The organism is Paracidovorax citrulli, assembly GCF_900100305.1.
GTDB lineage: Bacteria > Pseudomonadota > Gammaproteobacteria > Burkholderiales > Burkholderiaceae_C > Paracidovorax > Paracidovorax citrulli.
This window is the reverse complement of sequence record NZ_FNEY01000017.1, coordinates 55,767-100,781: the sequence shown is the minus strand read 5'-3', so window position 1 is coordinate 100,781 and position 45,015 is coordinate 55,767. Positions and strand designations below refer to the sequence as shown.

The following is a 45,015-nucleotide window of genomic DNA, read 5'->3' as shown; positions in this document are numbered from 1 at the left end:
GTTCGTCTCGCGGCTGATGGAGCACGAGGGCATCTATTACTACCACCAGCATGCGCAGGGCCAGCACACGCTGACGCTGGCCGACGACATCGTGGCCTCGCACCAGCCACTGCCCGGGGCGGCCACGATTCCGTTCTATCCGCCCGAGAAATCGGCGGTGGCCGACCGCGAGAACATCCACGCCTGGGAGCTGCACGAGGAGATCCACTCGGGCCGCTTCTACAACGACGACTACGACTTCAAGAAGCCCAAGGCGGACCTGGCGAACATGCGGCAGATGCCGCCGGGGCACGGCCACGATGCGTACGAGACGTACGAGTGGCCCGGGGGCTACACGGAGTTCGGCGACGGCGAGGCCTATGCACGGGTGCGGCTGCAGGAGAACCTGAGCGGGCGCAGCACGGTGCGCGGCGAGTCGCGCCACCGGTCCCTGGCCACGGGCTACCTCTTCACGCTGGAGAACTACCCGCGCGCAGACCAGAACCAGCAGTACCTGATCACCGGCCTGCAGTACCACTTCAAGGAGAACCCGCGGGTGAGCGCGGCGAACCCGGGGCAGAAGGGCACCGTGCAGGAAGAGGGCTCGTTCCAGCGCTTCACGCTGCAGGCGCAGCCCACGAGCCTGCCGTACACGCCGGCACGGGTGACGCCCAAGCCGAAGACCACGGGGCCGCAGACCGCGGTGGTGGTGGGCCCGCCGGGCGAGGAGATCTGGCCGGACCAGTACGGGCGCGTGAAAGTGCAGTTCCACTGGGACCGGCAGGGTAAGTTCGACGAGCAGTCCAGCTGCTGGATCCGTGTGTCGCAGGGCTGGGCAGGGCAGAACTACGGCAGCATCTACCTGCCGCGCATAGGCCAAGAGGTCATCGTGGATTTCCTCTCCGGAGACCCGGACCAGCCGATCATCACGGGGCGGGTGTACAACGCGGACCAGATGCCGCCGTGGAAGCTGCCGGAGCACAAGACGCAGTCGGGCACGCTCACGCGCTGGAGCAAGGGTGGGGGCGGGGCGAGCATGCTGCGCTTCGAGGACCAGAAGGGGATAGAGCACCTGGAGCTGTCGAACACGTACGGCAACACGTACCTGAACATGGGGTACCTGATGCACCAGGGCACGGGGTCGCAGCGGGGGTATGGCTTCGAGCTGCGCACGGACCTGTGGGGCTCGATCCGCGCGGACAAGGGCCTGCTCATCACCACGTACAACCAGGATTTCACCTCCCGCGTCTCGGTGAACAACCCGGACGGTTTCGAGCACATGGGAGCGACGCTGGCCAACACCGCTTCGCTCATGCAGGAAGCCGGGCAGGCGGTCTCCTCGGCGCAGTCCACCATCGGTACGCTCAATGCGGCGAAATCCTCGCAGATCTCCAGCCTGGGATCAGCCATCGCCGCGATCACGGGCGGCGGTGCGGGAGGCGCGGCCTCGCTCGCCAAGATGGCCTCGGCGCTCTCGGGTGATGGCGGCGGCGCGGAAACCGCCATGCCCACCGACACCGACCCCGCCATGGCCGATGCGCGCAGCCTGATGGACCTGTCACGGGACATCACCAAGCCGGTGGTCTCTATCGTGAGCCCGGAGGGCCAGAGCCTCATCAGCCCCAAGCCGATCGTGGTCAGCTCCGGCCAGAGCACCTCGGTGCGCGCGCAGCAGCACGTGACCGTATCGAGCGGTGCGCAGCTCACGCAGCTGGCCAAAAGCGGCATGCTCACCCATGTCACCGAAGGCGGGCAGACCAATATCGTCTCGGCCGGCGACGTGGCCTCCGTCGCCAAGACCGGCCACATGAACCTCGTGGCGGAGCAGAACATCACCGTGTCGTCCACGGCGCTCAATGCCCACCTGCTGGCCAAGGAAAACGCCGTGGTCAACGCGGAAACCGACACGGTTTTCGTCAGTGCGGGCAAGCACATCACCGAGGTGGCCGGCGAGAGCATCACGCTGGTGTGCGGCAAGGCTTCCATCACCCTCAAAGCCGACGGCACCATCGTGCTCAACGGCGTGAAAGGCGTCTTCAATTTCGAGGACGACCTCGACCAGTTCGGCAAGAAGATCAACCTGAATTGCTGAAAACAGCCCCACCGACGAGAGAAAGCAGACAGCGCATGCGCTACCACTTCCAAGAAGGCCACATCGAAGCCCCGGACCATGTCACCGACCGCACCGTGCATCTGCTCGCGCCCACCCCGGGCACGGGCGAGATGACCGTCGCCATTTCCAAGGATCTGCTCGAAGCCGGCGAAACCCCGCCGGAATTCCTTCAGCGGCAGCTCGGCGACCTGTCGCGGCAGGTCGCCAAGTTCAGCCGGGGCGAGGTGCAGCCGGCCACGCTCGGCGCCCCCGAACAGAAGATCGGCGGCTCGAAATTCACCGTGAGCTACAAGCAACAGGGGCGCATGGTGCACCACGTGCAGTCGCTGTTCCTGCTGCCCGACGGCCGCACCGTGCTCAATCTCACCTTTTCGCTGCCGGTGCCATTCACGGAAGAACACCTGCGGCAGGTCGATGGCGTGCTGGCCAGCTTCGTGCTGCGCCAGTGACACGGGTGGCAAGGTAGGCCGCAAAAACCACGACAGGAGAACACCAGCATGGGAGGCATGGCGGCGGCACGGCAGGCGGACGAGATAGGTCACGTGTCGGTGTGGGCGAGGCTGGCGCGGGTGGGATTGCGGCTGGCGTCGGGGATGGTGGAGACGCTGCTGGTGGCGGGGGTGGTGGCGCTGGCGACGGGGGTGTCGGTGGCGACGATGGGGTGCGGGGCGATCCTCGCGTGCGGGCTGCTGGCGGGGTTCATCGGGGGGGCGACGGGCTGGAGCGACTACAAGGAAAAAAAGATCCAGGAGATGACCGAGGACATCGGGGACCTGGACATCACGGGCACGCTGGGCATCCGCGGGGCGGCGACCGTGCGCATCAACGGCCGCGCGGCGATGCGGGCGGTGGCGGACGCGGCCGTGTGCCGCGACCATGGGCAGCCCAACCCGAACTTCATCGCCGAGGGCTCGGACTCGGTCTTCATCGAGACCTACCCTGCGGCGCGCAAGGGCGACAAGATGATGTGCGCCGCGCAGATCGCCAGCGGCTCGGACGACGTGCTGGTGGGGGGCAACAAGACGGCGTACCTGGAGATCGCCGACGACCGGGCGTGGTGGGAAACGGCGCTGGAGATCGGGGTGGGCCTGGCGATGGGCCGGGGCAACTTCCTGGGCAAGGTGGGGTGCCTGGCGCTGGGGGCGGTGATGGGCATGGCGGGCGACGCGCTGGGCCGGGGATTCCGGGCGCTGATCGGCTACCCGGTGCACCCGGCCACGGGAGGCAAGGTGCTGGACGGCAGCCAGGACACGGACTTCGTGCTGCCCGGGCCGCTGGGCATTGCCTGGCGGCGCTTCTACAGCAGCCATGACCACCGGGGCGGCACCCTGCACGGCGCGGGCTGGAGCGTGCCCTACGAAATCGAGCTGCACGTGGAGCGGCTGGCGGCCGGTGCGCCGCCTTCGCGCATCACCTACGTCAACCCGCAAGGCCGGCACATCGAGCTGCCGGCAGTGGCCCCGGGCACGGCGCTCTTCAACGTCGGCGAGGGCTTCACCCTGGGCTGCACGGCGGGCGGGCACTACGAGGTGGGCGAGCTCGACCACGTCGCCTGGCAGTTCGGCCCGGCGCCCCAGGAGGCGGGCACGCACGTGCTGAAACTGCTGCGCATCCGCGACCGGTTCGGGCACTGGGTGGGGCTGCGCTACGACGGCGAGCGGCGCCTGGCGGGCATCGCGGACCACCTGGGGCGGCTGCTGCGGCTGGATTACCAGGCAGGAACTCGCCTGGTCGCCGCGATCCACCTCGTGCAGGCGGCGCCGGGCGAGCAGCTGGGCCTGCTGGCGACCTACCGCTACGACGCGGGCGGCCAGCTCGCCGACGTGCAGGACCGCACGCGCGCGACCGTGCGGCGCTTCGCGTATTCCGAGGGCCTGATGGTGCGCCAGGAGGACGCGGCCGGCTTCGCGTGCCACTACGCCTGGGAGGATGCGGCGCAGGCCAGCGGCCCCGAGCGGCAGGATGGTGCCCGGGGACCCGATGGCCGGCACCTGCGCGACCGCCGGGTGGTGCGGCACTGGACGGAGGACGGCGAGAGCTACGCCATTGCCTATGGCGTGGACGGCAGCTTCGATGGCGGCCCCGCCGGCGAGACCGGCGGCTGGACACGGTCAACCGACCAGCTCGGGCGCGAGGAGCGCTGGCAGTGGGACCGCTGGCACAACCTCACGGCCTACACCAACGCGGTGGGCGCCACGTGGCGGCTCGCGTGGAACGAGCGGCGCGAGCTGCTGTCGTGCACGCGGCCCTCGGGGGCGACCACCACCTTCCAGTACGACGACAACGGCATGCAGACGGGCGTGGTGGACCCGCTGGGGCGGCTCACGCGCACGCTCTGGGACAGCCAGTGGTTCGAGCCGCTGCGCACCACGGGCCCGGACGGGGCCACGTGGCGCTACGAATACGACCGCCAGGGCCTGCTGGTGCAGGAGACGGCGCCCGATGGCGGAGTGACGCGCTACGCCTACGACGCGCAGGGCCAGGTGGTGCAGATCCAGGACGCGCTGGGCGGGGCCAGGACGCTGCAGTGGAACGAGCGGGGCCTGCTGGTGCGCCATACCGACTGCTCGGGGCGCACGACGCGCTACGGCTGGGACGGCTGGGGCCAGCTGCAATCGGTGACCGATGCGCTGGGCCAGCAGACGCAGGGCGTGGTGGACGCGCGCGGGCAGCTGCGCTCGCTGAGGCTGCCCGACGGCAGCAGCCAGGGATTCGAATACGACGCGGGCGGGCGGCTGGTGGAGCACACGGACGCGCTCTCGCGGGCCACGCGCTACGGGCACAACGTGCGCGGGCAGCTGCTGTGGCGGCGCGACGCGCAGGGACGGGAGATCGGGGCGGCGCACGATGGGGCGCACCGGCTCTCGGCGCTCGCCACGGAAAACGGCGGCGTCTATCGGTTCCGCTACGACGACGCGGACCGGATGGTGGAGGAAGAGCGCCTGGACGGCACGCGGGTGGGGCTGGAATACGACGCGGACGGGCACGTGGTGGCGGTGGTGCACCACCCGGCGCGGGGCGAGGATGTGTTCCACGAACTGGAGACCCAGGCGCAGGAAGGCACGCTGCGGGAAGGCCCGGCGGGCCAGAACGCTCAGGCGCCCAGGCGCACGGATCTGCAGCGCGACGCGCTGGGGCGGCTGGTGGAAAAGCGGGTGGGCGGCAGCGTGCTGCGCTACCGCTACGACGCGGGCGGGCGGCTGGTGGAGGCATCGCGCTGGCGGCGCCAGGCCGGAGCGCAAGCCGAATCCAAAGCCGACACTGAAGCCGAGACCCTGGAGCTGCAGCACACGACACGCTTCGAATACGACGCGCTGGGCCGCATCGTGGCCGAGCATGCGCAGGATGCGGAAAGTGGCCGGACGCACACGCTGCGGCATGAACACGACGCGCTGGGCAACCGCACGCGCACGCAGCTGCCGGCGGTCAACAGCCGTGCGGGCCGGGCCGTGCTGCGGCGCAGCCTGAACTACCTGCACTACGGCTCGGGGCACCTGCACCAGATCAACCTGGGGCTGGCCGAGGAACTGGCGCAGGTAGCACCCCAGGAGTCGCTGCCGGGTGAAACGCTGCAGGCCAGTGGCCTGGACAACGTGCTGCCCGAACCGGTACGCGAAGTGCACCGGCTCATCGCCGACATCGAGCGCGACGCACTGCACCGGGAGGTGCTGCGCACACAGGGTACCTTGGCCACGCGCTACGCGCTGGACGCGCTGGGACGGCGCACGGGCAGTTGGACGCGCTCCGGGCTGGGCCTGCAGGACGCGGCGGGCGAGGACTGGCGCGCGGCATGGCAGCAGCAGGTGGAGGCGCTGGCCCAGCGCGGCCCCTCGGCGGCCGTGGGGCTGCTCAAGCAGTACCGCTACGACGCGGTGGGCGAGCTGCGCGAGAGCGTGCACAGCCACAAGGGGCGCACGAGCTGGCGCTACGACGCCACGGGGCGGGTGGAGCAGGTGCTGCGCGCGGGCCCCGGGGCGCAGCCGGGCGAGGGCGTGCAGGGCCGCTCGGAAGAAGTGTTCCGCTACGACCCGGCGGGCAACCTGCTGGATGCGAGCCTGGCGTCGCGCATGGCGGCCAACGACGGGGGCCCTGGCGGCGCCGGTAGCCCCGGCACGGGCTCCACGGGCTACCTGCGCGACAACCTGGTGCGGGTGTACGAGGACAAGCGCTTCGCCTACGACGGGTTCGCGCGGCTGCGCGAGAAGCGCATCGGGCGGCACACGGTGCAGCGCTTCGAGTGGGACGACGAAGACCAGTTGGTGGCGGTGGAGACCACGCGCCACCCGGGCACGGCCCAGGCCACGCGCCAGCGGGTGGAGTTCCGCTACGACGCGCTGGGCCGGCGCATCGCCAAGCAGGACGCGTTCGGGCGCACGGAGTTCATCTGGGAGGGCATGCTGCTGATCGAGGAGCGGCGCGGCTCCAAGGTGGTGAGCTACGTGTACGAGCCGGGCAGCTACGTGCCGCTGGCGCGCATCGATGCGGACGGGCAGCGGCTGGAAGGCAGCGGGCATGGCGGACTCGTGGGCGGTGCAGGATCGGATGCCGCAGGCCGGGCAACCTCAGCCAACCCAGGCACTGGCTACGCCTCGCTGAACCCGATGGCCGCGCCCGGCAGCAGCGCGGCAGGGCAGGCTGCTTCTGCGTCAGCCCAGACCCCGGCCGAATCGCGCCTGCGCGCCAGCGCCCAGGTGAGCTACTTCCACAACGACCCCTCGGGCCTGCCGGAAGAGGTGACGGACGAAGCCGGCGAGGTGCGCTGGCGCGCGAGCTGGCGCACCTGGGGCAGCGCGCTGGAGGAGCGCTGGGAGGCCGTGCGCATCGACGGCAGCGCCATTCCCGCGGTGCAGCAGCGGCACAGGAACGAGGACACGCTGGAGCAGAACCTGCGCCTGCAGGGCCAGTACCTGGACCGCGAGACGGGGCTGCACTACAACACCTTCCGGTACTACGACCCGGATGTGGGGCGGTTCATCAGTCCGGATCCGATCGGGTTGGCGGGTGGACTCAACCTGCAGCGGTATGCAGCCAACCCCATATCGTGGATCGATCCGCTGGGTCACGAAAATTATGTGATTATTGGAGAAGGGCAGGATGCCGTAAATAGATATGCGAAAATCATGTCGGACAACCCAAAACTCAAGGGTCATGAATTCAGAACGATTCAAGATGACTGGAAGCCGATGATGAGAAAGTCTGGAGCAAGCCGTTTGGAGTTCGGCAGCGCGGAATGGGAGCGCAAGGCAATTCAGGCGAATGTTGACTGGATCAAGGACAGACATGCCGAAGGGTATAAATTCATCGACATTGGCGAAGACGGCTCTCCAAACAGAAGTTCTTTCTACAAGGCAGAGAAGGACGCGCTCTCTGCGCTGGGTGTAAAGCCCATGAAGGGGAACTCCACTCACATCGCAGCAGCCCGGGCAGCTGCGAAACCCAGTGGAAGACCGCCGTCAAAAACAGGATGCTGAAATGCTGGATTTCTCTGACGATTGTTTTGAGACTTATATTCATGTGCCCATCCATCCGGACCGGGAGCCCATGATGAATGATTATTATCGCCGTGTCCTGGGATTTTCGGGAGAGTACAGTGAATTCTGGGTGCGGGAGGACGGTTCGCTGAGGCTTCAGTTCAAGGACGTCAAAAATATCGATGAAATCAACAGGCTTGGAGCCCCCTCCCTCGCGAGCATTTTCATGCCAGGCGATTTCATTGGCCTTTGCGATCGCTGGGTGCGTGCCGGGGCGAAAATCGAACTGCTCCTCCTCGATCCGGTCGGTTTCACTGCTGTTGTCGTTGATCCTGCAATGAACCGCCTCGAATTCAGAGGCGACAACAATCCCGGAAATTCAGGTGTCGATATAAGCGCCTGGGATTTTTTCAGAAGTCTCTGATGGCGGGTTGTGCAGGTGAAGCTGTCAACCGGATGACAGGTTCGGAGCAGGGTTGGATTTTTGATGATTTCATCCATTTTTCCCAATCTGTTTTTTCCAGATGCCGCGCTGTTGGTTCGATTCTACGTTGTGGAGCTGTCGCTTTTTGAGGTTTCAATCGATTATGGAATGGGCTCATGCTTGATCGTCGCGAAAGACAACCCGCATGTTGGATTGGTTATTTCCGAGGGCGATCCGGCTCCTGCTTCTTCCCGGCCCCTGTTCACCATGGGCGTGACGGAAATCGAGGCTCTTTTCCACAGGCTGGCGAATTTTAATTTCTCGACAGGGGCCGAATTGCTGACAAAGCGATCCCTCTTCGAGTGGCCTCTCGGCCAGAGCATGACCTTGAAGGATCCCGCGGGCAATATTTTTATTATCGAATCCTCTTACGCTGCCTGATGTGCTGGAGTCAGGCGCGGTTCTACAGGCAGCCTCCTTCGATTGACCACGTCATCGCCCAATGCCGGGCATGTTGTCCAGTACGAAACTCCAGGTCCCGACCGAAATGGCCGCCATCTTCTTGCGCACCATTGCGTCCGTGAGGGGATACTGCCACCAGCGGCGAAACCAGCTGATGAATTCCCCGCACCGCCCGTCACCCCACAGCCCAGGAGTTCCTGTCCATGCCGTCATCCATTTCACCGGACCTCATCGCCGCCCTGGCACCCACCGGCCGGCTCCGCGCTTCCATCAACCTGGGCAACCCCCTGCTGGCCCACCGGAAGACCGATGGCGAGCCGGACGGGGTGTCCGTGGACCTCGCCCGCGCATTCGCCCGCCAGCTGGGCGTGGAGCCCGAGTGGCTGGTGTTCGACAAGGCGGCCGAATCGGTCCAGGCTGTCAGGCAGGGCCAGGCGGACATCGGCTTCTTCGCGGTGGACCCACTGCGCGGCGAGGGCATCGCCTTCACCGCGCCCTACGTGCTGATCGAGGGGGCCTATCTGGTGCGGGATGGCTCACCCATCACGGACAACGCGCAGGTGGACCAGGCCGGGACGACGGTCACGGTGGGGCAGGGGAGTGCCTACGACCTTTTCCTGACGCGTGAACTGAAGGCTGCGCGGATCGTGCGCGCGGCCAATTCCCAGGCGGTGGTGGAAACCTTCCTGGCGCAATCGCTGGATGTGGCGGCGGGCGTGCGGCAGCAACTGGAGGCCGATGCGCGCCAGCACGCAGGACTGCGCCTGCTGCCAGGGCGGTTCATGGTGATCCAGCAGGCCATGGGCCTGCCCGGAAACCGCCCGGAAACGGCCGTGCAGTGCCTGCGGGATTTCGTGGAGGCAATGAAGGTCCGGGGTTTCGTGGCAGAAGCGCTGAAGCGGCATGGGGTCCAGGGTGCATCGGTCGCCCCTGCGGCAGCGGCCACCTGATCCGCTGACGCCTGCATTCCCGATGCGATGCGCAGCCGGCCGACATGGGGCGGCTGTCCGTACCGACAGGCAGGTGGGGCCATGACGCTGCAGCATGCATGTTTTGCTTCCAAGGAGAACCGCCGTGCGATTCCTTTCGCTCCGTCATCCCGTTCCGTCCCGTCGCCACGCCCGCCTCGCCCTGGCGGCCGTGGTGCTGGCCTGTTCGGCGGCCGGGCCCGTCCTGGCCCAGCAGGCTGCGCAGCCGTCCCAACCCACGCCGGCGCCCCTGCCGGAAAAGAAGACCCAGGGCGCCCTGCGCTACACCTGCGGCGGTATCGGCGTGGACGAGTCCACGGCCCTGCGCGCCGCGATGAAGGACCATCCCCTGTCGCTGCTGTTCGCGGCGGGTGGCGGCGCCTACCTGGCGGATGTCCAGGTGAAACTGGTTCCGCAGGGCTGGGGCGATGCCGGGGCGCTTTCTTTCACCGCCACCGGCCCGGTCTGCCTGCTGGACCTGCCGGCGGGCAGCTATGAGGTGGAGGCCACTTCCGGCGGCAAGCAGAAGCGCCAGACGGTGATGGTGGACAAGGAGCCGAAAACGCTGGATTTCCGCTTCTGACGCAGGTCACCGCGCTGCCAGCAGGTGCTGGACGATCTCCTCCCATTCCGCGGGCTCGACCGGGGTGATGGACAGGCGATTGCCGCGCTGCAGCACGCGCATGTTCGCCAGCGCGGGACTCTCCCGCAGTTCGGCCAGGCCGACCAGGCGGGTTTTGCGCAGCGCCTGCACATCCAGCAGCAGCCATCGGGGTCGGGCGGGCGTGGACTTGGGGTCGTGGTAGGGCGACGCCGGATCGAATTGCGTCGGATCGGCGCGCGTGCCCGAAGCCACGCGCGCGATGCCGGCGATGCCCGGTTCGGGGCAGCTGGAGTGATAGAACAGCACCCCGTCGCCCACGCGCATGGCATCGCGCATGAAGTTGCGGGCCTGGTAATTGCGCACGCCGGTCCAGGGCACCGTGGCGCCGGGCGCCGCCAGCGCATCGTCGATGGAGCATTCATCCGGCTCGGACTTCATGAGCCAGTAACGGGGCGCGCCGGGTTCGGCGCTGTCGTCGGGGGCGGTGGCGGGCACTGTCATGGCCCGATTGTGCGCCGCTTGCCCGTACCGCCCCAGCGCGGGTCACCATCGTCCGGAATGGCCAGGGGATTGCGCGACGGCTCCGACAAGGGGGCCAGCAGGGCGCGCAGGTCGTCTTCGCTGAATTTCGGCGCGCCGGCGGTGTCGTGGCCCAGCACGCCGTCCGCCAGGGCCTGCTTGCGTGCCTGCAGTTCCAGCATGCGCTCCTCGATGCTGCCTTCGGCCACCAGGTGGTGGATGAAGACGGGCTTGTCCTGGCCGATGCGGTGGGCGCGGGCCGACGCCTGCTCCATCACCGCCGGATTCCACCAGGGGTCGAGGTGGACCACGGTATCGGCGGCCGTGAGGTTCAGTCCGGTGCCCCCGGCCTTCAGGCTGGCCAGCAGGATGGGAGCAGAGCCTTCGGCCGACGGATCCTGGAACCGGCGCACCACGGATGCGCGCTGGCGCGGCGCGGTGGCCCCCGTCAGCGCCAGCCAGGGCAGGCGCAGCGCGTCCAGCCGCTGTCCTGCGAGGTCTAGCATGCCGGTGAACTGCGAGAACACCAGCACCCGCCGTCCTTCGGCGACCAGCGGGGGCAGCAGTTCGGCCAGCCGGTCCAGCTTGGCGCTTTCCATGCCGGACGCATCCGGCAGCCCTTTCACCAGGCGAGGGTCGCAGCAGACCTGCCGCAGCTTGAGCAGCGCATCCAGGATGGTGATGAGCCCGCCTTCGAAGCCCTGGCGCTCCAGCACGCGCCGGACCTGCTTGTCCGCGCCGGTGCGCACTGCCTCGTAGAGTTCGCGTTGCCGGCCCTGGAGCGCCACGCGCTCGGTGATGGTGGTGCGCGGCGGCAGCTCCGGTGCCACATCGTCCTTGCGGCGCCGCAGGATGAAGGGCCGCACGCGCCGGGCCAGCAACTCGGCGCGCAGGGTTTCGCCGTTCTCCTCGATGGGTTTGCGCCAGCGCTGCGCGAAGCTGCGCGCGTTGCCGAGAAAGCCGGGCATGAGGAAGTCGAAATGCGTCCAGAGTTCGCCCAGGTGGTTTTCCAGCGGCGTTCCGGTCAGGCACAGCAGATGGTTCGCGCGCAGCCGGCGCAGCACGCGTGCGCCCCGGCTGCCTGCGTTCTTGGCCATTTGCGCCTCGTCGAGGATGAGCAGATGCCAGGCCTGCGCCGCCAGCGCATCGGCATCCCGCCAGAGCAGGGGATAGGTGGTGAGGACGAGGTCGCTGGCGGCCGCGCGCGGAAAGTCGCGGGCCCGGTCGGGGCCGTGCAGCGCCAGCACGCGCAGGCCCGGTGCCATGCGCGCGGCCTCGGCCTGCCAGTTGAAGAGCAGCGAGGTCGGCACCACCACCAGCGCCGGCCACTGCAGCCTGCCCGCCTCTTTTTCCGCCAGCACGTGCGCCAGGGCCTGCGCGGTCTTGCCCAGGCCCATGTCGTCCGCCAGGATGCCCCCCAGGCCCTGGGCGCGAAGGTACTGCAGCCAGTCCAGTCCTTCGCGCTGGTAGGGGCGCAGCGTCACGGCCAGGCCGAGCGGCGCCGGCACCGGCTGCGGCGTTCCTTCCTCCCGCAGCCGCTGCGCGAGTTGTGCGAGGCCCGCGTCGCCCAGCAGTTGCCAGCCGAGATCGTGCCCGGTGTGCGCCTGCCTGCGTGCCACGCGGCCGGACTGGTCCAGGGCCGCGCGCAGCGCCTCGATGCGCCGCGCTTCCCAGGCGCCCAGCCGGAACGGATCGCCTGGCCGCCGCTGGTGCAGGGCCGGGTCGGTGAGCAAATCCACCATGGCCCCCACGATGGCCTTGAGCGGCGCGGCGGGCGCATCGATACGGCGGCCGCCGGGCGCGCGCAGCTGGACCGTGGAGTGGTCATCGATCGCCGCCAGTGCGCGGGCATCCAACCATCGGGGATCACGGCGCAACAGATCGGCCACCATGGGCGCGAGATCCAGGGTTTCCCCGTCGATGTCCACGCCCAGGCTCAGCAGCCACGCCCCCTCGCGCTCCGGCAGCCGCAGTTTCTGCACCGGCCGCGCGCGCGGCGCCACGGTGTCGGCCTCCCTTCCGGGCCCCTCGCCCGCGGCGTGGTCCAGGATGAGCCGCCAGCGCGATACCGGGGTACTTTCGTGGGCGAAACCGGGCGTCACCACCACCGACCACCCGGCGGCCCGCAGGCGCGGCACCGCGTCGGCCCAGAAGTCGCCGAAGGCCGCTTCCTGCGGCAGCGTCCATGCCGGGCCCGGAGGGACGGCCGCAACGGCGGCGCCGTCCGGCCCAGGCGCCTGTTCGGCCAGCGCACTGCCCACGAGACCCAGTGCGTCGCCCGGCCCGCGCCACTGCAGCCGGTCCGCGGGTACCGGCACGAGACCCGTGTCGCGCAGGGCGTCCACGGCGTCGGCTTCGGCACGCACGTCGCGGTGCAGCCAGGCTCCCGCGGCTCCGGGCACCGCCATGCGTGCCGGTGGCCGCGTATTGAGGACGCTGACAGGGGCGGGCTCCGTCCAGAGGGATCCATCTTCCAGCCGGTAGGTCCAGTCCACCCAGGCCAGCGTCACCTGGCCGCCGCGGGGGCCGATGCCGCCGTGCGCCCGCATGCCCAGCAGCCCGTCTCCGCGGCCCAGCGTGCGCAAGGTGAGCCGGGGCTGGAAGGTGGACGCGCTGGAGAAAGGAGGGACCGTGGTGGAACCGTCTGCGGAGGCGCTGTGCGCCGGGGATGCCGCCGGCGCGGGAGAAGCCCGCCGTGAAGCGCGTGCCTCCCGCAGCCGTTCCATGGCCCGGCGCGCCTGGACATCCGTCAGGAGAGGAAGGTCTGCCAAGGCCTCCGCACCGAGCGATGCGCCCAGCGCGTCCACCCAGGCCTGTACGGCGGAGTCATCCGGCACATCGGAGGTGGGGGTGGACGGCAGCGGCGCGCCGGGACGACGGGGCATGCCGGCATTGTGCAGCCGGGCCAGGGCGTCTGGAGCCCCCCGGGCGGCTTCACTGCTCCCGCGGTGCATCCTCGCCAGGGGCGGGCAGCAGCAGTCCTGCCGCCTTGGCCACCTGGACACAGTCGCGCAGGTGGAGTTCACCCAGGTAGCGCAGCGTGGCGTAGCCCAGCGCGGCGGATGCGGCCTGGCCCGCCAGGGGGACGAACTTGGCTGCCTGCTGGGCCGTCAGGCGCACCCCGATGAGGCGCAGGGCGCGCATGACCAGTTCGCGGGTGACGAGGCGGCCGATCAGGGCGGAGCCCACCATGCCCACGGCCTTCTGCACCTGCTCGCGCTTGTGCGGCGTGAGCCGGTCGATCTGTTGGGGTGTGAGGCCGAATTCAGCGTTGATTTCGGGGATGAGCCGTGTCAGCAGGGCGGCATCCACGGCCCAGTCGAGCCCGGGAACAGGGACGACGCCGGCCGCGGCGGCCATGAGGGCGCGGCGGTGGAGAAGCTTGCGGCTGCGCCGCACAGCGGATTCCAGCGCCGGATGGCCCCAGGCCATGGCATGGGCATCCGATGGTGGCGCCGTACCACCCGCCTGCTCGGCATCACCGGAAGAAGGGGAAAAGAGGCCGGCCATGTCCGTGCCTGGTCGCGCCGGTTCAGGATTTGCTGCGCACCATTCCGTAAATCACCAGCAGGACGATGGCGCCGACGATGGAGGCGATCCACCCCGCGGCCTCTCCCTGCTGGTACCAGCCCATGGCAACGCCCACGTAGGTGGCCAGGAAGGAGCCCGCCACCCCGAGCAGGGACGTCATGATCCAGCCTAGCTTGTCATCCCCGGGCTTGAGCGCACGGGCGAGCAGACCCACGACGAGGCCGACGAGCAGGGTACCGATGAGGGAAAACATGGCGTGTGATCGCTTTCGACGGAAGGTAGAGACAAGGGATGCCGGTACGTGTGCTGCGTACCTCGCTTCGGAATCTACCCGGGCGAACTCTACCGTCGTGTCGGACAAGGAGCATAGCGGCCACGAAAAACGTGGCCGTCGGTAGCGCAAGCGGTGGCGATGTCGGAGTGCTCCCACAGTGCGACGGGGGAGCTTCCGGTGGCCGGCCCCCGGCGGGCAGCCTATCGTGTGACCGTGTGCCACGCCCCGCGACGAACGCAAGGAATGCCTGGTGAACGCTTCTCTTCTTCGGATGCTGTCCATGCCCCTGCTTCCGTCCCTGCGGGACGGCGCCGCGGAGCATCACGGCCAGAGGGCAGTGAACGGGGCTGGAGGGAGTCCGGGTTCGCCGTTCATGGAGCGCAGGAGCGGGCTGCCGGAATGCAAGGCCCCCGGCGTGGCCGGGCAGGCAAGCCGATCAGTTCAGCGGGTTCTGCGCCGAGGCGGAGGGTTGCACGCCGCTGGCGGACTGGTCTTCGCTGAGCACGCGGCGGGCTCCGTTGAAGCGGCGCTGCCAGTACGAAGCGCTCATGTCTTCCACGCGGACTTCCGCACCGCTGCGCGGCGAATGGATGAACTTGCCATCGCCCAGATACAGGCCCACATGGCTGTAGGCTCGGCGCATGGTGTTGAAGAAGACGAGGTCTCCGGGCTGGAGATCCTTCTTGTCGATGGTTTCGGTGGCTGCGGCCTGTTCGTTGGCCCGGCGGGGGAGGGCGAGACCGATGGTCTGGCCGTAGATCGCACGGATGAACCCGCTGCAATCGAAACCGCTGTCGGCCGTGTTGCCTCCTCGGCGGTAAGGAACGCCGAGGAAGCCCATTGCGGTGGAGATCAGTTCGCCGGTGCGATCCTGAACACTGGCCCGCACGTCACGCAGCTGATTGAGCACCTGCTGCCTGTCGATCAGGAATCGATCCAGGTCATCAGTGGCCGATGTGGCTGCGTTGTTGTGGGGAGCGGCATGGGCGGTGGCGCAAACCAGTAACAAAAGGCAAATCCAACGTGACATGGGGCGCGAGAGTATCACGCGTTGGCCTTGTTTTAATTGCAAAAAATGTAGCTGCAGGTCTTTTTCCATGGCCTGGGGCTATCGTCGAGCGTGTTTCTCCAGTCCGTTATCCAGTAACACCTGGGCGGTGGAGCGGCTCTTTGTCCGACACGAGGAAGCACCTTGACTTCACGGAAAATCAATGCAATTGTGAGAAATTCGCTGCAGTTCGGCGTTGTTCTATCGTTGATGGCGACAGGATGCGCGTGCGTTGCAGCAGCGGAAACCGGGCCTGCGCCCGTCCGTCCCGTGGAATCCTCCGTGTCTGTCACAGTTGATGACATCACGGATGGGTTGTCCAGCCCGTGGGCACTGGCATTTCTTCCTGATGGTCGTTTCCTTGTGACGGAACGGACCGGCCGGCTACGGGTGATCGATGCGAAGGGGGTGAAAAGCGCTCCGCTGTCGGGTCTTCCGCCCTTGGCCGTGGGTGGGCAGGGCGGATTGCTCGATGTCGCGACGGACGCGCAATTCGACCGCAACCGGCGCATCTTCTTCTGCTTCTCCGAGCCGGACGGGCGGAACGGCGACGTGAATGGCACGGCCCTGGCCAGCGCGGTGCTGCCGCCGGGCGAAAAGGCGCTGCAGGATGTGCGCATCATCTTTCGCCAGCAGCCCAAGGTGGCGAGCCGCCTGCATTTCGGATGCCGTATCGCCCAGGCGGGAGACGGGTCGATTTTCCTCACCCTGGGTGAGCGCTTCGAACGCAAGGACGATGCGCAGAAGCTGGACAACCACCTGGGCAAGGTCGTGCATGTGATGCCTGACGGCTCGCCCGCACCCGGCAATCCCTTCGTCGGGCGGCCCGGTGGGCTTCCGGAGATATGGAGCTGGGGGCACCGCAATTCCCAGGGCGCGGTGATCGGGCCGGATGGCAGGTTGTGGATGCACGAGCACGGCCCCCAGGGCGGCGATGAAATCAACGTGCCGCAGGCCGGGCGCAACCATGGCTGGCCCGTGGTCACCTTCGGCGAGAACTATGGCGGCGGAAAGATCGGCGAAGGGCTGACGCAGAAGGCCGGCATGGAGCCGCCGCTGCATTACTGGGTACCGTCGATCGCCCCATCGGGCATGGCGTTCCTGACGAGCGATCGCTATGGGTCTGCATGGAAAGGCAGCCTGTTCATCGGTTCGCTGAAGTTCGCGCGCCTGCATCGCCTGGAGTTGAAAGACGGGCGGGTCGTGCGGGACGAGTTCCTGCTCGCTCGCCTGGGCCAGCGGATTCGGGACGTGCGCCAGGGGCCCGACGGCTGGCTCTATGTGCTGACGGACGGTCCGCAGGGCCGGCTGCTGCGGCTGCGTCCGGCTGGTTCCTGACGAAGCGCCTTTCCGGGCAGGCCCGCCCATATTGCGACAATGCGTCTTTCATTGTTCATGGCTTGCCTTTCAACCGATGCTGCTCGATGCCCTCGAATCCCAACTCGTGCTGGTGGACTACCAGGAACGCCTGATGCCCGCCATCTCCGACGGCCCGGCCGTGCTGGCCAACGCGCGGCTGCTGGCGCAGGTGGCCCGTGCGCTCGACGTGCCCGTGTGGGGCACCGAGCAGAATCCCTCCCGGCTGGGCCCGAACGATGCCGCGCTGCGGGGGCTCTGCCGCAAGACGCTGGCCAAGATGCAATTCAGCGCGGCGGAAGAAGGCCTCGGCGAATGGCTGCGCCCGCCAGCGCGGCCGCAGCAGGGCGGCAATGCCCGCAGCCTGCCGCGCCACCTGCAGAAACCCGCCCAGCAGCAGGCCGCCGCCGATGCGCGCGGCAGCATCGTGATCGCCGGCTGCGAGGCGCATGTGTGCCTGCTGCAGACGGCGCTGGACCTGCTCGAGGACGAGTTCGAGGTCTGGGTGGTGACGGATGCGTGCGGGTCGCGCACCGAACGCAACCGCGACGCCGCCTTCGACCGGCTGGCGGGGGCCGGGGCGGAGCTGGTCACCACGGAAATGGTGGCGTTCGAATGGCTGCGCGGCTGCGAACATCCGGCGTTCAAGGAAGTGCTGGCACTCGTGAAGTAGCCGTGGCGGCGCGGCTGTCAGGATGCCGCAAGCGCGGGGTGAATGATGCTGTCTGCTGAGCCTGCGTGCGAACATGCGCGGGCCATGACGACAATCAGGAGACACCCATGGGCCGCTATGCCGATTTCCACCGCCGCTCCCTGCAGGAGCGCGACGCTTTCTGGGCCGAGCAGGCCCGCCTGATCGACTGGCAGGAGCCGCCCCGGCGCATCTGCAACTACGACCGGCCGCCGTTCGCGCGCTGGTTCGAGGGCGGCACCACCAATCTCTGCCACAACGCGGTGGACCGGCACCTCGCGCAGCGCGGCGGGCAGCCGGCGCTGATCGCGACCTCGTCCGAAACCGACTCCGAGCGCATCTACAGCTTCGCCGAGCTGCATGCGGAAGTGCAGCGCATGGCGGCCGCTTTGCGGTCGCTCGGGGTGCAGGCGGGGGACCGGGTGCTGATCTACATGCCGATGGTGGCCGAGGCCGCGTTCGCCATGCTGGCCTGCGCCCGCATCGGGGCGCTGCATTCGGTGGTGTTCGGCGGGTTCGCGTCGGGTGCGCTGGCCTCACGGATCGAGGATGCCGAACCGGTGGCCATCGTCAGCGCGGACGCGGGTTCGCGCGGGGGCAAGGTGGTGCCCTACAAGCCTTTGCTGGACGAGGCGCTGCAGCTCTCAAAGCACCAGCCGGGGGCGGTGCTCCTCGTGGACCGGGGGCTGGCCCCGATGGAACTGCGGCCCGGCCGTGACCACCGCTGGGAGGAACTGCGGGCGCGGCATCTGGACGCGCGGGTGGACTGCGAATGGCTGGATGCCACCCATCCGAGCTATACGCTCTACACCAGCGGCACCACCGGCCGGCCCAAGGGCGTACAGCGGGATACGGGCGGATACGCGGTGGCGCTGGCGGCCAGCATGCGGCATATCTTCGATGCCGGTGCGCAGGACTCCGGTGGCACGCGGACCCCAGGGGTGTTCTTCGCCACCAGCGACATCGGCTGGGTGGTGGGGCACAGCTACATCGTGTATGGCCCGCTCATCGCCGGCATGGCGACGGTGATGTACGAGGGCCTGCCGATCCGTCCGGACGCGGGCGTCTGGTGGCGCATCGTCGAGCGGCACCGGGTGACGCACATGTTCTCTGCGCCCACGGCCGTGCGCGTGCTGAAGAAGCAGGATCCGGAGTGGCTTCGGCGCTACGACCTGTCGAGCCTGAAGGCCCTGTGGCTGGCGGGCGAGCCGCTGGACGCCCCCACGGCGCAATGGATCGGCGAGGCGCTGGGCGTGCCGATCGTGGACAACTACTGGCAGACCGAAACCGGCTGGCCGATCCTCACGCTGGCCAACGGGGTGGAGCCGCAGCCGTCCCGCGCGGGCAGCCCGGGCAAGGCCATGTACGGCTACGACGTGAAGCTGATCGACCAGGCCACGGGCGAGGAACTGGCGGAGCCGGACCGCAAGGGCGTGCTCGCCATCGAGGGGCCGCTGCCCCCGGGGTACATGCAGACCGTGTGGCGCGACGACGAGCGCTTCGTGCAGACGTACTGGAAGAGCATTCCGGGGCGTCTGGTGTACAGCACGTTCGACTGGGGCGTCCGCGACCGGGACGGCTACTACTTCATCCTGGGACGCACGGACGACGTGATCAACGTGGCCGGGCACCGGCTGGGCACGCGGGAGATTGAGGAGGCGATCGCCGCGCATCCGCAGGTGGCGGAGGTGGCGGTGGTGGGCGTGGCCGATGCGCTCAAGGGCCAGGTGGCGATGGCCTTCGCGGTGGCGCGCGATCCGGCGGCCGTGGCCGACGCGGCGGACCGCCGGCTGCTGGAAGGAGGTGTGATGCAACTCGTGGACCAGCGGCTCGGCGCGGTGGCCCGGCCGTCGCGCGTGCATTTCGTGGCGCTGCTGCCCAAGACGCGCAGCGGCAAGCTGCTGCGCCGCGCGCTGCAGGCCGTGGCCGAGCGCCGCGACCCCGGGGATCTCACCACCATGGAAGATCCCTCGGCGCTGCAGCAGGTGCGGGATCTGCTGGCCGGGACGGAGTAGGCGCGAAACGGAGCAGGCACCGCCGCGCCGGCCGGGCGCGGCGAAGAAGCGTCCGGCGGGTGCGAGGCAGCGTCACACCACCACGGGCGGACGCCAGGTTTCCGGGGCGCGCCACTGCGCCACCCATTCGGGAAAAGCCTCGGGAGCCATGGGCCGGGAGATGCAGTACCCCTGGGCCAGGGTGCAGCCCAGGCGCATGAGGGTCAATCCCTGGGCCTCTGTCTCCACCCCTTCGGCCACGATGGAGTAGCCGAAGGAGCGGGCCAGCCCGATGACGCCCTGCACGATGGCGTAGTCGCCCCGGTCGCTCATCATGCCGTGGACGAAGCTGCGGTCCAGCTTGAGCGTGTCCATGGGCAGCCGGCGCAGATAGGACAGCGACGAGTAGCCGGTGCCGAAGTCGTCGAGGGATATGGTGATGCCCAGTTCTCGCAACTGCTGCAGTTGCGGCGCGACGTGGTCCATGTCGTAGAGCGCGGCGCTTTCGGTGATTTCCAGGTCGAGCAGGCGGTGCGGTATGCCGGGCCGCCGCGCCATGCGGCCCGCGAGCCAGGGCGCGAAGCCTTCCTGCTGCAGGTGGCGCGCGGAGATGTTCACGCTCACCGGAAGCTCCAGGCCGCTGGCGCGCAACTGTTCGATCAGGTCGAGGGCCGACTCCACGGCCCACTCGCCGAAGGCGGTTTCCAGTTCGGCGGCTTCGATGAGGTGCAGGAAGGCGCCCGGCGTCACGATGCCCTTGTCGGGATGGATCCAGCGGGCCAGGGCTTCCGCGCCGACGACGGTGCCGGAGCGCATGTCCACCTTGGGCTGCAGGTAGAGCATGAACTGCCCGCGGGCCAGGGCCTCGCGCAGGCGTTCGGCCTGCTCCCGGAGCGTCTGCCGTGCACGCTCCTGCACCGCGTCGAAGGGCTGCACGCGGTTGCGTCCGCCCTGCTTGGCGCCATACATCGCATGGTCGGCATGGCGCAGCAGTGTGTCTGCATCGGAGGCGTCTTCCGGATAGAGCGTGTAGCCGACGCTGGCGGTGACCGTGACACGCTCCGTGCCCAGTGTGTAGGGCGCAGCGAGGTTTTCCATGAGGCGGTGCAGGAGCTGCTCGGCATCGGCGTGCGACTGCAGCTCGGGCATCAGCAGCACGAACTCGTCCCCGCCGAGACGCGCCACGCAGTCCACGGCGCGCAGGGCGCGGGTGAGGCGGCCTGCCACGATCACGAGGAGCCGGTCGCCCGCGCTGTGGCCCAGCCGGTCGTTCACCGGCTTGAATCCATCGAGGTCCAGGTAGGCCACCCCCAGTTGCCACCCGCCGGCGCGGGCATGCGCCATGGCCTGCTCCAGGCGGCGGGCGAGCTGCACGCGGTTGGGCAGGCCCGTGAGCGCGTCGAAGTGGGCCAACTGCTGGAGCATGTCCTCCTGCACGCGCTGGCTGGTCACATCGATGCAGACGCCGAGCATGCGGCCCGGACGGCCGCGTTCGTCATGGCCCACGATCTTGCCGAGGTTGCGCACCCAGCGGCCCGCGGGCGCGCCCGGTGCGGCTGCCTGGCTGGGCGCCACCTGCCAGGTCGCATCGAAGTGGGTGTCGGGACGGGCGATGTGCCGTTCCAGGGCGTCGGTGACGTTCTCGATGTCGGCGGGCGCCATCCCGCTGGTCCAGTGCACGCCTTCGGCCACGGGCTGGCCGGCGGCGTCCGGCATGCCCTGCAGCTCGCGCCAGCGCGCGTCGCCCGTGACCATGCCCGTGGAGATGTCCCAGTCCCAGAGACCGAGGGAGGCGGCCGACAGGGTGAGCGACAGCAGCGCCTCGCGTTCGCGGACGAGGTCTTCGTTGCGCTTGCGCTCGGTGATGTCGTGCGCGGATACCAGCCAGACGGGTGTCCCATCGAGTTCGGCGGCATGCATGGACTGCAGCAGGGTGCGGTCGCCGCCATTGCGCGTGTGGATCGTGATTTCGAGGGCATTGTGGACGGTGCGCCCGCTCATCGCGTCGAGCAGTTGCCTGCGTCCCTCCGCCGAGAAAAGGCCCAGTTCCACGGCCGTGCGGCCCAGCGCCTGGCCGCGCGGAATGCCCGTCAGGCGTTCCCATGCCTCGTTGACCATGAGGTAGGCGCCATCGGAGCGCCGCGACATGAGCACCGGATAGGGCATCAACTCGAAGATGCGCATGAAGCGGTCTTCGGACTGGCTCAACCGCTCGGCCGCGCGCCTCCACTCGTCGATGTCCTGCATCACGCCCCGCAGGCCGGTGACGGCCCCGCCTTCGAGCAGGGGTTCGGCATGGATGCGCACCCAGACCGCGCGTCCGTCGTCCGCCCTCAGGATCTGCATTTCGCAAGACCATCCCAAGGACCTCTGCCGGCCCCGCCGGAAGAGGTCCGCCAGGGAGGCGCGAAAGGGTGCGGCGACAAAGTCGCGCAGGTATTCGGCCGGCTCGGGAGGCAGCCCTCCGCGGGGAAGGCCGTGGATGTCGAAGCACACGTCCGACCAATACACCAGCCCCTGTCCGTGCCGGTGCTCCCAGACACCCAGGCCCGCCATGCGGCCGGCCTGAGCCAGCATGTCGTGGGCGGCGGCCAACTGGTCGTGGGCACGCTGTGCCGCGGACAGATCCTGGAACACCGAAACGAGGCAGTTTTCGCCCCCGATGCTGGCGCGGCTGGCCGACAACAGGCCCGACACGGCTTTCGTGCCCGCTGCCTGCACCTGGATGGGCATCCGCTGCACGCGGCCTTCGCGGCGCAGGACGGCCAGCATCTCCTCCCGCGCCCCTGCCGATGGCCAAAGGCCGAGCTCCAGGGAGGTGCGGCCGACGGCGGCGCTTCGGGAAACGCCGAACAGCGCCGAGAAAGCCGGGTTCACGTCGATGCAGCGGCCGTCTTCCAGGCGGGTGATGCAGGCCGGGTCCGGCAGCATCTGGTACACGACGGAGTGTTGCTCCTCGGAGATCCGGACGGCGTCCTGCACCTGCCGCAGGGCGGTCGCGTCCAGGTGGATGCCCCCCATGCGAAGCACCTTGCCATGGGCGTCGCGCTCGCGCACCTGTCCGCGGGAAATGATCCAGCGCCAGCGCCCCTCGGTATCGCGCATGCGGTATTCCGCGCTGAACGTGGCTTCCAGCCCGTCCACCATGCGCTGCAGGTGCGCGGCGAGCCGTTCCGTGTCGTCCGGATGGCGCAGGGCGATCCAGCGCTGCACGGGACAGCCTTCGCCACCGGTGTCGATGCCGAGCATCCCGTACACGGGGCCATGGCAGACCAGCCTCTGTTCCTGGACGAACCATTCCCAGCGGCCGCCGCCGCTCGCGTCGAGCATCGCATTCAGGTCGGTCTGGTGCCGGCCGAGGGCGTTCACCGCCTGCGCACGGCCGAGCACCAGTTTCGCGCCGCCCCCCAGGAGCAGTATGCCTCCGAGCACGGCCCAGGGGGGCTGCCCGTTCCACGCGCGAGCAGCGAGCGAGAGCGTCAACCCCAGGCCCGGCAGGGCCAGCCATGCCATGCGGGACGAGAGCCGGTCTTGTCCCCATCGCCATGCAAGACCCAGCAGGCAGCCCGAGGCGAGCAGGCCGGCCGCCTGGAAGGTGGCCTCCGGAAGCAGCATGGCGCTGCCCACGGCGGCGACCAGGGCGCTGACGACGCCGGCCTGCAATCCGAAGCACAGCGCCGCGATGGCTGTGGGTACCGCGTCCGGCCATGCCGTGGTGGCCAGCGGGGACCATGAGGCCGCGCCGGCTGCCAGCCCCGCCAGCACCGGAAGGACGGGCCGGGTGGATGTGCCTGCCAGGAGGCGCGGGGGCACGGAGGCCAGCAAGCCCACCAGGACGAGGTAGGACCACAGGAGCAGGAGTGTTTCATCCGCCATGAAGCGCCCCTCCCGCAATGCCCGGTGTTCCGGACCGGGCGGCCGGGATTGCACGGGCTTGGCGGGCAATGTCGGGCATGTGGCCGAGTTTAGGCGCTCTCGCACCAATCATGGCGTCAATTGCTGACACGGCCTCACAATTTGTCGTGCTAACGCAGCGCAGCGTGCCGCGCCGTCCTGCTCAACGTTCGCGCAGGCGCACCAATCCCGTGGACAGCATGGTGCCGCATACGATGACCACGCCGCAGCCGGCCATCCACGGCGTGACCGATTCGCCCAGGAACAGGGCGCCGTAGGCCACCGCGAATACGGGGGCGAGGAAGGTCACGGCGAGCGCCCGGCTCGGTCCGGCATGTGCGATCAACCGGAAATACAGGATGTAGGCGATGCCCGTGCACAGTACGGCGATGGCGATCACCGCGGCCCAGGCTCCGGGGCCCGGAGCCCGCGCCGGCCAGGACCACAGCGCGGGCAGGGCGAGCGCGAGGGTGGCGCCCAACTGGCTGCCCGTGGCGGTGGCCAGCGGCGGCAGCCCGACCAGGTGCCGCCGGGCGTAGCTGGCGCCTACCGCATAGCAGGTGGTGGCCAGCAGGCAGGCGCCGACTGCCCGGATGGCGTGGTCCGATTTGAAACCGACCGCCGCGGGCGCGCGCCACGCCCGCGAAGCCGATCGCCAGTCCGGCCCACCGCAGCCGGCCGATGCGGTCGCCCAGCCACACCCAGGCCACCAGGGCGCCGAACAGTGGTACGGTGGCATTCAGGATGGAAGACAGCCCCGTGGTGATGTGCAGCACCGCCCAGGCATAGAGCGCGAAAGGAATGGCGGAATTGATGACGCCGCCCAGCAGGATGGGCTTCCAGTGGCGGCGCAGCGCGGGCCACTGGCCCTGGCGCAGCAGGATGGGCCAGAGGAACAGGGTGGCCAGTGCCACCCGCAGCCCCGCCGTGGGCAGGGGCCCGAATTCGGACGCGCCCAGGCGCATGAAGAGGAACGACGCCCCCCAGAGGGCGGAAAGCAGCAGGAATTCACCGATCCAGTGGCGGGCAGGCAGCACGCCGGCCGCCGCGTTCACGCCGCCGCCCCGGTGCGCGGGGCGCCGGTGCCGCGGGCCGTGGCGTCGCCCTGCGGCCAGAGGGGCAAGGTGCGCAGGCGGTCCGCAAGAGCCCCTTCCAGCCTCAGCAGGGCGGTTTTGCGCGGCAGGCCGCCAGCGTATCCGGTGAGGGTGCCGTCCGATCCGAGCACGCGGTGGCACGGCACGATCACGCTGACCGGATTGCGCCCGACCGCCGCTCCCACGGCCCGCACCGCGAGCGGACGGCCCAGGGCGCGAGCCAGGGCCGCGTAGCTGGTGACGGCGCCGTGCGGTATCTCCACCAGGGCCTGCCAGACATCGCGCTGGAAGGCGGTGCCGACCGTGAGATCGAGAGGAACGTCGAACCGGCTGCGCCGGCCTTCCAGGTATTCGCGCAGTTGCGAGGCCGTGGCGACCAGGACGGGGTGCGAAGGGTCGTGCTGCCAGGCTCCGGGGCCGTCGAGGCGGTCGGTGGGCTGGTGGCGCTGTCCGTCGAACCAGATCCCGGCCAGGCCTGCGGCCGAGGCGGCAAGGCGCATGTCGCCGAGCGGGCTGGCGATGCGCATCTGGACGAGGGCGGGGCGGGAGGAGGGTGCGAGCGGCATGGCGGAAGTATGTCGATGGAAATGGAGGACCGGGGCGCCGGGGGGAGGCAGGTGGCGGCGTGGCGTGCGGCTAGGTCGGCGGCGGCCGGGATTCGGCCGGCTCCGGCGTGCCGGTGCCGGCCCAGGCACGCACGACGGCATAGCTGCGCCATGGCCGCCATGCCTGGGAGGCTTCTTCGGCGGCCCTGGCCGGCCGGGGAGCGGACTGCACGGCCAGGGCCTTGTGCAGCGCGACGTCGCCCGAGGGAAAGGCATCCGGCCACCGCAGCGCGCGCATGGCGATGTACTGTGCCGTCCAGTCGCCGATGCCGGGCAGAGCGCGCAGGGCCGCGATGGTGCCCGCCACGTCCGCCGCCGCGTGCAGCAGGAGGCGGCCTTCCGCCACCGCGCGGGACAGCGCCACGATGGCGGCCTGGCGCTGGCGCACGATGCCGAGCTGGCCCAGCGCGTCGCCGTCGCAGGCCGCCAGCACGGCGGGCGTGGGGAACAGCCGGCAAAGATCCGGCCAGGGAGTGGCGACGGGATCGCCCCAGCGCTCCACCACGCGCTGCGCCAGGGTCCGCGCGGCGGCGACCGTGACCTGCTGGCCCAGCACTGCCCGCACGGCAAGTTCGAAACCGTCCCACGCACCCGGTACGCGCAAACCGTCGCCGCGCGGAAAATCGCCGTGCAGCACCGCGTTGATCGCCTCGGGATCCGCATCCAGGTCCAGCAGGCCGCGCACCCGGGCAATCACGCCCGGCAGTGCCGGGAGCAGGCTGCTGGACACGCGCAGCACCACATGCGGTTTCGGCGGACCTCCGCGTGCGGCCGCCGCGCCGCCATCGAAGCGCGCTGCCAGCCAGCCGGTGCATTCGCGGCCTTCCGCGTCCTGCAGCCTCGCCGTCCGGCGCAGCTCCAGGCCGGGGGCATCCACGGTTTCCATGCCGTGGATGCGGCGCTGCCCGAAGAAACCCAGCAGAGCCGCGATGTCCAGCGGTGGCCGGTAGGCCAGGCGCACCGTGCCGGAGGCTGTCCCGGCGGTGGCCGTGCCGTCCGCGCGGCGCAATGCGGTGGGCTGCAGGCGATAGTGCTGCGCAAAGGCGGCATTGAACCGCCGCACACTGCCGAAGCCGCTGGCCAGCGCGATCTGGGTGACGGGCAGATCGGTATCGGTGAGCAACTGCTTGGCCGTCAGCAGCCGGCGCGTCTGCAGGTATTGCAGCGGCGAGATACCCAGGGCCGCCTCGAACACGCGGCGCAGGTGCCGGTCGCTCACGCCCAGGCGGGCCGCCAGGCGCTGCACGGGCGCCGCGCCGCCGGCGCCCGCAGCGGCCGTGTCCCAGGCGCCTTCCGCATCCAGGAACCGCAATGCCTCGCGCACCAGGATGCTGCGCGCGTCCTGCACGGACCAGGCAGGCACGCGCGGTGCAAGCTCGGGTCGGCAGCGCAGGCAGGGCCGGAAGCCGGCATTCTCCGCCTGGGCGGCCAGCGCGAAAAAGCGGCAGTTCTCGCGGCGCGGCGTGCGGACCGCGCAGACCGGCCGGCAGTAGATGCCCGTGGACGTGACGCCGGTGAAGAACCGTCCGTCGAAACGCGCGTCCCGCGCCGCGAGGGCCAGATAGCGGCCATCGTCCAGCGCATCGGCGATGGGCGGGGCGGGGCGGGCGAGTGGCGAGTCCATGCAGGCCATCATAGGCGCCGGACGGCGCGGCGCTGGCCGTTTCCGGACGTGTGCCTGTCACCGCCGGGCGTCGGGCAGGCAGTCGCCAAGAAGCGGCCTTCGCCTACGAGCGGCCCGTCCGCCGGGAGTGCGCACGACGCCTACAATCCCCGCGAATCCGCAGATGGCGTGCCTCCGTTACCTGGAGGGCGCCGCATTCGCTCCACCGGCCCATGCACGGCCGCGCCGGCGCCATGAAGGGCGCCGTGGCCGCAGTGCGGGCCTGCCAGCAAAGGAACCTTCCCGTGCAGCTTCATTCCGCCATTTTCAAGGCCTACGATATCCGCGGCGTCGTGCCGACCACCCTGACCGAAGACGTCGCGCGCGCCCTGGGCCGCGCATTTGGCACGGCGGCCCGCCGCGAAGGCCAGACCACCGTGGCGGTGGGGCGGGACGGGCGGCTGTCCGGCCCGGCGCTGTCCCGCGCGCTGATCGAAGGCCTGGTGGACGCAGGCATTGAGGTGATCGACGTCGGCGCCGTGACCACGCCGATGCTGTACTTCGCGGCCCACACCCTGTGCCAGAGCGGCATCCAGGTGACGGGCAGCCACAACCCCAAGGATTACAACGGCTTCAAGATGGTGCTGGCCGGCCGTGCCATCTACGGCGAGGAGATCCAGGGCCTGCGCCGCACGATGGAAGAGGAGAGCTGGGAATTACAGCCCGGCGGCTCGGTGCGGCAGGCCGACGTGCTGCCCGCCTACGTGCAGCGCATCACGTCCGACGTGAAGCTCGAGCGCCCCATCAAGATCGTGGTGGACAGCGGCAACGGCATCGCGGGCGCGTCTGCGCCGGGTATCTTCCGGGCGCTGGGCTGCGAGGTGATCGAGCTGTTCTCCCAGGTGGACGGCAATTTCCCCAACCACCACCCGGACCCCAGCAAGCCCGAGAACCTGCGCGACCTGATCCGCGCGCTGCAGGAGAGCGACGCCGAGCTGGGCCTGGCCTTCGACGGCGACGGCGACCGGCTCGGCATCGTCACCAAGGACGGGCAGAACATCTTCCCCGACCGCCAGATGATGCTGTTCGCGCGCGACGTGCTCTCGCGCGTGCCGGGCGCGCCCATCCTGTTCGACGTGAAGTGCACGCAGCGCCTGGCTCCGGCGATCGAGGCCGTGGGCGGCCAGGCCGTGATGTACAAGACCGGCCATTCGCTCATCAAGGCGCGCATGAAGGAACTCGACTCGCCGCTGGGTGGCGAGATGAGCGGCCACATCTTCTTCAAGGAGCGCTGGTTCGGCTTCGACGACGGCACCTACGCCGGCTGCCGCCTGCTCGAGATCCTGAGCCGCCATGCCGACCCGAGCGCGGTGCTCAACGACCTGCCCACCAGCCATTCGACGCCCGAGCTGAACGTGGCCTGCGAGGAGGGCGAGCCCCACCGCCTGACGGCCGAGCTGCAGGCGCTGGCGCAGAGCGCGTTCCCGGAGCCGGCGCGCATCAGCACCATCGACGGCCTGCGGGTGGACTGGCCGGACGGCTTCGGCCTGATCCGGGCGAGCAACACCACGCCGGTGCTGGTGCTGCGTTTCGAGGGGCATACGCCCGAGGCGCTGCACCGCATCGAAGGCGCCATGCTGGAGCTGCTGCAGCGCGTGAAGCCCGGCGCAGCTCCGGGCGCGGCCGCGCATTGAGGATGAGTGCCATGCGCGTCGCGGCGGCCCAGGCCTCCTCCCTGCCCGGCGGTCCGGAAGCGAATGTCGGCAACCACCTGCGCTTCGCCGAGGCCGCGGCTTCGGAAGGGGTGAAACTGCTGGTCTTTCCCGAGCTTTCGCTGCCCGGCTACGACCTGCAGGGCCTTGCCGGCTGGGCCGCGCATCCCGGGGACGCGCTGTTCGCTCCCCTGCGGGAGGCCGCTTGCCGCCACGGCATGGCCCTGGTGGCGGGCTCCGCGGCGCGTGCGGACGCCGGCGCGGGGCTTCCGGCGATCGGCGCCTTCACCTTCCTGCCGGACGGCCGCACGCGCATCTACCGCAAGCGCCACCTCCATCCCGGCGAGGAGTCGCATGCCGATGCAGGCCAGGAAGATGCCCATGTCCAGAACATCGGCGGCCTGGCGGTGGCCCTGGCCGTGTGCGCGGATATCGGCCATGAACAGCATGGCGACGCGGCCGCGCGGGCCGGCGCGGATCTCTACGCGGCCCGCGCCTGTACGGTGGCGCCGTGAGCCTGGCCCGGGGTCTGTATTCCGCGCTCATGGTGGGCGCCCAGCCGCTGCTGCGGCGCAAGCTGCGCCGGCGTGCGGCCGCGGAGCCGGGCTATGGCCATGCAGTGGATGAACGGTTCGGCCGCTACGGGCCTTCTGCCGGTGCGCCTTCGTCTCCGCTGGTGTGGATCCATGCGGTGTCGCTGGGGGAAACCCGCGCGGCCGCGATCCTGCTCGACGCACTGCGCCCGCTGCTGCCGGACATGCGGTTGCTGCTCACGCACGGCACGGCCACTGGCCGTGCGGAGGGCGCGAAGCTGCTGCGGCCGGGCGACATCCAGGCCTGGCAGCCTTGGGACACTCCGGGCGCGGTGCGACGCTTCCTGGGGCATTTCCGCCCGTCGATCGGGCTGCTGATGGAAACCGAGATCTGGCCGAACCTGGTCGCGGCCTGCCGTGAACGGGGCGTGCCGCTCGCCCTGGCGAACGCCCGGCTCAATGCGCGGTCGCTGGCCGGCGCGCGCCGGCTGGCCTGGCTGTCGCGCCCGGCCTATGCGGCACTCGCCGCCGTCTGGGCCCAGTCCGAGGACGACGCGGCCCGGCTGCGCGAGGCCGGAGCGCGGGTGGACGGGGTGTTCGGCAACCTGAAGTTCGACGTGGTGCCCGATGCGGCGCAGGTTGCCCGGGGGCAGGCCTGGCGCGATGCCTGCCCGCGCCCGGTGGTGCTGCTGGCAAGCAGCCGGGAGGGCGAGGAGGCGATGTGGCTGCAGGCCCTGGCCGGGCGTTCGCTCCAGGACGCCGCAGGGGAGGCCCGGGCGGTCCAGTGGCTGGTCGTGCCGCGCCATCCGCAGCGGTTCGCGGAAGTGCAGGCGCAGTTGCTCTCCGCGGGGCTCACCGTGTCGCGGCGCAGTGCCTGGGCCGGGGAGCCCGAGGCCGCGGACGTCTGGCTGGGCGACTCGATGGGAGAGATGCCGCTCTACTACGGACTGGCCCACGCCGCGCTCCTGGGCGGAAGCTTCGCCCCCTTGGGAGGCCAGAACCTCATCGAGGCAGCCGCCTGCGGATGCCCGGTGGTGGCGGGACCGCACACCTTCAATTTCGCCGAGGCCGCCCGCCTGGCCTGCGAGGCCGGGGCCGCGCTGCGCGTCGCCGACATGCGGGAAGGTGTCCAGGCGGCGGAGGCCATCGCCACGGAGCCGGGCCGGCGCGGCGAGGCGGCACGGGCCGCCCTGGCCTTCGCGAAGACGCACCGGGGCGCGGCGCGCGCCACCGCGGAAGCGGCCGTCGCACTGCTGCATGCGAGCCTGGACCCCAGGCAGGGGCAGGGGCAGGGGCAGGGGGGCTGACCCCGGCCAGGGCCGCGGCACCCGGTGCGGCCAGCGTCACTTCCGGGTGCATACAGGAAGAAGGCGGGACGCCCGCAACGCGGAGTCCGGGCCGGTCGGCGCTGCCGATGCCGCAAAATGGGGCATCGCCTTTCCCTCGCGCGGCCTGCCTGCACGGCCGGCGCCGGTTCCGCCATGATGGATCAACACTATCTCACCCCCTTGTTCGCGCCGCGCACCATCGCCGTGTTCGCCGGGCAGGTGGACGCGCCCGATACGCTTACCGCCTGCGCGCGCGCCCTGCATGCCCATCTGCGCGCCCAGCGGTTCCAGGGCACGCTCCAGTTCCTGGACATCCACACCAGCGGCACCCTGGCCGACCTGGCCCAGACACGCGCCGACCTTGCCGTGATCGCGCTGCCTCCGCAGGATGCGCCGGCCGCGCTCGAAGTCGCCGGCCGCATCGGCTGCCGTGCCGCGCTGGTGCTGTCGCACGGCATCGATGCCGACGGCGCGCTCAAGCTCAAGAAGATCGCGCGCCGCGAGGGCGTCCACCTGCTGGGTCCCAACTCGCTGGGCCTGCAGCGGCCGCACCTGCAGCTCAACGCGAGCGCGGCCGGGCCGCTGGCGCGCGAGGGCTCGCTGGCGCTGGTATGCCAGTCGGGCGCGCTGACGGCGTCCATCCTCGACTGGGCGCACAAGAATGCCGTGGGTTTTTCCACCGTGGTATCGCTGGGGCCGAACACCGACGTGGACATCGCCCAGGTGCTGGATTTCCTCGCCAACGACGGGCGCACGCAGAGCATCGTGGTGTACATGGAAGGCATCGGCAGCGCGCGGCGCTTCATGAGCGCGCTGCGCTCGGCCGCGAATGCCAAGCCGGTGGTGGTGCTCAAGGCCGGCCGCAAGCCCGCCGGCAACGAGGCGGCCCAGACCCACAGCGGCACCATCGTGGGCAGCGACGACGTGTTCGATGCCGCGCTGCGCCGCGCCGGCGCGGTGCGCGTGCGCTCTTTCGTGGAGCTGTTTTCCGCGGCCAAGTGCCTGGCCTCGCGCTACCGGCCGGTGGGCCGGCGCCTGGCCCTGATCACCAATGGCGGCGGCCCGGGCGTGCTCGCCGCCGACTGGGTGAACGAGATCCTGCTGGAGATGGGTCGCCTGTCGCCCGACGCCGCGCGCGCGCTGGCGCCGCAACTGCCGCCCCTGGCTTCGCTCGCCGACCTGATCGACCTGTCGGAGGAGGCCGGGCCGGCGCACTACCGCGCCGCCATCGAGGCGGCCGAGAAGGACCGCCAGATCGACGGCGTGCTGGCCATCCACTCGCCCAAGCCGGGCACCGACGCCACCGAGGTGGCGCAGGCGCTGGCCGATGCCAAGCGCCTCATGGGCAAGCCGCTGCTCGCCTGCTGGATGGGTGACGCCACCGTGGGGCCGGCGCGCGAAGTGCTGCGCACCGCCGCCATTCCGAATTTCCGCACCCCCGAAGCGGCGGTGGGGGCCTTCGGCAACATCGCCTCGTTCTACCAGAACCAGCAGTTGCTGCAGCAGACGCCGCCGCCGCTCTCGGCGCTCTCCAAGCCCGACATCGAAGGCGCGCGCCTGATGATCGAAAGCGTGCTGGCCGAGCGCCGCCACGTGCTGACCGAAATGGAATCCAAGACGCTGCTGGCGGCCTTCCAGGTTCCGGTCACCAAGACGCTGCTCGCGCGCAGCGCGCACGAGGCGATGATGATCGCCACGCAACTGGGCTTTCCGGTGGCACTGAAGATCGATTCGCCCGACATCGCGCACAAGTCCGACGTGGGCGGCGTGGCCCTGGACATCCACTCGGGCACCGCCGCGCGCGATGCCTATACCGACATGGTGCAGCGGGTGGCCCGCCTGCAGCCCGGCGCGCGCATCAACGGCGTCACGGTGCAGAAGATGGCGCGGGCACGGCGCGGCCGCGAGATCTGCATCGGGCTGGTGACCGACGATCCCTTCGGGCCGGTGATCACCTTCGGCGCGGGCGGCACCATGATCGAGCTGATCGACGACCGCGCGATGGAACTGCCGCCGCTCAACCAGTTCCTGGCGCGCAGGCTCATCGAACGCTCGCGCGTGGCCGAAACGCTGGGCGAATGGCGCGGCGCGAGCGCCGTGGACCGCGACGCGCTGGAGCAGACCCTGCTGCGCGTCTCGGAAATGGTGTGCGCGCTGCCGCAGTTGCGCGAGATGGACATCAATCCCCTGATCGTGGATGCCGGGGGCGTGGTCGCGGTGGACGCGCGCATCGTGGTGCGCGACACCGCGCAGGGCGCCACCGGCCGCAGCGAGGGCTACGGCCACCTGGCGATCCTGCCGTATCCGGCACGCTACGAGCAGGTCTGGCCGATGCGCGGCGGGGGCGAGTTCCTGGTGCGGCCGGTGCGGCCCGACGACGCGCAGATGCTGCAGCGGCTGGTGAAGGAGCTGTCGCCGGAGAGCCGGTATTTCCGCTACATATCGCAGATCGCGGAGCTGCCCGCGTCCATGCTGGCGCGCTTCACGCTGATCGACTACGACCGGGAGATGGCCCTGGTCGCCGTGCACCGCGAGCGCAGCGCGGGCGAGGACGGGGAGATCCGCGGCACCGAGCGCATCGTCGGCGTATCGCGCTACGTGACCAATCCGGACCAGACCAGCTGCGAATTCGCGTTGGTGGTCGCCGACGATTTCAATGGCCGCGGGCTGGGATCGCGGCTCATGCTGAGCATCATGGAGGCCGCGCGCGACAAGGGCCTGACGGAGATCCAGGGGCTGGTGCTGGCCGGCAACCCGAGCATGCTCAAGCTGATGCGGCGGCTGGGCTTCGAGGTGCGAGCCTACCCGGACGATCCGGATTTCAAGCTGGTGGCGCACCAGTTGTGACGCGCTTGGCCCGGCGCCGCTTCGCCAGCGGTGCGGCGCTTCGGGCCGCCCGCCGGCTCCGGCGGTCTCAATGCGCGGTGATCGCGTCCACCGCTCGCAGGTCGTCGGGGGTCAGCGTGCCCGCGGCCTGGCGCAGCTTGAGCGTGCCCAGCAGCACGTTGTAGCGCGCCTGGGCCAGGTCGCGCTTGGTCTGGTAGAGCTGGCTCTGCGCATTGAGCACATCGATGTTCACCCGCACGCCCACCTGGTAGCCCAGCCGGTTGGCCTCCAGCGCGCTCTGGCTCGACGCCTCCGCGGCCTCCAGCGCACGGACCTGGCCCTGGCCGGACTGCACGCCGAAGAAGGCGCTGCGCACGGCCTGCGCCACCGTGCGGCGGGCGTTTTCCAGATCCGCGCGCGCCTTTTCCTCCAGCGAGAGGGTTTCGCGGATGCGGTTCTGCACCGCGAAGCCCGCGAACAGCGGCAGCGTCATCTGCACGCCGACCGTGGCGGCACGGGCGGTGGAGTGGACGTGCGGGAGCGTGGTGGTGCCGTTGGGGTTGCGCACCACGTTGTAGCCCGCCTGCAAGTCCACCGTGGGCAGGTGGCCGGTTTCGGCCTTGCGTGTTTCCAGGCGCGCCACGTCCAGCGCGATGGCGGCCTGGCGCAGTTGTGGCTGCAACTCGTCCGCCGTCCGCACCCATGCTTGCGCGTCGGCCGGCGTCACGGCGGGCAGTTGCACGGGCTGTGCGAGGGGCAGGGGAGATACGCCCGGCCAGCCCACCAACTGCTCCAGCGCGAGCTGTTTCACGCGCAGGTCGTTGTCCGCCGCGATTTCCTGGGCTTCGACGAGATCGAAGCGGGCCTGCGCCTCGCGCGTGTCGGTAATGGTGGCGTTGCCCACCTCGAAGTTGCGCTGCGCCGAGGCCCGCTGCTCCGACACCGCGGCTTTCTGGGCCCGCAGGAAGGTGAGGCTGTCCCGGGCCGCCAGCACGTCGAAATAGGCCTGCGCCAGCCGCACGACCAGATCCTGGCGCGCGGCTTCGAGCCGGGCCTGGGCGATCTCGGCACCGCGCTGCCCCTGCTCGAACGCGATGCGGTTGGCGGGGCGGTACAGCGGCTGCGAGGCCGTGATGCCCGCCGTCTGCTGCGGAGCGCCGAGGTCCACCGGCGGGCGGTTCACGTCGGTGCGTGTATAGGAGGTGCCCGCCGAGAGCCCCGCGCTCGGAAGCAGGCCGGCACGCGCCTGTTCCGCGCGGCTGCCCGCGGCCTGCGCGTCGGCCAGCGCCGATTGCAGTGGGGCGTCGTAGCCCTGCGCAAGTTCGTAGAGCGCCGGAAGGCTCTGCGCGGAGGCGGTCCCGGCCGCCGCCGCGAGGACGAAGGCCAGTGCGCCGGCGGCGCGGCGGGAGGGCAAATGCGTGCGTCGGGAAGTCATGGCGGGCAAGCGTCTCTTTCCTGGCTGATGAACCGTTGGGCGGACCGTTCGGGCGGCAGGCATCCCGCCCGTCTTCCTGGAGGACGGGCGCGGAGCCGATACCGCGATGTCAGTAGCGGGGCACCCCGGGGTCGCGCTCGTGCGACCAGGCGTCGATGCCGCCCGAGATATTGGCCAGCCGCTGGAATCCGTGCTGTTCGAGGAAAGCCGCCACCCGCAGGCTGCGCACGCCGTGGTGGCACAGGCAGGCGACGGGGCGCTCCGCATCCAGGTCATCGAGCCGGGCGGGGATCTCGCCCATGGGAATGGCGGCGATGTCGAAGCCGCCGCCCTCCGCCGCGCGCACGCTGGCGGTCTGCAGTTCCCAGGGCTCGCGCACGTCCAGCACCAGGGGGCGTCCGCCGCCGGCCTGGGCGGAGAACCATTCGTCGAGCTGGGAGGGACGTACGTGGTCGATCATGGAAGGGCGATGCCGTGTCGGGAAGGGAAGGCGCTCAGAACGTGAAGCGTGGGCGCTCCGCGAAATGCTGCAGGCGCGGGGCGTTGGTGTCCCAGGGATGGGTCGTGGCGAAGCGGTCGCCCGTGCGGCGCACGAAGGTGGCGCGCATCACGGGCTCGTCGCCGGTGATCGCGGCCAGGCGGCCGCCTTCGCGCAGCAGCGCCAGCAGGTGCTGCGGCACTTCGTGTACCGAGCCGCTCAGCACGATGACGTCGAACGGGCCGTCCGGGATGGCGTCGCGTGCGCCGTCGCCCTGGCGCACCGCCACGTTGTCGATGCCGGCGCTCAGCAGGTTCTCGCGGGCGAATTCCACCAGGTCGGGCACGATTTCCAGCGTGACCACGTGCTCGGCGCGGTGCGCGAGCAAGGCCGCCATGTAGCCGGAGCCGGCGCCGATCTCCAGCACGCGGTCGGTCGGCTTGACCTGCAGGTCCTGCAGCAGGCGGGCTTCCACGCGCGGGGCCAGCATGCACTGGCCCAGGCGCTGGGCTTCCTCGGCGGAGGGGTTGAGCGGGATCTCCATGTCCATGAACGCCATGCCGCGGTAGGCGGGGGGCACGAAATCCTCGCGGCGCACGGTGCCCAGCAGGTCCAGCACATCGGCGTCGAGCACGTTCCACGGGCGGATCTGCTGCTCGATCATGTTGTAGCGGGCCAGCGTCACGGGGTCGTTCGCGTCGGCGGTCGTGTTCAGGGGGAGGGTCATGGGGGATTTCTCCGGTGCACGGGGTCAGGACAAACCATCCATTTTAGGCGCGCGTACCGCCCGCTTCGCCCGCGGTTGGGCAGCGGGCGCGTCCTGGCGCACGCAGAAACCCGCCAGCAGGCTGTCCACCTGCGCATCGATGAAGCGCTGCGGCGTCACTTCGTCCGACGCGGGCATGCAGACGCCGGAATGGCGCCACATCAACATGAACACCAGCGGCGCGGCCACCACATGCACCGCGCAGTCGAGGTCGAGCTTGCGGAACTCCCCCCGCTGCATGCCGCGCTCGAGGATGCGGCGGATGAGCCGGTTGCCCGGAAGCACGACCTCGTTGCGGTAGAACGCCGCGATGTCGGGAAAGTTGTGCGCTTCGCTCAACACCAGCTTGGAGATGGCGGAGGCCTTGGTGGCGCCGATATGCTCCCACCAGAGCTCGTAGGCATAGCGCAGCAGTTCGGACGTGCTGTGGGGATAGTGCTCGATCTCCACGTCCCATTCCGTGAAGTGCCGGGCCAGATTGTGGCGCGCCACCGCCTTGAAGAGGTCTTCCTTGCTCGGGAAATACAGGAACAGGGTGCCCTTGGAAACCCCGGCCCTCGCCGCCACCTCATCCACTTTGGTGGCGGCGTAGCCGCGCTCCACGAACAGATCGAGCGCAGCCTCGATCAACTCGCCCGGCCGCGCTTCCTTGCGGCGGGCGCGCCGGGGCGATGGCGTCGAAGAGAGAGGGGAGGCGGGGGAGCGGGAGGCCATATTAATGACTGACTGGTTAGTAATGTAGCGGCGGAGCGTGGTGGCGTCAACGTGGCGGCGCGGACAATTCCCACAAGGGCCGGGCCGCCGTCTCCTTACCGTATCGTTTCTTCACAGCGAGGTTTTCCATGGATTCTGAAACCATCACCCTGGGCGGAGGCTGCTTCTGGTGTACCGAGGCCGTCTTCGACCGCGTTCGAGGTGTCACGGACGTCGAGAGCGGCTATGCCAACGGCCAGGTGCCGCATCCGACCTACGAGCAGGTCTGCTCGGGCAGGACGGGCCATGCGGAAGTGGTGCGGCTGACCTTCGACCCCGGGGTCATCGGCCTGCGGGAGATCCTGGAAATCTTCTTCGCCACCCACGACCCCACCACCCTCAACCGGCAGGGCAACGACGTGGGCACGCAGTACCGCAGCGGCATCTACACCGCCACGCCCGCGCAGCAGGAGCTGGCGGAGGCCATGGTGCGGCAGATGTCGCAGGACCGGCTGTTCGGCGCGCCGATCGTCACCGAAGTGCAGCCGCTGCAGTCGTACTGGCCGGCGGAGGACTACCACCAGGACTACTACCTGAACCATCCGGAGCAGGGCTACTGCGCCTTCGTCGTGGGGCCGAAGGTGGAGAAATTCCGCAAGACGTTCGCGCGCTACCTCAAGCCCGAATAGCCACGGCCGGCCGCAGGCGTGCGGCTCGCATGCATAATGCAACACGATTGCATTAACAGGCTTGCATTGACAGGCCGCACGCCATGCCGATTCCAGCCGCCTCCACCGACCCGACCGCGCCATCGCCTTCCGCCGCGCAGCGTGCGCTGCCGCAAGGCCTGCGCTCCACGCGGGCCGTGCGGGCGGTGCTGGCGCTGATGGAGTCCGACCCCTCCGCCGCGCGCTCTGGCACGGAAGTCGTCGCGGCGCTGGAGCGGCGCGGCGTGCCGGCCAACCGTGTCACGGTCTATCGCCTGCTGGACCGCCTCGCCGTGGCCGGTCTGCTCGATCGCCATGTGGATGCGCAGCGCGTGACGCGCTATACGCTGGCGGGCAGTTCCAAAGAGCGCTGGGGCGCACGCTTCGAATGTGCCGAATGCCACCGCCAGTTTCGCGTCGCCGACGGGGCCGCGCCGCTGCGCGCCGCCGTGCGCCGCGTGCTCCAGGCCCTGGCGGAAGCCGGCCACGCCGAGCTGGCCGCGGACGTTTCCGTGCGCGGCCGGTGCGCGGAATGCGCGCACACCGTGGCCCGGGAGACCCGCGGATGATCCGGTCCCGAGGGCTGGAGTTCGCCCATCCCGGCGGCCCGTTCCTGCGTTTCCCCGACGTGGACCTGCCCCAGGGCGGCTGCCTGCTGCTGCGCGGGCCTTCGGGCTCCGGAAAATCCACCTGGCTGGCCCTGACCGCCGGCCTGCGCTCGGCATCGGCGGGCACGCTGGTGGTGGCGGGCCGGGATCTGGCCGGAGAGGCACGGCCCGGCCAAGCCGCGCGCGACACGTGGCGCGCGCGCGCCGTCGGCTTCCTGCCGCAGGCACTGCATCTGTCGCCTGCGCTCACCGTCGCCGAGAACCTCGCGCTGGCCTTCTTCGCGGCCGGGCTGCCCCGGGACGACCGGGCGATCGCCGCGGTGCTGGACCGCCTGGACCTCGGCGCGCTGGCCCGGCGCCATCCTCACCAGCTCTCCGGTGGCCAGGCCCAGCGGGTGGCGCTGGCGCGCGCCGTGCTGCTGTCGCCGCGCGTTCTGCTGGCCGACGAGCCCACCGCCAGCCTGGACGACGAGGCCGCCGCCGCGGCGCTGGCGCTGCTGGCCGGTAGCGCTGCCGGCTGCGGGGCCACGCTGGTGGTCGCCACGCACGACCGCCGCACGATCGACGCGCTCGCGCCCCGGGCCGTCACGGTGTCGCTGGAGCGGCCGGCGCGGCCCCGGGCCGTGGAGGCCGGGTCATGAGTGCGCCGGCCCGCTTCGGCGAACTCCTGCGGCTGTCGTGGCGGTATCTCTGGTCGCGCCCGCTGGCATCGGCGCTCAACCTGCTGCTGCTGACACTCGGGCTGGCCGCCGTGGTGCTGGTGCTGCTGGTGTCCGAGCAGGTGGACCGCGGCTTCGAGCGCGACGTGCAGGGAATCGATCTGGTGGTCGGCGCCAAGGGCAGCCCGCTGCAGCTGATCCTGGCGGGCGTCTTCCATATCGACGTGCCGCCCGGCAACATCGCGCTGCAGGATTTCGAGGCCCTGCAGCGCAATCCGCTCGTGGCGCAGGCGATTCCCCTCAGCCTGGGCGACAGCTTCGCCGGCTACCGCATCGTCGGGACCACGCCGGAGTATCCCGCCCATTATGGCGCCGCATGGGCGGCCGGACGCGTCTGGAACCGGCCCATGGAGGCCGTGCTGGGCGCCACCGTGGCAGGGGCGATGCGGCGCGCTGCCGGTGATGCCGGACGCGCCCTCGGCGGCGGGGCGGGCGGGCTGCTGGGGCAGTCCTTCGTCGGCACGCACGGCCTGGCGCCGGGAGGGGAGGCGCATGGCGACAATCCCTATACGGTGGTGGGCGTGCTGCAGCCGTGCGGCTGCGTGCTCGACCGGCTGGTGCTCACCGCCACGGAATCGGTGTGGAAGGTGCATGAATCCGCACAGGCCGACGACCCGGACGACCTGGAGGTGCTGCGCCAGGAGCGCGAGGTCACGCTGGCCCTGGTGCGCTACCGCAGCCCCTTGGCGGCGGTGACGCTGCCGCGGGCCATCAACAGCGGCACGCCCATGCAGGCCGCGTCGCCTGCGGTCGAGGTCACCCGGCTCGTGGGCCTGCTGGGCGTGGGGGCCGACGTGCTGCGCGCCTTTGGCGGCGTGCTGCTGGGCGTGGCCGCGCTGAGCGTGTTCATCGCGCTGTGGAACGCGGTGCGCGAGCGCCGTGCCGACCTCGCGATGCTGCGCATGCTGGGCACTCCGCCGGCCCGCGTGGGGGGGCTGCTGCTGTGCGAGGCGCTGTGGCTCGCCCTGATCGCATCGCTGCTGGGCCTGGCCTGCGGGCACCTGCTGGCCGAAGGGGTGGGGCGCCTGCTGGCCGCGCGCAATGCCATGCCCGTGACCGGCTGGGTCTGGCTGCCCGGGGAATGGGCCGTTCCCGCGCTTGCCGCGGCGCTGGCCGTGCTGGCCGCCTTGCTGCCGGCCCTGCAGGCCTACCGCGTCGATGCGGGCGAACTGCTGGGGCGGCAATGAACTCCGCAGTCCGTTGACGCTTTTTTTGTTTTTCATTGTTCGAAAGGAACCTCCATGTACCGTACTTTCCGATCCGCCGCCACCGCCCTGGCCTGCGCGCCGCTGCTGGCCCTGGCCGCACTGTCCGCCCACGCCCAGGACGCCAAAGAACATGCGCACGGCGACAAGGAAGTCCAGGCCGACATCCAGCGCCACCGGGCCATGGCCGCGGCGCACGAGGCCGCCGCCAAGTGCCTCGAGGCGGGCAAGGGACACGACCAGTGCGTGAAGGAACTCCAGGCCACCTGCAAGGGTCTGGCCATCGGCAAGTTCTGCGGAATGAAGCACCAGCATTGAGCGCGCCGGCCTCGGGCCGGTGCCGCATGCGATGATCTCCCCGCGAACACCGTGTATCCGATGAAATTCCCGCTCCCGTTCCTCGCCTGTGCCCTGGCATGCACGGGCGCCCTGGCCGCGCAGGGGACCGCACCGGCCCCCGGCGGAGAGGGCGCGGGCGGTCCCGTGCTGTCGTCGCCGCTCGGGGCTCCCGCTGGCGGCCCTCCCGGCCCCGGGGGGCTCCCGGCCGGCTCCGGGCCCGGCTACCACAGCCCGCAGAGCCCGATCAAGCCGCTGCCGCGGCGCGACGACGTCGTGCCCTGGTCCACGCTCACAAACCTCACCAAGAAGACCCTGAAGACGCGCATCGCGCCGGTCTTCAATGCCGAGCAGAAGGCACTGGACGGCAAGGTGCAGCGCCTGCAGGGCTTCATGGTGCCCATGGACACGCGCCCGCTGCAGCGCCATTTCCTGCTGACGTCCGTGCCGCTGACCTGCGCGTTCTGCATTCCCGGCGGGCCGGAGAGCATGGTGGAGGTGAAGGCCTCCGTCGGCGTGCCGTATTCGCTGGAACCCATCGTGGTGCAGGGCGAATTCAAGACGCTGGGCAATGACGAGTACGGCCTGTTCTACCGCATGGTCAACGCCGAGCCCGTGAAGTGACCCGGCCCGCCGCCATGATCCGCCGCTGCTCCAGGGGCGCGCTGCCACCGGCAGGCACCCGGCGGATGCGCGGCCGCGCGTTCGCGCTATGGATGTGGCTGGCGGCGGCCCTGGTATTTTCTCCGGCGCTGGGCCGTTTGCATCAGGTGGTGCACGGACCGGTGGCGACCATGGTGCTGCAGGGAGCCAGTGCCGGTGCCGCCGTGGCAGGCGGTGCCTCCATCGCGGGTACCGAGGCGGGGGCGGCATCCGGTGCCGGCCTCGATCCGCTTTCGCATGGCCACGAGGCGGGCCTGCTGCAGGCGCTGTTCTCGCACCATGCGGACAGCGACTGCCACCTGCTCGACCAGTCGATCTTCGGGGCGGCCCTGCTGCCGGCGTTGTTGCCGGTGGCGATGCCGGTGGTATCGCCGGCACCCGATGACCTGCCCGCGACGGGCGTGGGCGCGCGCCCGCAGCGCGCCTTCCTGGCCCGCGCGCCGCCGCATTCCCGCGCGGCCTGATCCGGCCCTTCCGCACGACCCGTCAGGGCGCAGCGGTTCCTTCTTTTCGCCCGCCGTGGCGCCTGCATGTCTGCACCGGGCATGCGGGCGCCACGCGCGTGCGCCGTGTTCCCTTTCTCCCTTTTTCGTCCGCCATGAATCCCATCGCTTTTTCCTTCCCGGGCCGTTCCGGCCGCGCAGCGCTGCATCCGCTCGCCTGTGCCGTGCTGCTGCTGGCAGCCTCCGGTACCCGCGCGCAAACGGCCGCAGACGCCGCCTCCGCCGCGCCCCGGGCGCGCCTGCCCGAGGTGACCGTCACCGGCAATCCGCTGGGAGCCGACACGGTGGTCGTCCCCGCCGCCCAGCTGTCCGGCGACGACCTCACCCTGCGCACCGAATCGACCCTCGGCCAGACGCTGGACGGCATGCCGGGCGTCAGCAGCACCTACTTCGGCCCCAACGCCAGCCGGCCCATCATCCGCGGGCTGGACGGCGACCGCATCCGCGTGCTGCAGAACAGCGGCGCCACGCTGGACGCATCGGCGCTGAGCTTCGACCATGCCGTGCCCACCGAGGCCCTGACCACCGAACGCATCGAGGTGCTGCGCGGCCCGGCGGCGCTGCTCTATGGCGGCAGCGCGGTGGGGGGCGTCGTGAACGTCATCGACAACCGCATCCCGCGCGAGCCGTTGAACGGTGTGGACGGCAAGGCCGAAGCCTCGGCCGCCACCGGCAATGGAGAACGCGCGGGCGCGGCGATGGTGGAGGGCGGCAACGACCGCTTCGCCCTGCATGCCGACGTGTTCGACCGCAATACGGACGATGTGCGCGTGCCCATCGACCTGGCCTGCTCGAAGCCCGGCTCTCCCGGCCTGGCACGGCGCATCTGCAACTCCGCCAGCCACACGCGCGGCGGCGCCGTGGGCGGGACGGCGTTCTTCGACCAGGGCTACCTGGGCCTGTCGGCCACTACCTACCGCAGCGACTACGGCACCGTGGCCGAGGACGACGTGACGATCGGCATGCGTTCCAACCGCTATGCGCTGGACGGACTGTGGCGTCTCGGCGCGGGCCCGCTGCAAAGCGTGCGCGTGCAGGCCAGCCACACGGACTACCGCCACACCGAATACGAAGGCGGCGAGCCCGGCACCACCTTCCGCAACGGTGGCAACGACCTGCGGGTGGAGGCGCGGCACGCACCCATCGGCCGGCTGCAGGGCGTCATCGGCCTTCAGGCCGAGGCAACCCGATTCTCGGCCGAGGGCGAGGAGGCTTTCGCGCCCCGCAGCCGCAGCCGCAGCACCGCGCTGTTCCTGCACGAAGAGCTGGGCATGGACTGGGGCAAGCTGACCTTCGGCGCCCGCGCGGAGCGCGACACGGTCGAGTCCTTCGGCAGCCCGGAAGTGGACCGCTTCGCCGTCGGCAAGCACGATTTCCACCCGCACAGCGCCGCCGTGGGCGCGCTGTTCAACCTCACGCCCGCCTGGCAGCTCACTTCCAACCTGTCGTACACCCAGCGCGCGCCCAAGGACTATGAACTGTTCGCCAACGGCCCGCACGTGGCCACGGGGGCCTGGGAGACGGGCGATCCGGGGCTGGGCCTGGAAAAGGCCACCAGCGTGGACGTGGGAGCTGCGTGGAAGAGCGGCCCCAACCGCTTCGCCGCCACGGCCTTCCTGAGCCAGTTCTCCAACTACATCGGCCTGGCGCCCACCGGGCTGCTGCGCTCGGAGGAGGGCGACGTGGTGCCGGCCGGAACGGACGGCGCGCTGCCCGAGTACCGCTACCAGGGCGTGCGCGCGCGCTTCCACGGCCTGGAGGCCAGCGGCAGCGTGCGGCTGGTGGGTGAAAGCGGGGTGGTGGCCCCGGCGTCCCGCCTGCTCGGCGACGGCTCCACGCTGGACCTGCAGCTGCGCGGCGACATCGTGCGCGCCACCAACCGCGATACCGGCCAGCCGCTGCCGCGCATCGCGCCCCTGCGCCTGGGCAGCACGCTGCTGTGGGCCAGCGGCCCCTGGCGCGCAGGGCTCGGTTTCGACTACCTGGCCGCCCAGGACCGCGTGCCCGACGACGGCACGCGCGCGACCGGCGCCTACACGCTGTGGAACGCCTCGCTCGGCTACCGCACGCAGTGGCAGTTCGGCGGCACCCGCAGCACCGCGCTGTGGTACGCACGGCTGGACAACATCACGGACAAGCTGGCCTACAGCCCGACATCGATCCTGACGACCACGGCGTTCCCGAAAGCGCCGTTGCCAGGGCGCAGCCTGAAGGTGGGGGTGAAGGTGGACTTCTGACGCGTCGGGCCGCCCTGCGGCCTAGAAGTCCGCGACCTTGCCCCACGCCGAGTGCCTGAACCGCTCGGGGTCGTAGGGGCGGGGATCGAAGAGGGGCGTGTCGCCGCTGGCGAGGTCGGCGATCAGGTGGCCCGCCCCCGGCCCGATGCCGAAGCCGTGGCCCGAGAACCCCGCGGCCAGGATGAACCCGGGGATGCCCTGCACCTCGCCGATGCCCGGCACGCCGTCGGGCGTGCTGTCCACGTAACCGGCCCAGGCGTTGGCGATGCGCGCCTCCCGCAGCGCGGGCAGCAGGGCGACGGCCCGGCGGTGGGTTTCCCGGACGGCCGCAGGATCCGCCTTCGGATCAAGCACGCGGATGCGCTCCATCGGCGTCGGCGCATCCAGGCGCCAGCGGCTCAGCGTTTCGTGGCCGCTCCGGATGCCCTCCAGGCCACCGGGGAACACGTTGCGCCAGCGCTTGGCGAACATCGGCACGAATTGCGGCGCGAAGCGCAGCAACTGCGGCGTGGGATCCACCCGGCCGCGCCCGCTGATGGCCAGCGTATAGCTGCCGTCGCTGCGGCGGGTGAGGGACACGCCCGCCGTGTGCAGTGTGTCGGGCAGCGCCTCGGCGACCGCCGAAACGCGCACGATGGACTGGCGGACCGTAGCCTGGGGAAAGCGGATTCCCAATTGGCGGCAGAACGAGGACGCCCATGCGCCCCCGGCATAGATGGCGGTGCGGGTCCGGATGGTTCCGGCCTCGGTGACCACGCCGCTGACGCGCCCGCCCTGCAGCTCGATGCCCCGGGCCGCGCAGTTCTGGTGCACGGTACCTCCGAGCTTCATGAATGCGGTGGCGGCGGCCGGAGCGGCCTTGGCGGGATCGGCAGTGCCGTCGCTGGGAGAGAGCACGCCGCCCTTCCAGGGGCGGCCCGTCGCGCTGCCGCGCCGCGTGGCTTCCTCGGCGCTCAACATGTGAGTGGTGACGCCGGCGGATTTCGCGAAGACGCCCCAGCGGGCCCAGCGGTCGAGTTCGGCTTCGTCGTTGCTCAGGTAGAACAGGCCGCAGCGCCGGAAGCCCGTGTCCTCTCCGGAATCGGCGGCGAACTGTTCCCAGAGCTCCAGGCTTTTCGTGGCCATGGGCAGTTCGCGCGCGTCCCGGTTCTGCTGGCGGCACCAGCCCCAGTTGCGGCTGGACTGTTCGGCGCCGATGACGCCCTTTTCGACCAGCGCGACCGACATGCCCCTGCGGGCCAGATAGTAGGCGGCGAACACGCCGATGATTCCTCCGCCGATCACGACGGCATCGGCACTGGTGGGCAAGGGGGAGGGCGTTTCGATGAGGCGCAGCGGCTGTTGCATGGATGGATCTCGCTTTTCGGTCAGGACGGAACGCAGGGACGGCGCGTGGCGCCGGGGCAGCAGGCCGGCGGTCATGCGGGTGCGCCTCCGGCCCATCCCAGGATGGCTTTGGTTTCGAGGTACTCGTGGAGCCCCTCGACGCCGTATTCGCGTCCGTTGCCCGAGCGCTTGTAGCCGCCGAAGGGGGCGTGCGGGCTCCAGGCCGGGTTGTTGATGTGCACCTGCCCGGCCCGGATCCGCATCGCGACCGCCCGGGCCGCCGCGGGATCGGCGCCCTGCACGTGGGCGC

36 protein-coding genes and 1 pseudogene (1 of these 37 cut by a window edge) are annotated in these 45,015 nt (G+C 70.2%); 22 read left to right on the top strand and 15 right to left on the bottom strand.

Annotation, left to right across the window (positions count from 1 at the left end):
• From BLR99_RS13110 to BLR99_RS13085, 7 genes are all read left to right on the top strand, one after another.
• Positions 1 to 2,071, top strand: a 2,071-nt coding sequence (locus tag BLR99_RS13110) for a type VI secretion system Vgr family protein (protein ID WP_074687267.1), incomplete at its 5' end; no start/stop codon positions are given.
• A 35-nt stretch (positions 2,072 to 2,106) separates the two neighbouring features.
• Positions 2,107 to 2,541 (top strand): DUF1795 domain-containing protein, encoded by a 435-nt coding sequence (locus BLR99_RS13105; protein ID WP_011795928.1) that lies wholly within the window; start codon positions 2,107 to 2,109, stop codon positions 2,539 to 2,541.
• A 48-nt stretch (positions 2,542 to 2,589) separates the two neighbouring features.
• Positions 2,590 to 7,563: an RHS repeat-associated core domain-containing protein gene (locus BLR99_RS13100; RefSeq protein WP_048857589.1), complete on the top strand. Its 4,974-nt coding sequence runs from the start codon at positions 2,590 to 2,592 to the stop codon at positions 7,561 to 7,563.
• A gap of 1 nt (position 7,564) precedes the next feature.
• A complete protein-coding gene (locus BLR99_RS13095; protein WP_017438611.1) occupies positions 7,565 to 7,987 on the top strand; it encodes a hypothetical protein in 423 nt (140 codons plus the stop codon).
• 63 nt (positions 7,988 to 8,050) lie between these two features.
• Positions 8,051 to 8,428: a VOC family protein gene (locus BLR99_RS22600; RefSeq protein ID WP_017438610.1), complete on the top strand. Its 378-nt coding sequence runs from the start codon at positions 8,051 to 8,053 to the stop codon at positions 8,426 to 8,428.
• A 224-nt stretch (positions 8,429 to 8,652) separates the two neighbouring features.
• On the top strand, positions 8,653 to 9,399 hold the full coding sequence (locus tag BLR99_RS13090; protein ID WP_017438609.1) for an ABC transporter substrate-binding protein: 747 nt from the start codon (positions 8,653 to 8,655) through the stop codon (positions 9,397 to 9,399).
• A 124-nt stretch (positions 9,400 to 9,523) separates the two neighbouring features.
• Entirely contained in the window at positions 9,524 to 10,000 is a 477-nt protein-coding gene (locus BLR99_RS13085; RefSeq protein ID WP_017438608.1) for a hypothetical protein, read from the top strand.
• A gap of 6 nt (positions 10,001 to 10,006) precedes the next feature.
• On the opposite strand, the gene BLR99_RS13080 is transcribed toward BLR99_RS13085, so the two are convergent.
• The 5 genes from BLR99_RS13080 to BLR99_RS13060 form a co-directional block, all read right to left on the bottom strand.
• Complete coding sequence (locus BLR99_RS13080) at positions 10,007 to 10,522, bottom strand: EVE domain-containing protein (protein ID WP_017438607.1); 516 nt, start codon at positions 10,520 to 10,522, stop codon at positions 10,007 to 10,009.
• Positions 10,519 to 13,425 carry a DEAD/DEAH box helicase gene (locus BLR99_RS13075; protein WP_074687263.1) on the bottom strand — a complete coding sequence of 969 codons (2,907 nt, stop codon included), beginning with the start codon at positions 13,423 to 13,425 and terminating at the stop codon, positions 10,519 to 10,521. The genes BLR99_RS13080 and BLR99_RS13075 overlap by 4 nt, the downstream gene beginning before the upstream one ends.
• Before the next feature lie 49 nt (positions 13,426 to 13,474).
• Positions 13,475 to 13,972, bottom strand: coding sequence for a hypothetical protein (locus BLR99_RS13070; RefSeq protein WP_046059596.1), 498 nt, complete (start codon positions 13,970 to 13,972; stop codon positions 13,475 to 13,477).
• Positions 13,973 to 14,072: 100 nt separating this feature from the next.
• Positions 14,073 to 14,324 (bottom strand): GlsB/YeaQ/YmgE family stress response membrane protein, encoded by a 252-nt coding sequence (locus BLR99_RS13065; RefSeq protein ID WP_011795920.1) that lies wholly within the window; start codon positions 14,322 to 14,324, stop codon positions 14,073 to 14,075.
• A gap of 457 nt (positions 14,325 to 14,781) precedes the next feature.
• The gene (locus tag BLR99_RS13060; protein WP_017438871.1) at positions 14,782 to 15,375 is read right to left on the bottom strand and encodes a C40 family peptidase; all 594 of its coding nucleotides are present in this window, start codon (positions 15,373 to 15,375) and stop codon (positions 14,782 to 14,784) included.
• A 228-nt stretch (positions 15,376 to 15,603) separates the two neighbouring features.
• Between BLR99_RS13060 and BLR99_RS13055 the strand changes: the two genes are divergently transcribed.
• The 3 genes from BLR99_RS13055 (at position 15,604) to BLR99_RS13045 (ending at position 19,455) form a co-directional block, all read left to right on the top strand.
• The gene (locus BLR99_RS13055) at positions 15,604 to 16,731 is read left to right on the top strand and encodes a PQQ-dependent sugar dehydrogenase (protein ID WP_017438872.1); all 1,128 of its coding nucleotides are present in this window, start codon (positions 15,604 to 15,606) and stop codon (positions 16,729 to 16,731) included.
• Positions 16,732 to 16,807: 76 nt separating this feature from the next.
• Entirely contained in the window at positions 16,808 to 17,422 is a 615-nt protein-coding gene (locus tag BLR99_RS13050; RefSeq protein WP_046059521.1) for an isochorismatase family protein, read from the top strand.
• 107 nt (positions 17,423 to 17,529) lie between these two features.
• Positions 17,530 to 19,455: a propionate--CoA ligase gene (locus BLR99_RS13045; RefSeq protein ID WP_046059522.1), complete on the top strand. Its 1,926-nt coding sequence runs from the start codon at positions 17,530 to 17,532 to the stop codon at positions 19,453 to 19,455.
• A 72-nt stretch (positions 19,456 to 19,527) separates the two neighbouring features.
• Here the strand turns inward: BLR99_RS13045 and BLR99_RS13040 are convergent, their stop codons facing one another.
• From BLR99_RS13040 to BLR99_RS13025, 4 genes and pseudogenes are all read right to left on the bottom strand, one after another.
• Complete coding sequence (locus tag BLR99_RS13040; RefSeq protein WP_046059523.1) at positions 19,528 to 23,310, bottom strand: sensor domain-containing protein; 3,783 nt, start codon at positions 23,308 to 23,310, stop codon at positions 19,528 to 19,530.
• 181 nt (positions 23,311 to 23,491) lie between these two features.
• Positions 23,492 to 24,383, bottom strand: a pseudogene (locus BLR99_RS13035) (DMT family transporter).
• Entirely contained in the window at positions 24,380 to 24,988 is a 609-nt protein-coding gene (locus BLR99_RS13030; RefSeq protein WP_011795913.1) for a methylated-DNA--[protein]-cysteine S-methyltransferase, read from the bottom strand. Before BLR99_RS13030 ends, BLR99_RS13035 begins: the two are co-directional and overlap by 4 nt.
• 70 nt (positions 24,989 to 25,058) lie before the next feature.
• Complete coding sequence (locus BLR99_RS13025) at positions 25,059 to 26,651, bottom strand: DNA-3-methyladenine glycosylase 2 family protein (RefSeq protein WP_048857592.1); 1,593 nt, start codon at positions 26,649 to 26,651, stop codon at positions 25,059 to 25,061.
• A gap of 284 nt (positions 26,652 to 26,935) precedes the next feature.
• On the opposite strand from BLR99_RS13025, the gene BLR99_RS13020 reads away from it, so the two are divergent.
• From BLR99_RS13020 to BLR99_RS13005, 4 genes are all read left to right on the top strand, one after another.
• Positions 26,936 to 28,324, top strand: coding sequence for a phosphomannomutase/phosphoglucomutase (locus tag BLR99_RS13020; RefSeq protein ID WP_041828025.1), 1,389 nt, complete (start codon positions 26,936 to 26,938; stop codon positions 28,322 to 28,324).
• Positions 28,325 to 28,335: 11 nt separating this feature from the next.
• Positions 28,336 to 28,857 carry a carbon-nitrogen hydrolase family protein gene (locus BLR99_RS13015; protein ID WP_082081976.1) on the top strand — a complete coding sequence of 174 codons (522 nt, stop codon included), beginning with the start codon at positions 28,336 to 28,338 and terminating at the stop codon, positions 28,855 to 28,857.
• A 29-nt stretch (positions 28,858 to 28,886) separates the two neighbouring features.
• Positions 28,887 to 30,182: a 3-deoxy-D-manno-octulosonic acid transferase gene (locus BLR99_RS13010; RefSeq protein WP_046059524.1), complete on the top strand. Its 1,296-nt coding sequence runs from the start codon at positions 28,887 to 28,889 to the stop codon at positions 30,180 to 30,182.
• 174 nt (positions 30,183 to 30,356) lie between these two features.
• A complete protein-coding gene (locus tag BLR99_RS13005) occupies positions 30,357 to 33,050 on the top strand; it encodes a bifunctional acetate--CoA ligase family protein/GNAT family N-acetyltransferase (RefSeq protein ID WP_011795908.1) in 2,694 nt (897 codons plus the stop codon).
• Between the two features lie 67 nt (positions 33,051 to 33,117).
• On the opposite strand, the gene BLR99_RS13000 is transcribed toward BLR99_RS13005, so the two are convergent.
• The 4 genes from BLR99_RS13000 to BLR99_RS12985 all read right to left on the bottom strand — a co-directional run bounded on the left by BLR99_RS13000 (position 33,118) and on the right by BLR99_RS12985 (position 36,422).
• The gene (locus BLR99_RS13000) at positions 33,118 to 34,464 is read right to left on the bottom strand and encodes a TolC family outer membrane protein (protein WP_046059525.1); all 1,347 of its coding nucleotides are present in this window, start codon (positions 34,462 to 34,464) and stop codon (positions 33,118 to 33,120) included.
• A 109-nt stretch (positions 34,465 to 34,573) separates the two neighbouring features.
• On the bottom strand, positions 34,574 to 34,924 hold the full coding sequence (locus BLR99_RS12995) for a rhodanese-like domain-containing protein (protein WP_011795906.1): 351 nt from the start codon (positions 34,922 to 34,924) through the stop codon (positions 34,574 to 34,576).
• Between the two features lie 34 nt (positions 34,925 to 34,958).
• The gene (locus BLR99_RS12990; protein WP_046059526.1) at positions 34,959 to 35,669 is read right to left on the bottom strand and encodes a protein-L-isoaspartate O-methyltransferase family protein; all 711 of its coding nucleotides are present in this window, start codon (positions 35,667 to 35,669) and stop codon (positions 34,959 to 34,961) included.
• A 24-nt stretch (positions 35,670 to 35,693) separates the two neighbouring features.
• Positions 35,694 to 36,422 (bottom strand): TetR/AcrR family transcriptional regulator, encoded by a 729-nt coding sequence (locus BLR99_RS12985; RefSeq protein WP_017439557.1) that lies wholly within the window; start codon positions 36,420 to 36,422, stop codon positions 35,694 to 35,696.
• Positions 36,423 to 36,550: 128 nt separating this feature from the next.
• Here BLR99_RS12985 and msrA point away from each other — a divergent pair, with 128 nt between their 5' ends.
• The 8 genes from msrA to BLR99_RS12945 all read left to right on the top strand — a co-directional run bounded on the left by msrA (position 36,551) and on the right by BLR99_RS12945 (position 43,379).
• Positions 36,551 to 37,090, top strand: a complete 540-nt coding sequence (gene msrA / locus BLR99_RS12980; protein WP_017439556.1) for a peptide-methionine (S)-S-oxide reductase MsrA — start codon at positions 36,551 to 36,553, stop codon at positions 37,088 to 37,090.
• Between the two features lie 83 nt (positions 37,091 to 37,173).
• Positions 37,174 to 37,677: a transcriptional repressor gene (locus tag BLR99_RS12975; RefSeq protein ID WP_011795902.1), complete on the top strand. Its 504-nt coding sequence runs from the start codon at positions 37,174 to 37,176 to the stop codon at positions 37,675 to 37,677.
• A complete protein-coding gene (locus BLR99_RS12970) occupies positions 37,674 to 38,357 on the top strand; it encodes an ABC transporter ATP-binding protein (protein ID WP_046059527.1) in 684 nt (227 codons plus the stop codon). Before BLR99_RS12975 ends, BLR99_RS12970 begins: the two co-directional genes overlap by 4 nt.
• Entirely contained in the window at positions 38,354 to 39,622 is a 1,269-nt protein-coding gene (locus BLR99_RS12965; protein WP_046059528.1) for an ABC transporter permease, read from the top strand. The genes BLR99_RS12970 and BLR99_RS12965 overlap by 4 nt, the downstream gene beginning before the upstream one ends.
• A 54-nt stretch (positions 39,623 to 39,676) precedes the next feature.
• Positions 39,677 to 39,958, top strand: a complete 282-nt coding sequence (locus BLR99_RS12960) for a hypothetical protein (RefSeq protein ID WP_011795899.1) — start codon at positions 39,677 to 39,679, stop codon at positions 39,956 to 39,958.
• A 60-nt stretch (positions 39,959 to 40,018) separates the two neighbouring features.
• The gene (locus BLR99_RS12955) at positions 40,019 to 40,600 is read left to right on the top strand and encodes a DUF3299 domain-containing protein (protein ID WP_046059529.1); all 582 of its coding nucleotides are present in this window, start codon (positions 40,019 to 40,021) and stop codon (positions 40,598 to 40,600) included.
• Positions 40,597 to 41,103: a hypothetical protein gene (locus BLR99_RS12950; protein ID WP_228194004.1), complete on the top strand. Its 507-nt coding sequence runs from the start codon at positions 40,597 to 40,599 to the stop codon at positions 41,101 to 41,103. Before BLR99_RS12955 ends, BLR99_RS12950 begins: the two co-directional genes overlap by 4 nt.
• Positions 41,104 to 41,237: 134 nt before the next feature.
• Positions 41,238 to 43,379 carry a TonB-dependent receptor gene (locus tag BLR99_RS12945; RefSeq protein WP_046059530.1) on the top strand — a complete coding sequence of 714 codons (2,142 nt, stop codon included), beginning with the start codon at positions 41,238 to 41,240 and terminating at the stop codon, positions 43,377 to 43,379.
• A gap of 21 nt (positions 43,380 to 43,400) precedes the next feature.
• On the opposite strand, the gene BLR99_RS12940 is transcribed toward BLR99_RS12945, so the two are convergent.
• A complete protein-coding gene (locus BLR99_RS12940) occupies positions 43,401 to 44,726 on the bottom strand; it encodes an NAD(P)/FAD-dependent oxidoreductase (protein WP_048857591.1) in 1,326 nt (441 codons plus the stop codon).
• Between the two features lie 71 nt (positions 44,727 to 44,797).
• On the bottom strand, positions 44,798 to 45,015 hold the 3' portion of the coding sequence (locus tag BLR99_RS12935) for an aldehyde dehydrogenase family protein (protein ID WP_048857587.1). The gene runs 1,255 nt beyond the window's last position; 218 of the gene's 1,473 nt are visible here — the last part of the coding sequence; its start codon lies beyond the right edge, outside the window; it ends in the stop codon at positions 44,798 to 44,800.

Bases quoted from the DNA above. Each gene is read 5' to 3' on its own strand.
- BLR99_RS12955 (WP_046059529.1), top strand. From the start codon at position 40,019: ATGAAATTCCCGCTCCCGTTCCTCGCCTGTGCCCTGGCATGCACGGGC.
- BLR99_RS13075 (WP_074687263.1), bottom strand. From the start codon at position 13,425: ATGCCCCGTCGTCCCGGCGCGCCGCTGCCGTCCACCCCCACCTCCGAT.
- BLR99_RS13060 (WP_017438871.1), bottom strand. From the start codon at position 15,375: ATGTCACGTTGGATTTGCCTTTTGTTACTGGTTTGCGCCACCGCCCAT.
- BLR99_RS13005 (WP_011795908.1), top strand. From the start codon at position 30,357: ATGATGGATCAACACTATCTCACCCCCTTGTTCGCGCCGCGCACCATC.
- BLR99_RS13030 (WP_011795913.1), bottom strand. From the start codon at position 24,988: ATGCCGCTCGCACCCTCCTCCCGCCCCGCCCTCGTCCAGATGCGCATC.
- BLR99_RS12970 (WP_046059527.1), top strand. From the start codon at position 37,674: ATGATCCGGTCCCGAGGGCTGGAGTTCGCCCATCCCGGCGGCCCGTTC.
- BLR99_RS13000 (WP_046059525.1), bottom strand. From the start codon at position 34,464: ATGACTTCCCGACGCACGCATTTGCCCTCCCGCCGCGCCGCCGGCGCA.
- BLR99_RS13010 (WP_046059524.1), top strand. From the start codon at position 28,887: ATGGTGGGCGCCCAGCCGCTGCTGCGGCGCAAGCTGCGCCGGCGTGCG.
- BLR99_RS13100 (WP_048857589.1), top strand. From the start codon at position 2,590: ATGGGAGGCATGGCGGCGGCACGGCAGGCGGACGAGATAGGTCACGTG.
- BLR99_RS12985 (WP_017439557.1), bottom strand. From the start codon at position 36,422: ATGGCCTCCCGCTCCCCCGCCTCCCCTCTCTCTTCGACGCCATCGCCC.
- BLR99_RS12945 (WP_046059530.1), top strand. From the start codon at position 41,238: ATGAATCCCATCGCTTTTTCCTTCCCGGGCCGTTCCGGCCGCGCAGCG.
- BLR99_RS12990 (WP_046059526.1), bottom strand. From the start codon at position 35,669: ATGACCCTCCCCCTGAACACGACCGCCGACGCGAACGACCCCGTGACG.
- BLR99_RS12960 (WP_011795899.1), top strand. From the start codon at position 39,677: ATGTACCGTACTTTCCGATCCGCCGCCACCGCCCTGGCCTGCGCGCCG.
- BLR99_RS13055 (WP_017438872.1), top strand. From the start codon at position 15,604: ATGGCGACAGGATGCGCGTGCGTTGCAGCAGCGGAAACCGGGCCTGCG.
- BLR99_RS13015 (WP_082081976.1), top strand. From the start codon at position 28,336: ATGCGCGTCGCGGCGGCCCAGGCCTCCTCCCTGCCCGGCGGTCCGGAA.
- BLR99_RS13090 (WP_017438609.1), top strand. From the start codon at position 8,653: ATGCCGTCATCCATTTCACCGGACCTCATCGCCGCCCTGGCACCCACC.
- BLR99_RS13045 (WP_046059522.1), top strand. From the start codon at position 17,530: ATGGGCCGCTATGCCGATTTCCACCGCCGCTCCCTGCAGGAGCGCGAC.
- BLR99_RS12995 (WP_011795906.1), bottom strand. From the start codon at position 34,924: ATGATCGACCACGTACGTCCCTCCCAGCTCGACGAATGGTTCTCCGCC.
- msrA (WP_017439556.1), top strand. From the start codon at position 36,551: ATGGATTCTGAAACCATCACCCTGGGCGGAGGCTGCTTCTGGTGTACC.
- BLR99_RS12940 (WP_048857591.1), bottom strand. From the start codon at position 44,726: ATGCAACAGCCGCTGCGCCTCATCGAAACGCCCTCCCCCTTGCCCACC.
- BLR99_RS13080 (WP_017438607.1), bottom strand. From the start codon at position 10,522: ATGACAGTGCCCGCCACCGCCCCCGACGACAGCGCCGAACCCGGCGCG.
- BLR99_RS13065 (WP_011795920.1), bottom strand. From the start codon at position 14,324: ATGTTTTCCCTCATCGGTACCCTGCTCGTCGGCCTCGTCGTGGGTCTG.
- BLR99_RS13025 (WP_048857592.1), bottom strand. From the start codon at position 26,651: ATGGACTCGCCACTCGCCCGCCCCGCCCCGCCCATCGCCGATGCGCTG.
- BLR99_RS13095 (WP_017438611.1), top strand. From the start codon at position 7,565: ATGCTGGATTTCTCTGACGATTGTTTTGAGACTTATATTCATGTGCCC.
- BLR99_RS12975 (WP_011795902.1), top strand. From the start codon at position 37,174: ATGCCGATTCCAGCCGCCTCCACCGACCCGACCGCGCCATCGCCTTCC.
- BLR99_RS13070 (WP_046059596.1), bottom strand. From the start codon at position 13,972: ATGGCCTGGGGCCATCCGGCGCTGGAATCCGCTGTGCGGCGCAGCCGC.
- BLR99_RS13105 (WP_011795928.1), top strand. From the start codon at position 2,107: ATGCGCTACCACTTCCAAGAAGGCCACATCGAAGCCCCGGACCATGTC.
- BLR99_RS13050 (WP_046059521.1), top strand. From the start codon at position 16,808: ATGCTGCTCGATGCCCTCGAATCCCAACTCGTGCTGGTGGACTACCAG.
- BLR99_RS13040 (WP_046059523.1), bottom strand. From the start codon at position 23,310: ATGGCGGATGAAACACTCCTGCTCCTGTGGTCCTACCTCGTCCTGGTG.
- BLR99_RS22600 (WP_017438610.1), top strand. From the start codon at position 8,051: ATGATTTCATCCATTTTTCCCAATCTGTTTTTTCCAGATGCCGCGCTG.
- BLR99_RS12965 (WP_046059528.1), top strand. From the start codon at position 38,354: ATGAGTGCGCCGGCCCGCTTCGGCGAACTCCTGCGGCTGTCGTGGCGG.